Raw genomic sequence first — 56,176 nt, forward strand, 5'->3', positions numbered from 1 at the left:
GCCGAGCCGATATTCTGGGGCGGAACCTGGAAACAGATGTCGATACAGAGATGACGGCTGAACGGGTCGAGTATAAAAGCCCGCCGCAAATTGTTCCCGGTCGCGATCAACTTGAAGCCCGCGCGGCGGAAAATGCCTTTATTCAGACGCCGCCGCTGTATCGGGTTCAGGTCCAGACCTGCGTTGTTTATGATCTGAAGTGAAAAAGGCGGTCCCGCAAAGGACCGCCTCTCTTATCGTTTCCGCCGTCAGTCAGCCCGATCAGAATTTGACCGTCAGGCCGACTTGCAGAACGGGCCAGGTCTTGGCGTCCTTCACGTCGTTCTGAAGCTCCTGACGTTCCTTCTCCAGCGCCGCCTTGTAGGCCGGGTCATTGGCATAGGTGCCGTCCGACGTCAGGGTCACGCTGGGGTCATCGCCCAACACAGCCCCGGCCAGCACGCGGAAGCCAAAGCGACCATCCGTAGTGAAGGTGTTGTCGAAACCGAGGCCGAGGAACGGGGCACCGCTGCCCATATCGGCATTGGCGCGCAGCGTGCCGATCTGGGCCGGGGTGAAGGGCGCACCACCGATATTGGTGGTGCCGGTCGGACGCGCGTCGAGCTTCACATTGCGATCACCGGTTACATAGCCAGCGGACACCAGAAATGAATTGCGAAACGGGTGCACATCCACGGCAAAAGTAAACGGCTTGAACTCCAGCTCGCCGTTATACTGAACGCCATCGGAATTGAAGTCGTCGCTGTGCTTCAGCGAGTCGTAATCGGCGCGCAGGACAAAAGTGTCATTCAGCTTGTAACGGGCCCCGATGCCGACGCCGGTCGTGCCGCCGTGCACATCAACGGCGAGGGGGCTGTTCTGGGCCGAGGCGGCGGTGGCGGTGAGGGCGCCAAGCGCCACGGCAGCGAGAAGGGCAGGAAGACGCATGAGACAGTATCCTTTGCGGGTCGTGAAACAGAAAATGCGGAGATCAGCACGCCACAGCTTAGCCATAAGGCTTAACAAAACCCTTAATCGGCCTTGTTTTCGCCCTTTCGAGTCGTTCCGCTCAAGCTTTGTGTGATCGTCTGTAAAATTGATGCGCGAGGCCGGATTCCGGTTCATAAAGGGCGTGTAAGTGCCTGACCGTTGCGGAGTTGCCTGTCATGGATCAAAGCCATCCCGATCTTGCCGCTGCCGAAGCCGTGACTCACCCCGGCGCGGCCTATGATCAGACAGTGCTGGTGCTTCAGGGGGGCGGGGCGCTCGGTTCCTATCAGGGCGGGGCCTATGAGGTCCTGCATGCCGGCGGGGTCAGGCCCGACTGGGTAGCTGGGGTGTCAATCGGCGCGATCAATGCGGCGATCATCGCCGGGAATGCGCCGGAACACCGCGTCGAAAAGCTGCGGTCCTTCTGGGCGCAGATCACGTCGGAAAGCCCCGCCGATACGTTGAGCGGCTATAATCCGTGGCTGAAAAGCGCCTTTCGGCAATGGAGCGGCTATATGAGCGCGCTCAACGGCGTGCCGGGCTTCTTCCGTCCCGCCGCCCTGACGCCGTTTTTCGCGCCGTGGTCCCTGCCGTCGGAAACGAGCTTCTACGATATTTCCCCGTTGCGCGAGACTCTGCTGCGCCATGTCGATTTCGAGCGTCTCAACGGTGGTGAGGTGCGCCTGAGCGTCGGGGCGGTTAATGTACGCACCGGCAATTCGGTCTATTTCGACAGCCATACGACGCCAATCACGCCGGAACACATCATGGCGTCCGGGGCCCTGCCGCCCGGCTTCCCGGCGGTGACGATCGACGGCGAAGCCTACTGGGACGGCGGTGTGGTGTCCAACACGCCCCTGACCTATGTGCTGCACGAAGCTCCGGCGGGGCTGGATGGTGACACCCTGGTCTTTCAGATGGACCTGTTCTCATCGCGCGGTGAGGTGCCCAAAACGCTCGATGAGGTCTATGGCCGCGTCAAGGACATTACCTATTCCAGCCGCACGCGGCTCAATACCGATGCCTTTCTGGAGCGCTATCGCCTGCGTCAGGCCATCCGCCACATGTACGAACGCTTGTCGCCGGAGGTGCAGGCCGAGCCGTCCATCGCGGCCTGCTATGCGCGCGCCGCGCATTTCCGCGTTTCGCTGGTGCATCTGATCAATTCGGGCGGCGGCGATCATGGCCAATCCAAAGACTACGAATTTTCGCGCCTGACTATGAACGAGCACTGGGCGTCGGGCCGTCTGGACGCTGAACGCGCCATGCAGCGCCGCGTCTGGCGCGAGCCACCGCCGGAAAAGGACGGCATCCGCGTCTATGACTTTGCCGCTGAAGACCGCGCCCGCTCGTAATGAAAGCGGATATATAGGGCTTATGGCTTTCGTAACCCGGTTCGTGCTAATAGGCGGCGACGGAACAAAAAAATACAGGTTGCCCCGCCACCATGTTGTCTCAGCGTGCCAAATACGCCATCCGCGCCATGCAGGAAATGGCCCGCATCCCCCAGGGTCAGACGGTGCAGGCGGGTGAACTGGCGGAACGCATCAAGGCCCCGCTGCATTTTCTCGAAGGCATATTGCTTGAGCTGCGCCGCGAAGGATTCCTGATGTCTAAGCGCGGGCGTTCGGGTGGCTATATGCTGGCGCGACCGTCCGATATGATCAGCATGGCCGACCTGATCCGCCTGATCGACGGGCCTCTTGCCCTGACGCCGTGTGCCTCGCGCACTGCCTATGCGCGGTGTGAGGATTGCCCGACACCCGATGATTGTCAGTTGCGTCTGGTGCTGCTGGCGGCGCGCGATGCCATGGCGCGCGTGCTCGAAAGCTCAACCCTGGCCGAGCCGCTGCCGCGCGGCTGATTAAGTACCTTCGGCAAAGGCCTTGGCAAAGCGCCGCACAATCTTGCGCAAGGATTCGATTTCGATGGCGTGCAGCGCCTGTTCCGGCGTCAGCCACACCATGCTGCGCTGACCCATTTCCGGCCAAAGCGTCAGTTGCTGCGTCACCCGCATGGCGAACACCTCGACGGCGGGGATGAACTGCGCATTGGGCTGGCCCTGATCCTTCATATAGGCAAAGCGTCCGATAGGGTGCGGATCGACCTCACCCAGAATACCTGCCTCTTCAAAGGCTTCGCGGGCGGCGGTTTCCGCTGGCGTCAGGTCGGGAATGGGCTTGCCCTTGGGGATGATCCACTGACCGCTGCCGCGTGAGGTGATCAGCAGGAACTCGACCTCGCCGTTGCGCGTCTCGCGAAAGGGGAGGGCCCCAAACTGAGTTGCGGGCGAAGGCGGGGCGTGATCATCCAATCGGGGCGGTCCTGAAAAAATGTCCGTGTACGGGGCAATTTTCTGTGTAGGCCGCGCGGCACCAAAGCTCAATAGGCTTCGGACAGATTCATACCAACGCCCGAAGATGCTGACGCATCCGGCCGTTTAAAAAATCGTGAATGTCTTATATGTATCAAAGACATAAGACATTCGCGAAACGAATACCAAGAGTCATTTTCAATGACCCTTGGTATCAGGTGTTCCGACATCGGAGCGATGCCAGTTGCGTTATTCGCATCACAAGCTGAAGGGGTCAGGACAGGACGAAAACGCCAAAGGCCGGGGCCGGGCTGATCCACTGACGCGCGACCGTCCAGCCTGCGTCACGACACAGGGCCGCGAAGCTGTCCGGCGTGAACTTATGGGCATTTTCCGTATGCAGACGTTCGCCCGCCGCAAACGTGAAACTCTGCCCGGCGACGGCCACGCGCTGATCGCGGCGGCTGAGCAGATGCATTTCAATGCGCGCGCGCTCAGCGTTCCACAGGGCCAGATGCGCGAAAGCGTCAAGGTCGAAATCCCCCTGCAATTCGCGGTTCATCCGCACCAGCAGGTTTTTATTGAAGGCCGCCGTCACCCCTGCCGCATCATCATAGGCGGCGTGTAGCGTCGCTTCGTCCTTGACCATATCTGCTCCGACGATCAGTTGCGCCTCTTCACCCAGCAGGTGCCGGAAGGACCGCAGCAGCTCACGCGCTTCGTCCGGGCTGAAATTGCCAATGGTTGAGCCAGGGAAGAAACCCACGCACGGCCTGTTTTTCAGCGCTTCGGGCCGGGACAGCGCCTGCGTGAAATCGCCCACCAGAGGCACGACGGACAGGCGCGGATAGGCGCTTTGCAGCCGTGCCGTCGCGGCGTGCAGGGCGTCCGGGCTGATGTCGATGGGCACATAGGTGCGCAAGGCCGGGCAGGCATCGAGCAGAATCCGCGTCTTGTCGCTGGCCCCGCTGCCAAATTCGACCAGCACCGTATCGGCGGTCCAGCCCGCCACCAGCGCATCGGCGATGTCGTGCAACAGGCGCGTTTCGGTGCGCGTCGGGTAATATTCCGGCGTGCGGCAGATGGCCTCAAACAGCTCGGAGCCTGCCGCATCATAAAAATACTTGGGCGACAGGGATTTGGGCTGCGCCGACAGACCGGCGATCACATCGGCCGCGAAGCCCTCATCGCGGCTCTCCGCGGTGGTGTGATCGCGCGCCAGACGCAGACCTGCGCGCACCCAGCGCTTTTCCGGCGCGAAGAAGTTGCGATAGGTGGCGCGCGCATGACCGGCAGGCGTGAAGGCGCTGCCGCCGCGCAGGCTCATCTGCCCGCTCATAAACTTGCCATTATATTCGCCGACGGCACCCGCTCCCGGACGAAAGCCCGGATAGCCGAGATAGGCGCTGGCCGTCCATTGCCAGGCGACGTCATCCACCTGCTGCAGCCCGCCCTGACGCGCGGCGGCCTCCCATTCGGCCTCGGTGGGCAGGCGCGCCCCGGCCCAGCGGGCAAAGGCATCGGCCTCATAAAAGCTGATGTGGGTGACGGGGGCGTCGGGATCGACGGGGTGCAGGCCGCGCAGACTGAACGCTTGCCACTGCTCGCCGTCGGGCCGCCAGTAAAGAGGCGCGCGCCAGCCCTCGGCCTGCACGCGGGCCCAGCCGTCGGACAGCCATAGCTCCGGCCGCGCGTAGCCGCCGTCGTGCATAAAGGCCAGCCAGTCGCCATTGCGCACCAGCCGATCGGCGATCTGATAGGGCTCCAGCCAGACCTTATGGCGCGGCCGCTCATTGTCGAAGGCAAACCTTTCGCCGGCCGCGCCAATTTCAACCAGCCCCCCGGCACACGCGATGTAGCGGGCCTCGCCCACCGGGGCGTCGGCGGCAAAGGCGGGATCGTAGGCCGGGGCCAGCGGCGACAGGCTGAGCAGGTGCAAAATGTCCATCAGCAGCAGTTCCTGATGCTGCTCCTCGTGCGCCAGACCGAGCGCCAGCAGGGCCTCGCTTTCGGCATCGAGCCCGGCGGCGATCAGGTCGCGCATTTGATGATCCACGTGCTGACGATAGGCCAGAATGTCGCTCAGGGCCGGGCGGGTGAGGACGCCGCGCTGGGCCCGCGGCTGACGCGCGCCCTTGGCTTCGTAATAGGAGTTGAACAGGTAACCATAGTGCGCATCGAACGGCGCAGAACCGGGGCGGGGACTGAGCAGAAAGGTCTCAAAGAACCAGGTGGTGTGCGCCAGATGCCACTTGGCCGGGCTGGCGTCGGGCATGGACTGTACCACCATGTCCTCCGCCGACAATGGCGCGGCGAGACGCTGGGTCGCGGCCCGCACCTCTGAGTAACGTCGGAGGCAGGGGCTCTGCGAAGCGTCAGAACAAAGCGGTCGTCCCGTGGTCGGGTGGCTGTGGCCGTCCATCTCAATCTCCCCGTTGCGCACGGTAGCGCTGACTATATCGACGCCGGATGTAAGTTTTAAATTCGCGGCGTCAGATTGCGCCTGCGGCTGACTTGTTTGTGGCAGCAGGCTTTGGCGCCACGCCCTTAGGAGTACGTAGCGGCCGGGGAGAAGGTTTCAGAGGAAGCAGAGCGCATCTGACACACATCGCCTAGGATGGTGGCGGTCCCATAAGCGTATGTGGAAAAGGCGCGAAGCGATCAGCGACCAAGCGGGAGCGCAGCCTGCGCGCCATAAAAAGGAAAAACCTTTGAGCGTAAACTCAAAAAATACTTTCGAGTTATCGAAGAAAACGAGAAAATGGTGGACCCGACAGGGATTGAACCTGTGACCCCTACGATGTCAACGTAGTGCTCTCCCGCTGAGCTACGAGTCCACTATTGTTCGGCAACGCTGTGCCGGTGCGAGGAGCGGGTGTATAGCCGCCGAAAATGGTGGTGGCAAGGGCTTTAGCGATCAAAAATGTGGAAAGTGTGGGAAAGGCTGTTGGGCGCTGTCAGCGCCCCTACCACCGCATCCGCATCGGCGGTCCGATCACCGCCTTTGGCGGTTCGTGCGGTCCTCCTCTCCAGCAAGCTGGGGAGGTATAATGAAGGCCGCGTAACCCAACCCCTCAGGCGGCGATCAGGTGTTCGACTTCGGTGACGATTTCGCCCGCGCTCAGGGAGCGAAGCGTTAGCGCCACTTAAAAATCTGCGCGAGCCGTTCACACTGGCCCCTCAGGCGGCGATCAGGCGTTCGACTTCGGTTACGATTTCGCCCGCGCTCAAGGAGCGAAGCGTTAGCGCCACTTAAAAATCTGCGCGCGTCGCCCGCGCTGGCCCATCAGGCGGCAATCAGGCGTTCGACTTCGGTGACGATTTCGCGCAGATGCACCGGCTTTTCGAGGACCTTGGCTTCGGGGGAGGCCTTTTGTGCATTGAGCGCCACGGCGGCGAAGCCGGTGATGAACATGATCTTCAGGCCCGGCTGACGTTGCGAGGCGACCTTGGCCACTTCGATGCCGTCAGCCCCCGGCATCACAATGTCGGTCAGCAGCAGGTCATACGGCCCCTGATCGAGGGCTTCGATGGCGCTGTCGCCATCGGGGCAGCTTACAACGTCATAGCCGGCGCGCTGAAGGGCGCGCGTCAGGAAGCTGCGCACGGAATTTTCGTCTTCCGCGAGGAGAATCTTGGTCATTAATCCCGGTCCTGTGGGAAAGGGGCCCCGTTTACTCAGAGAGTAGATGATTAGGGCGCAGGTGTAAATTAGGGGTGAAGAGAGCGCAGAATTGTCTTATCACGGGTTTAATGGCCGATCTTTCATCCCCAGTTGAAACCGTCCCTGCCGTGGATGTGCGCCGTCCGGCGGTAAAGGGTTGCGGGCTGGTGTTCGCTTTGCCGCATTCGGGACCGTATCTGCCGCCGGCCTTTGTGGCGGCGGCGCGCTACGAGGCGCAACACCTGCGCATGACCGAAGACGCCTTTGTTGACGCGCTGATCGGCTTTGAGACGCTGGAAGGGGTGTGGGCGGTGCGGGCCAATTACAGCCGCGCCTATGTCGATGTGAACCGCCACCCGCTGGAGCTGGACCCGCGCCTGATCCGCGGCGCGCTGCCGAAAGGGGCGCTCAGCCAGTCGCTGCGCGTGCGCTCCGGTTACGGCGTCATTCCGCGCTGCCTGTCGGGCGGGCGGGAGATTCACGCGCAGCCGATCAGCTATGACGAGGCGGCGCGGCGTCTGGCGCAGGTGCACGTCCCTTATCACCGCGCGCTGACCGAAGCGCTGGCCGAAGCCAAGTCGGCGCACGGGCGGGTGACGCTGATCGACTGGCACTCCATGCCCTCGACGACGCTCAAACCGGGCTCGGAGGCCCAGCCGTCAGCGAAACTGGCGGATATTGTGCTGGGGGATCTGCATGGTGAGGCGTGCGCGCCCGGCCTGACGGCCTTTGTGCGGCAGGTGTTTGAAGCGCACGGCTTCCGCGTGGCGCATAACCATCCCTTTGCCGGCGGCTATACGCTTGAACGCTACGCCCAGCCGCCCAAGGGGGTGGAGGCGCTACAGATCGAGCTGAACCGCGGGCTCTACATGGATGAGGCAACCCTGACCCTCAGCCCCAATGCCGGGCGCATGAAGGCGGCCATCGCGGCCGTGATCGACGGGCTGAAGCGAAGGTAATACCAAGGGTCATTGAAAATGACTCTTGATATTACCTTCGAGACTGTCTCATGTCACTGACACATATGAGACAGTCTCGTGTCTTCAACGGCCGGATGCGGTCAGCATTTTCGGCCGTTGGTATAAGGGACTTATTCGGGCAAAAAAAAGCCGCGCTACACGAGCGCGGCTAAGTCTACAGGGAGGAAACGCCCAGGAAGGGCATCGACGTAAAAACGTCGAACACTGACTTTATACGTTGCGATGCAAAAATCCACAAGCGGAAAACGCATTTGTATGATCACGTATCGTTACAATGGTTCCTAAGCGTAAGAAATAAAGTTAAGCAAACCTTTGCGTTATTTAGAAAACGATTCAGCCAGCTTTCGTTTCTATATTTGTTTTATCTTGCTGCGACGCAGCATTTTCCGGTTCGTCCTCTATTTTTCCGTCATAGATGGGGCGGGTGCGGGTAGGGTAGGGATGCTCCTCCAGAAGCTCACGCATCCGCCGCAGGCCGCGCGCCGCCTGTGAGCGCGACTGCCGCCAGGCCAGGAGCGCGGTGGCACCGATGCTGGCCAGCGCCAGAGGGATCGGACCGAACAGCCACGCGGCGGCGGCCAGCGAGAAATAGTAACCGCGCACGCCCTGCGAAAAGTTCGACATGGCCGGCTCGAAAATGTCCGACACGGCCTCGGTGAAGGCCTGCGCGCTCTGCGGGTCGATGTTTTCGGGCACCGCGCCCATGGCGGCCACGGCGTAGTTGGTCTGACGCAGGGCCCAGATGAAGTTGAGAAGCCCGCGCGCCAGACAGACCATGACCAGAGCCAGCTTCATCAGGAGCAGGGCCGAGGACGAGGTGTCGATACCGAGCGCGTGCGCGCTCTTGTACGACAGGTCGCCGGTAAAGATGGCCCCGGCGACGGCGGCAATCAGGATGAGGTTGGCCGAAGCGAAGAAGCTCATTGAATTGACGCCGTGACCGATGAGGTTGGAGTCGTAGAGCTTGAACGAGCGGATGACCATTTCCTTCATCCACGCGCGCCGCACGATGGTCAGGTCCTTGAAGATCACGCCCGATTTCTTGGACAGGGCCTTGAGCACCGGCTCATAGCCCAGCCAGCAAAAGATGAAGACCAGAAGGGCGGCGAAATCGCGCCAGCTACCGAACAGTTTGACGATCAGTTCCATGACGAGGACTTTTGTAAGGGGCTGTTGTTATGAGACTTTGGTCTAGTTGCGGTGTTTCGAAGTCGCCTGACAAGCGATAATTCCTTGTCGGGTAACAAATTGTAGCAAAGTGCGAAAACAAAAAACGCAGACTTCGCTTGTGCGAAAGAAGCGGACCGCTTATGACAGCGCCCAAACCATATCTTCAATGCCGTTTAACAATAAAGACATCCTATGAATCTCGATAAGATTTCCGTCGGTCCGAACGCTCCCTGGGACATCCACGCCGTCATCGAAATTCCGCAGGGCGGTATGCCCGTCAAGTACGAAATGGATAAGGATTCCGGCGCGCTGTTCGTCGATCGCTTCCTTTACACCTCCATGTTCTATCCGGGTAACTACGGCTTTATCCCGCACACGCTGGCTGACGACGGCGACCCCTGTGACATTCTGGTGGTCGGTCCGACGCCGGTCTATCCGGGCGTAGTCATCCGTTCGCGCCCCATTGGTGTGCTGCTGATGGAAGACGAAGCGGGCAAGGACGAGAAGATTCTGGCCGTGCCGGTGGACAAGCTGCACCCCTACTACACCAATGTCTCGAGCTATCGTCAGATGCCGGCCATCATGATCGAGCAGATCACCCACTTCTTCGCCCACTACAAGGATCTCGAGAAGAACAAGGAAACCCGCGTTCTGGGCTGGGGCGATCCGGAGCAGGCCGCTCAGCTGATCCGCGAAGGTCAGGAACGTCTGGCCAAGAAGATCGGTTGATCTTTAAAATACTACTGAAAGGCCCGCTGGCAACAGCGGGCTTTTTTGTGCGCGATTTTCAGAATTGTGAAAACAAGTCACACGATGAAATATGGATTGACCTGCCGCACAGGCCATGCAATTGTTTCTATACAAAAGGACCACGCGGTAATTTCTGCTTTTTGCGATGGCATATATTCGCAAATTTTCGCAGTCCTTTGCAAAATGGGGTCAAATTATCGGATGAATTCGATTATTTGATCGGTTCTGTGCATGAATCTCCTGCCTGCTCAAAAATAAGCTTTAAAAATCAAATGAGAAATGGGCGCGCGCCGGTAAGACGCCTAAAGGCCGCGTTGTGGATTTCTCAGTAAACCGCATGATATTAGTCCGCGCTGGTATAACGCGTTGCGTATCCGTGGCCTGAGCGTGTGTTTGTGCGGGCCTGCGGTTTCTTCCTCCCCCAAAAATAGACTTTTCAGGTCAGAACAGAAAATACCTATGTCCGATAGCTCATCCGATGTGGCGTCGCGCCTCTACGCACTTGCCGTAGCCCGTGATACCGCTAACCTGGTCGATCTCGACGCCTCCCTTGCCCTTGCCCGCGCTTCGGTGCGCACGCTGATGGCCCTGTCGCCGCAGGCGGCCATGCTGATGCGTGAGTTCGCGCAGGAAGAAATCGACCGACTGCATATGGAATGCACCGAGGAATCGCATGGTTCCATCGCCATCATCCGCGATACGCTGAATATGGCCTGAGCCCTGCTCACCGGTGCAAAACAAAAAAGCCCGAAGGCATTGGCCTCCGGGCTTTTTTCATGGCTTGATGCGACGCCTATTCGACCGTCTGATCTTCGATCTCGGCGTCCGGGCCGTTCTTCTTGATCGACTCAATGGCATTCTTGGCCGAAGCCTTGGAAGCATAGCCTTCGGTCCAGAAAATCGTCTCGGAATTATAGACGAAATAGGCGACGAATTCGCCGGCCTTGTTCTTTTTGATCAGGAACTTGTGCGCCATGAGAGTCTCCGTTTGTTGGCAACGCCATCGGGCGTCGGCGTGAGGATTCTCCGCAAAGGGGATTCCGTCAAGCCCAAGTTACGAAGTTATCGGAAGCGTTTGAGCCCGTGGTGCCAGATCAGGCCCAGAAACCCGCCCTTGATGAATGGCAGCAGCAGCAGGGTCAGGGCGCCCATAATGGTCAGGGTCACCGGCACCACGATTTCCAGAGGGAAATTCCAGAAAAACTCAAAGGCAAACATCGGTGCAATGACCAGATGCCCGACCAGCAGCATGGTCACATAGGCCGGGCCGTCGTCGCAGGGATAGGCCCCCAGCGGCGTCTGACAATGGCTGCACGTATCCACCACCTTGAGATAGCCCCGGAAGGCGTGGCCTTCGCCACAGGCGGGGCAGCGGCGGCGCAGGCCGCGGGAAATGGCCGTCGAAAGTGAGGCTTTATCGGTCATGGGGCCGGAACTCCGCTGTTATCGGTTCTTATCATACGCCGATATGTGGGAAACCACACGTCCCCCCGCCATGTGTAACGCTGTCGCAGGCCTGTCGATACCGCATTGCGAGCCTTGGGTGTGATTTTACGCTTGCAAAATCACATAAAGACATCTTTATATGGTTATATGAAATCGAGCGACATACTGGGCGAAGCGGCGCTGCTGGAGGCGTTAAAGGCGATGGGGGAGCCCACACGTCTGCGTCTTTTGCGTCTTTTAGCGCATGAAGAACTGTCTGTCATGGAATTGGTGCGGATTCTCAATCAGAGTCAGCCGCGCATTTCACGCCACCTCAAGCTGATGAATGAGGCCGGGGTAATTGACCGTTTTCCGGACGGGGCCTGGGTCTTCTATCGCCTGAGTGAGCATCCGGCCCTGACGCCGTTGATTGACTCAGTTCTGACGGCGCTGGGTGATGAAAACAGCGCCGATCTTCGGGCGCTGGAAGAGGTGCGCGGTCAGCGGCTTGAGGCGGCGCAGGGCTATTTCGAAAATATCGCCCCCGTATGGGACCAGATCCGCTCGCACTACGTCGATGATGCCGAGGTCGAGGCGGCCATTCAATCGCTGGTGGGCGATGCGCCGGTCGAAACCATCGTTGATCTGGGCACCGGGTCGGGGCGGATGCTCAGCCTGCTGGCCCCGAACGCGCAATACGCCATCGGGCTCGACCTGTCGCAGCAGATGCTCAACATCGCCCGCGCCCGCACGCGCGAGGCGGGCCTGAGCGGCATCGATTTCCGCCACGGCGACATCCTCGCCACCCGGCTCAATGGTCAGAGCGCCGATCTGGTCGTCATCCACCAGGTGCTGCACTTCCTACCCGATCCGGGGCAGGCGCTGAAAGAGGCGGCGCGGCTGCTGAAACCCGGCGGCCGCCTGCTGATCGTCGATTTCGCCCCGCACCGGCTGGAGATCATGCGCGACGAATATCAGCACCGTCGCCTCGGCATCGGTGATGACGATATGGGCCACTGGCAGAAGGTGGCCGGGCTTAAGGCCCTGCGCAGCCTGTCCCTCCCGCCGCATCAGGAGCCCGGTCTGACCGTGCGCATCTGGCTGATGCAAAAAGCCTGATGCATCCCATAAAACGCTACAGAGAATACGCTTATGGCTCCGCCGCCCGCCTTTGTTCAGTCCGCCATTGCCCGCTCGGTCCGCGCCGGGGCGTCGCACCTCAATGTGTCGTTTGAGTTCTTCCCGCCCAAGTCGGCGGAGATGGAAGAGAGCCTGTGGGGCGCTATCCGCCGCCTTGAGCCGCTGAACCCCAGCTTCGTCTCGGTCACCTATGGGGCGGGCGGTTCGACGCGCGAGCGTACCCACCGCACGGTGAAGCGCATACTGGACGAAACCGCGCTGAAACCTGCCGCGCACCTGACCTGCGTCGAGGCCTCACGCGAAGAGGTCGATGAGGTCATCCGCGAATACTGGAACGCCGGTGTGCGCCACATCGTGGCCCTGCGTGGCGACCCGCCCGGCGGGCTTCAGGACGGTCAGTACAGGCCGCGTCCGGACGGCTATCAGAACGCCACGGAGCTGACCGCCGCCATCCGCCGCATCGGTGATTTTGAGGTCAGCGTCGGCGTCTATCCGGAAAAGCACCCGCAGTCGCCGTCTCTAGACTTTGATCTCGACGTGCTGCGTCAGAAGGTCGATGCCGGGGCGACGCGCGGCATCAGCCAGTTCTTCTTTGAGCCGGAAACCTTCCTGCGCTTCCGCGATGCCGTGGCCGATGCGGGCATTCAGATTGATCTGACGCCGGGCATCATGCCGGTCACCAATTTCAAGGGCCTGCGCAAGATGGCGGCGGCCTGCGAAGCCGCGGTGCCCGACTGGCTGCAAGAGCTTTTCCAAGGCCTCGACGACGATGCGGAGACGCGCAAACTGCTGGCCTCGGCCGTGGCGGTCGAGCAGGTGCTGGGGTTGGAGCGCGAAGGGGTGAACCATTTCCACTTCTACACGCTCAACCGGGCCGAACTGGTCTATTCCATCTGTCGCGTTCTAGGTCTAAGGGACGGTCAGCCGACCGCCGCCTGATTGCCTTCTCATGTCTCTTCAACCTGACTACGCTTCGATTACGCGGGCGGACCCCAATCCGTTCAAGCGCTATTTGCAACGCAAGCGCTTCGAGGAGGCGATTGCCCTGCTGAAAGGTCGGCATCCGGCGCTCAGTATCGACTACGGTGCCGGTGATGGTGAACTGGCGCGGCAGCTACGTCAGGCCTGTCCCGACGGCGAGGTCATTTGCTTTGAGCCGTCGGCGCAGTTGCGAGCGCAGGCTGTGGCCCATGTCGGCGCGCTGAGCGGCGTGACGGTGGTGGCCGGGATCGAAGGGATTGCCGATGCGAGTGCGGACGCGATCTTCTGTCTGGAGGTGTTCGAGCACCTGCCACCCGAGGAGATGGAGGCGGCGCTGGCCCAGATGCACCGGCTGTTGAAGCCCGATGGCGTGCTGATTATCGGCGTGCCGGTCGAGACGGGGCCGGTGGCGTGGGTGAAGGGCTGGTTCCGCGGGCGTCGGCGAGTGGATTTCGACACGGACCGCTATCGTATCGCGCAGGCGGCGCGCGGCGATATCCGTTTCGAGCGCTTGCGCGTGGACTTTGAGGGCGGCTGGGGCTACTACCCGCACCATCTGGGCTTTGATTATCGTGATCTGCTGGCGCGCGTGAAGGCGCACTTTGTGATCGAAACGCGCCGCTCCAGCCCGCTGGCCCTGCTGCCACCGGAATGGAACAGCGAACTGAACCTGCTTCTGCGGAAGCGCTGATAACCTTCGCCTCCCCTGATTTCAGGGGAGGTGGATTCGAGGCCGCAAGGCTTCGAAGACGGTGGGGTTAAACCCGCCGGTGTAACCCCCCTCCGCCCATTCCGGCGGTGTCCCCCCTGAGATCAGGGGGGAAGGAGACAGATATGACCCGTCAGGACCGCATTGACACCCTGAAAGCCGCCGCCAAGGAACGCATCCTGATCCTCGACGGATCATGGGGCGTGATGATCCAGCGGCGTGGCCTCGATGAGCAGGATTTCCGCGGTGAGCGCTTCAAGGACCATGTTGGTCAGATGAAGGGCAATAACGACATCCTGTGCCTGACCCGCCCGGACATCATCACCGACCTGCACAATCAATACTATGCGGCGGGGGCTGATATTTCCGAGACCAATACCTTCTCGGCGACGACCATTGCCATGGACGACTATCACCTTGATGCGCAGGCCTGCTGGGACATCAATTACGAAGGGGCGAAGCTGGCGCGCGCCGCCGCCGATGCCTGGACGGCGAAGGAGCCGGAAAAGCCGCGCTTTGTGGCGGGCTCGATCGGGCCGCTGAACAAGATGCTGTCCATGTCGTCGGACGTGAATGACCCCGGCGCGCGCAGCGTCACCTTCGATCAGGTCTATGAGGCCTATAAGCAGCAGATTCGCGCGCTGAACGAAGGTGGGGTGGACCTCTATCTGGTTGAGACCATTACCGACACGCTGAACTGCAAGGCGGCGCTCAAGGCCATTATGGACCTTGAGGACGAGGGGCTCGACAAGCTGCCGATCTGGATTTCGGGCACCATTACCGACCGCTCGGGCCGTACCCTCAGCGGGCAGACGGCGGAGGCCTTCTGGAACTCGGTCAAGCACGCCAAACCGTTTGCCATCGGCTTTAACTGCGCGCTGGGGGCCGACCTGATGCGCCCCCACATTGCCGAGCTGGCGCGCGTGGCCGATACGCTGGTCGCCGCCTATCCCAATGCCGGCCTGCCCAACGCCATGGGGCAGTATGACGAGCAGCCGCACGAAACGGCGCACGAACTGCACGAATGGGCCAAGGACGGGCTGGTCAATATTCTGGGGGGCTGCTGCGGCACGACACCCGACCATATCAAACACGTCGCCGATGAGGTGCGCGGGTTTGCGCCGCGCGTCCCGCCGGAGCGCCCGCGCGCCCTGCGTCTGGCGGGCCTTGAACCGTTTGAATTGAATTGAGGTTGTTATGCGTCTGACCCTGCTTTTCGGCGGCCTGAGCCGCGAGCGTCTGGTGGCCGTCGCCACCACCCAATCCCTGCACAAGGCCCTGCCCGAAGCCGATCTATGGTTCTGGGACGAGGACAATCACGTCTATGAGGCCTCGTCTCTGGCGCTTCTGGGCCATCAGCGGCCGTTCGAGGTGCCCTTCCGCGCCGATGGCCACGATCTGGGGACCATTGATCAGGCGCTGGACAGGGCCGCCGCCGAAGACCGCGTGCTGGTGCTTGGCCTGCACGGTGGCATTGCCGAAAATGGCGAGTTTCAGGTTAAGTGCGAGGCGAGGGGCGTGCCCTTCACCGGCTCCGGTTCGGCGGCTTCGCATCTGTCTTTCGATAAGGTCTCGGCCAAGCGCTTTGCCGCCTGCGCCGGGGTGCCGTCTCCGGCGGGCATTGCGCTCAGTGACCTTGACGCCGCCTTTGCCGAATATGGCAAGCTGGTCGCCAAGCCGGCGCAGGACGGGTCGAGCTTCGGCCTGATCTTCGTCAACTCGACCAATGACCTTGTGGCGGTGCGCGAAGCCGCCAATGAACAGCCCTATCTGATCGAGCCGTTTGTGACGGGGGCCGAGGCGACCTGCGCCGTGCTTGAGCAGGCCGACGGGTCGCTGATCGCCCTGCCGCCCATCGAGATCATCCCTGACCGCGGGGCCTTTGATTACCACTCCAAATATCTGTCCAACCAGACGCAGGAAATCTGCCCCGCGCGCTTTGCGCCGGAGGTGATGGCGGAGATTCAGCGGCTGGCCATTGCGGCGCATAAGGCGCTGTCGTGCCGGGGCTATACGCGGTCGGACTTCATCGTCTCCGATAAGGGCCCGGTGTTTATCGAAACCAACACCCTGCCCGGTATGACGGCCTCGTCGCTGTACCCCAAGGCGCTGGCGGCGCAGGGGATTGGCTTTGTCGATTTCCTGCACGGTCAGGTCGATATTGCGGTCAGGCGGGCGGGGAAATAGTTCTCCTCCCTTCGCTTTCGCCAGCATTGGGCATCTGAGCGCGTAACGAAGATAACGGAAGGGGATATGTTTGTCCGCATCGCAGTCTCGATAAACGAAGTCAGGTGATGTTTTTACGACCTGAGTCCTCCCCCTCTACCGCTTCGCGGTCCCCCTCCCCACGCTTCGCGCAGGGAGGAGAAAACAGGAAATGACCCTAAATCCTTTTTCCGACAACTGGTCCGACCGTCTGCGGATCGCCGCCGATGTGCTGAAAGACGTTACGCCGGACGAGCTGCGTGTCGATCAGCCGTTTTATGATGAACTGACGCTGGTCCTGACCGAATACCGCCTGAGCGATGCCGCCTTTGCCGCTGCCGCGCCGCAGGTGCCCAATCCGCCGGACTGGGCGCAACTGAGCGCCGCCGTGCATGGTTCGACGCCCAATGCCCTGCTGCTGCACATCCACGGCTGGCTGGCGCAGGCGCGGTGGATCGACACGCCTCTGGTGCGCGTGCACGCACAGGGCCTGCTCGAACCGGCGCTGCGGCGACTGGCGGCCCATGTTTCCGACCTTGATATTACACCTGTAAAAGACGATTAAGCGCGCATGACCACGATTATGACCCCCACCTTCATCAATATCGGCGAACGCACCAATGTCACGGGTTCGGCCAAGTTCCGTAAGCTGATCGTCGAAGGCAACTACACCGCCGCGCTCGATGTGGCGCGTCAGCAGGTGGAGGCCGGGGCGCAGATCATCGACATCAATATGGACGAAGGCCTGCTCGATGCGGTGAAGGCCATGACGACCTTCCTCAACCTGCTGGCCGCCGAACCCGATATCGCCCGCGTGCCGGTGATGATCGACTCGTCGAAGTGGGAGGTGATTGAGGCGGGCCTAAAATGCGTGCAGGGCAAGGCCATCGTCAACTCCATCTCGATGAAAGAGGGCGAAGACATCTTCCGCCACCACGCCCGCGAATGCCTGAAATACGGCGCGGCGGTAGTGGTCATGGCCTTTGACGAGGTGGGGCAGGCCGACACGGCGGCGCGCAAGATCGACATCTGTACGCGCGCCTACAACATCCTTGTGGGCGAGGTGGGCTTCCCGCCCGAAGACATCATCTTCGACCCCAATATCTTCGCCGTGGCGACGGGGATCGAGGAACACGACAACTACGCCGTGGACTTTATCGAAGCGACGCGGACGATCAAACAGACCCTGCCCTATGCGCGCATATCGGGCGGCGTGTCGAACGTCAGCTTCTCCTTCCGTGGCAATGAGCCGGTGCGCCGCGCCATCCACTCGGTGTTCCTGTATCACGCCATCAAGGCCGGCATGGATATGGGCATCGTCAATGCCGGCGACCTGCCGGTCTATGACGATATCGACGCCGAACTACGCGAAGCGGTCGAGGATGTGATCCTCAATCGCCCTCAACGCCACAATGTCAGCAATACCGAATGGCTGGTCGATCTGGCTCCCAAATACAAGGGCGAGAAGGGGCAGGTTGAGGCCAAAACTCTGGCCTGGCGCGAAGGCTCTGTCGAAGACCGCCTGAAACATGCTCTCGTGCACGGCATCACCGAATTTATCGAAGCCGATACCGAAGAGGCGCGGCAACAGGCTGAGCGTCCTCTGCACGTCATCGAAGGCCCTCTGATGGCCGGGATGAATGTGGTTGGCGACCTGTTCGGGGCGGGCAAGATGTTCCTGCCGCAGGTGGTTAAATCCGCCCGCGTCATGAAGCAGTCGGTGGCGTACCTCATGCCCTTCATGGAGGCCGAAAAAGACGGCGCCGAGCATCAGTCGGCGGGCAAGATCCTGATGGCCACGGTCAAGGGCGACGTCCACGATATCGGCAAGAACATCGTCGGCGTGGTCCTGCAATGTAACAATTACGAGGTGGTCGATCTCGGGGTCATGGTGCCTGCTGATCGCATCCTCGAAGAGGCCAAAAAGCACAAGGTCGATATGATCGGCCTTTCGGGCCTGATCACGCCGTCGCTGGATGAAATGGTGTTTGTGGCGCGCGAAATGCAGCGTCAGGGCTTTGATATTCCGCTGCTGATCGGCGGGGCGACGACCTCGAAAACCCATACGGCGGTGAAGATCGAGCCGGGCTACAGCAACGGGCAGACCGTCTATGTGCTCGACGCCTCGCGCGCCGTGGGCGTGGTGTCGCAACTGCTGTCCGACACGGATAAGGCGCAGTTCATCGCCGATACCCGCTCCGACTATGAGAAGGTGCGTCTGGCCTATGGCAAGGGCGATCAAAAGCCGCGTTCGGACCTTAAAGAAGCGCGTTCAAAGAAGTTTGTCATCGACTTTGCGGCCGAAGCCCCCGTCGCGCCAACCTTCCTTGGAACGCGCACCTTCAGCCCCTATGATCTGCACGATCTGGCCGACCATATTGACTGGACGCCGTTCTTTGCCACCTGGGAGCTGGCCGGGCGCTTCCCGGACATCCTTGAGGACGAGATTGTGGGCGAGGCGGCCACCGCCCTCTATGCCGATGCGCAGGCCATGCTGAAGCGCATTCTGGACGAAAAATGGTTTGAGGCGCGCGGCGTCGTCGGCTTCTGGCCCGCCAATGCTACCGAAGACGACGATATCGAAGTCTATGAAGACGAGACGCGCTCAAAGGTCATCGCCCGCTTCCACACCCTGCGTCAGCAGATGAAGAAGACGCGCGACGATCAGTCGAACACGGCCTTGAGCGACTTTGTGGCCCCGAAAGGCACCCCCGACTGGATCGGCGGCTTTGCCGTCACCGCCGGGCATGGCGAAATGGAGATCGCGGCGAAGTTCAAGGCGGCGGGCGACGACTATAACGCCATTCTGGCCACTGCTCTGGCCGACCGTCTGGCCGAAGCCTTTGCCGAAGCTCTGCACAAGCGCGTGCGCCGAGAGTTGTGGGCCTATGCCGCCGACGAAGACCTTGATGTCGCCGGTCTGATCGCCGAGCAGTATAAGGGCATCCGCCCGGCACCCGGCTATCCGGCCCAGCCCGACCACACCGAAAAATGGACCCTGTTCGACCTTCTGGACGCGCGGGCAAAGGCGGGGATGGAACTGACCGAAAGCCTCGCCATGACGCCGCCGGCCTCGGTATCGGGCCTCTATTTCGCGCATCCGAAGTCGCACTATTTCGGCGTCGGCAAGATCGAAAAGGATCAGGTCGAAGACTATGCCCGCCGCAAGGGCTGGAGCGTAGATGAGGCCGAGCGGTGGCTGAGCCCGATCCTGAACTACGTGCCGTGATCGGAAAGCCGAGACTGCGGGTCAGAACCGATCTTTGGCCGCTCTGATTTCGCCAAACTTTACGGCCTGTGCGGCAAAGCCGCTTTCTCTCAGCGGATAGACCACAAACGGATTGGTGGCGATTTCGTCGGCCAGACGCATGGGGACGGTGGGTTCGCCGCGCGCCCGGCGGGCGCGAATGTCCGCCCCGCGCGCTTCCAGTGCCGGGAACACCCCCAAACTCTCGGCAAATTTCAGGTTCGACAGCGTATATTCGTGCGCGCAATAGAGCGTCGTCTGTGAATCAAGCGCCAGAAGCCGTTGCAGGCTGCCCCACATATCTTCGGCTGAGCCCTCGAACAAACGCCCGCAGCCCAAGGCAAACAGGGTATCACCGACAAAGGCCACGTTTTCCGACGGCGCGGAATAGCCGATATGGCCCAGCGTATGCCCCTTGAGGTCCAAAACGTCGAACACGGTCTGCCCCAGCGCGAACGTGTCACCCCCGACTAAAACCTGATCCAGCGGCGCGGCCTTACGCACCTCTTCGGGGCCATAGATCAGGCAGCCATAGCGGTCTTTTAGTGCGGCATTGCCGCCCGTATGGTCCGGGTGCCAGTGGGTATTGAGGATGTAGTCGAGCCCCCAGCCCTGCACCGTCAGGGCCGCCGTCACCGCCTCGGCGTCCGGCGTGTCGATGCAGGCCACCTGACCTGAGGCCTGATCGCGGACCACAAAGCCGTAATTGTCGTTGAGCGCCGGAAACTGATGAATTTGCAGGGCCGACATGGCAAAATCCTCCCCTAAAGCGCACAAAGCATCCTATATAGAGGGTCTGATCCCCTGAGGACCCGCCTTGCGTCGTATCGTATCCGAACTGAGCCGTTTCTATGCCACGCCCGAAGGCGCGGTGACAAGGCGCATGGTCGCGCAGAAGCTGGCCGAGGCCTGGCCCGATGTGACGGGGTCGGATGTGCTGGGGCTGGGCTACACCACCCCCTATCTTGATGCGTTCAATGGCACGGCGCGGCGCGTTATCGCCGCCATGCCCTCGGCACAGGGGGCGGAAATCTGGCCCGAAGGGCTGAAAAGCCGCTCAACCCTGGTCGATGAGCAGCACATGCCGTTTCCCTCGGCCCTGTTCGACCGGATTTTCCTGATGCACGCGCTGGAGGAATCGCCCAACCCGGAAGCCCTGCTGGTCGAAGCCTCGCGCTGCCTGACCACCAACGGGCGGCTGATTTTGGCCGTCGTGGCGCGCGGTGGCCTGTGGACCCACGCCGAAAAGACGCCGTTCGGGCACGGCCAGCCCTTTTCGCGCACGCAGTTGGAGACCCTGCTGCGGGTAGCGGAGCTGGAGCCGATCGCCTGGTCCTATGCCCTCTATGTGCCGCCCCTGCGATCGCTGCTGCGCTGGGCCCAGACCTTTGAAGAGTGGGCCCCGCGCGTGTGGCCCTATCGCGGCGGGCTGATCCTGATGGAGGCGGGCAAGCGGGTGATCCGCGCGCCGGTGCGCGGCACGGCGGTGTCGGTGATTGACGACATCCGCGACAAGCTGGGTGTGCCGCTGCCGCAACCCGCAAACCCGGCGGCGGGCCGCGATGTCTCCTCCCTGTTGCGTAGCAATGGGCAGGAGATTAGTTCTTGAACCGCGATGGCTTTCGCGTCCATAAGCGGGCCAGAACAAGGAACACGACTCATGATGAAACACCTGATCGTCATGCGCCACGGCAAGGCCGAAAAGGACAGCGCGTCGGGCGAGGATTTCGAGCGCAACCTGATGCAGCGCGGCGTGCGCGAAGCGGCCGCCGTCGCCGAAGCGCTGAAGGCGCGCGGCCTCAAACCCGACTACGCGCTGGTCTCCGCTGCGCACCGCACGCACCAGACCTTTGAGGCCGTCAAGGGCGTGCTGGGCGACATAGCCGGTGAGGTGCGCGACGACCTGTTCAATATGGGCGCGTCCGACCTGCGCCGTCTGGTCGAAGCGCACGAAGAGGCGGGCGATTGCCTGCTGATCATCGGGCACAATCCGGGTATCCAGTATCTGGTGCTCGACTATATGACCGAAGGGGCGGCGTCTCAGGTCGATATCGACCGGGCGCGGGGCTCATATCCCACGGCGGCCGCCACGGTGTTTACGGTCGATGTGGCCGGTCGCCCGATCTTCGATGACCTGCTGAAGCCCAAAGACCTGATCGGGGGCGAGTGATGGACCTCTACCGGCTGGCGTTGAAACCGCTGCATCTTCTGGAGGCCGAAGACGCCCACGCGGCGACGATTCTGGCGCTGAAATCAGGGTTGGGGCCGCGCTCCAGCTATGACCCGCCGGAACTGCGCACGGAAATCGCCTTCACAGGCGGGGCGCTGGCCGTGCGCAACTGCGTCGGTCTGGCCGCCGGGTTTGACAAGAATGCCGATGTGCCGCTGGCCATGAGCCGCGCCGGCTTTGGCTTTGTCGAATGTGGTACGGTGACGCCGCTGCCGCAGGCCGGTAATCCGCGCCCGCGTCTGTTCCGCCTCAGTGAAGACGAGGCCGTGATCAACCGCATGGGCTTTAACAACAAGGGCCTTGAGGTCTTCGCCAGCCATCTGGAGCGCTATCAGGGCCGCGCCTCGGCGCCGGTGCTGGGGGCCAATATCGGGGCCAATAAGGACGCCACGGATCGTATGGCCGATTACGTTACGGGCCTGAAACGCCTGTGGGGCCTGTCGTCCTATTTTACCGCCAATATCTCTTCGCCCAACACGCCGGGTCTGCGCGCCTTGCAGGGGCGGGCGCATCTCGATGAGCTGCTGGGGCAGATTGCGGCGACACGCGCCGATCTGGTGCGCGTGACGGGTAACAACTATCCGATCTTCCTCAAGATCGCCCCTGACCTCAGCGAGGAAGAAATCGCCGACGCGGTCGAAGCGGCCCTCGCGCACGGGCTTGATGCGCTGATCGTTTCCAACACCACGATCGAGCGGCCGGGTTCGCTGCACTCAGCTCTGGCGACGGAAACGGGCGGCCTGTCGGGCGCACCGCTGTTTGGGCTTTCGACCTCGGCGCTGCGCAGTGCCTATAAGGCGGCGGCGGGGCGGCTGACCCTGATTGGGGCGGGCGGCATTGCCTCCGGGGCCGATGCCTATGCCAAGATCCGCGCCGGGGCGTCGCTGGTGCAGCTCTATTCGGCGCTGGTCTATAAGGGGCCGGGGCTGATTGATGAGATCAAGCGCGATCTGGTGCAGCGCCTGCGCGCCGATGGCCTGACGCATATTTCGCAGGCGGTGGGTTCGGCGGCTTAGAGCGGTTCGATCCGGTTGGCCGTCAGCCGCGCCATGGCGCAGATAAACAGGACAAAGATCAGGTTATTCTGCCCCAGAATGAAGCTTTCCGACAGGATGAGGAAGCTGAAGATACACAGGGCCAGAACCGAAAAATAGCCGTCCCGCACGCGCGCAAAGCGGAACAGGGCGCAGAAGAAGGTGATGGCCAGACAGCTCCCGAACAGGATCACCCCGACCCAACCCAGTTGCACCAGCAGGTCCAGCCAGCCATTGTGCGCCGACGGCACGTCCCAGTTGGTCTCCTTCTTGACGATCTGGTTGGGGATGGAATCCGGCCCCCAGAAGGCCTTATAGCCGTATCCCAGCCACGGGCGCTGATCCGACAGCCTCAGCAGCGACTCCCATATCTGGGTGCGCCCGGTCAGGGTCGGGTCCTTGCCCAGCGCCTTGAACACGGCTTCGGGCATCAGGAAGAAGACCGCGCCGCCGATCAGCGATGCGGTGGCGCCGCCCCAGACGAACAGCACGCTTTTCACGCCGCCGCTGCGCAGCGCCGACAGGACCGGCATGGCCCCCAGCGCCAGCAGGCAGGCCAGAAGCGAGGTCTTTGACCGCGACATGACGATCAGGAAGAAGATCAGGGCCGCTGAGCCGATCCACAGGACGCGCCGGTCGGGCAGCAGGAAGGCACTGGCGCAACAGGCGACAAAACCAAAGGTCATCAAAGACGCCATCTGGTTCTTTTCGTGCCACAGGCCGCGCCAGGCCCCGGCATTGATGTCGTGATGCACGCCCATGGTGGGGTAGAGGAGGGCGGCCAGAATGCTGCCGACCGCCATGACGGCAAAGGTGCCGCCGACGATCTGCGTCAGGTCTGAGCCTTTGAAACGCGCCCCCAGATAGAGGCCAAACAGCAGGGTAAAGCCCAGCGCCAGCGAGCGGCGGCTGGTGACGGAGGGATCAATCGACCACCAGCCGGAGGCATAGCACAGGGCCAGCATGGCGGCGGCCATGACCAGCGCCGGCAGGACGCGCAAAAAACGGTCGGCCCGCACGACGCTGAGCAACAGGGTCAGGCCATAGACGGGCAGCCACAACAGGCGCATCCACGACACTTCGCCGCCGTTTTCCTGATTGGGCGCAAACAGAGGGGCCCACAGGGCTTCGGAAAACATGAAGATGCAGAAGGCCGCCAGCAGGGCCTCGATGCGAAACAGCATCAGGGCCGCCCCGCTCAGAGGGGGCTCTGAGGCGTCATAGCGGCCGCTCGCGCGGACCGGTCGCGGATAGTCGTCACGTTCGTAGGCGGGCGTCGCAGGCATGGGAGTCCGAGGGCGGGGGACTCTAAACCTATCATTGAAATGTCAAGATGCGCTTAAATTTGCGCATAGCGGCGCACTCAGAAGGGAGAGAACTTTTCCATCAGGTTCTGGCTGACCGGGGCGGCCTGCATACGGCTGACGTCGCCGCGCCCGCCATAGGAGATGCGCGCTTCGGCCAGTTGCGTATGCTTGATGATATTCGCCGAGGAAATGTCCTGCGGATTGACGATGCCGGAGACGATCAGTTCGCGCACTTCACGGTTTGTCCGCACCTCCTGAGAGCCCTGAATGATCAGATTGCCATTGGGCAGGACGCCGGTAACGATGGCGGCCACGGTAAGCGAGATCTTTTCCGAGCGGTTGACGCTGCCGCTGCCCGAAAATTCGGCGGCGGTGTTGTTCGACAGGCCGGCAGAAGCGTTGTACTCACTGGGCAAAATCTTCCCCAGTGACGACTCCAGCCCGAACACCTTGGGGATAGAGCTCTCATAGCTGCCGTCACGCTTGCGCGAGGTGGTGTTCTGCGTCTGCGCCTTGTCGTCGATGTCGATGGTGACGGTCAGGATGTCGCCGACGTGGCGGGCGCGCTGGTCCTTGAAGAAGGCCTTGGCCCCCGTGCGCCACAGCGAATTGGCCGAGGCCGAGGTCGAGGCGGGGGCCGCATAGACCTGCTGCTGCGGCACCAGTTGCGCCGGATAGCCCATCGGTTGCAGGGCCGGGCCGTTGACGGCTTCGTTGACGCTGGCGCACCCCGACAGGGCGGCGGACAGGGCGGCAGCGGTGACAAGAACGGGGAAACGCATGGGTTTGCCTTAACGGGAGGAATAGAGGGCGCGGTTGCGCAGGCTTTGGGCGGTCTCACCGACGGCGGCGCTGCCGGGGCCGGTGACAACGGCTTCGATCAGTTTTTTGGACGCGGGGTTTTGCACCATGATCAGGTCGCCAATCGCGCCGTCCTTCTGGGCAGGGCCGGTCATGGACAGGCTGACACCGTTCATTTCAAACGTCACCTTGACCATTTCGGCGCGCCTGATGACCATGGGCGCGGTCAGGTCGCCGGGGCGGACCACGCCGCCTTCGCGCACGGGCACGCGCACCGTCTTGCCGATGGCGGTTTCAGGGTCGCTGATCAGGCTGCCGCCCGCCAGATGCGCCTGCACCGGTTGCCAGGCGATGTCGGCGGCGGCGACCACCTCACCGGCGCTGAGGGTGCGGGTGAAGACCAGCACATCTTTGGTGCGTCCGGCCTCTGCGCGGGCTTGCGTGGACGTTGTGCCATCGGCGCCCGCGCTGACGATGATGCGGCGCAGACCCTGCGGATTGGGCCACGACTGCCCGGCCTGACGCGCCCTGGCCTGAACCTGACCGGCATCGAGGACGGCGCTGGGGCCAACGCGCGTGCCGACGACCACATCCGACGCGGCCCCCGCATTGTCGAACAGATCGCCCAGCGTGATGCGCCCGTCGCCGTCGGTGACCTGCGCCTTCAGCACCAGCGACGTCTGCGCCTGCACGGGCGCGGCGGTCATCCCGATCAGGCTGAGGGCCACGGCCCCGGTCAGCATCAGCATATAGACCGAACGGTGCATCAGCGGCCCCTATCAGTTGCGCAGGTTGCTGGTCACCGACAACATGTCGTCGGCGGTCTTGATCACTTTGGAGTTCATCTCGTAGGCGCGCTGGGCGACGATCAGCGAGGTGATTTCCGACACGGCATCGACGTTCGAGGCTTCGGTATAGCCCTGCATCAATGTGCCGTAGCCGACATCGCCCGGCGTGCCGATATTGGCCGCACCCGATGCGCCGGATTCCAGATACAGGTTGTCGCCAATAGCTTCGAGGCCGGCTTCGTTGAAGAAGCTGGCGACCTGAAGCTGACCGATGACGGTGGGGGCGGTGACGCCATCCTGTGTCACCGACACCTGACCGGTCTTGGAGATGGTGACTTCCTTGGTGTCCTGCGGAAAGGTGATCTGCGGCTGCACCAGATAGCCATCGTCGGTGACCAGTTGCCCCTGATCATTGACGGCAAAATTGCCGGCGCGCGTATAGGCGGTTTCCCCCGACGGCATCAGCACCTGAAAATAGCCGCGCCCATCGACCATGATGTCATAGGGGTTGTCGGTTCGGGTGGCAGAACCCTGGGTCAGAATACGATAGACGCTGCCCGTCTTGACGCCGCCGCCGACCTGAATGCCGGTGGGGACGACCGTACCCGCTTCGGAAGATTGCGCGCCCATGCGCTCGACATTCTGATACAGAAGGTCCTGAAACTCGGCGCGCTGCTTCTTGAAGCCGACCGTGTTCATGTTGGCGATGTTGTGCGAGATGGTATCGACATTGAGCTGCTGAGCCGACATGCCGGTGGTGGCGGTTCTCAAAGCACGCATGGGCTACTCCTTACGCCGCTTTGCCGAGACGCTCGACGGCGCTGCGGTTCAGTTCGGCCTGTTGTTCGATAATCTTTGTCACCGAGGCGTAGGCGCGGTTAATTTCGACCAGCCGCGTCACCTCGCTGAGGGCGTTGACGTTCGAGGTTTCGATCATGCCCTGCCGCAGGCGCACATCGGTGGCCGGGTCGGGCGCGGCATTGGTGGTGGCGCGGAAGCGGTTGTCGCCCTGCTTTTCAAGGTCCGACAGGCTGGCGAAACGCACCACGCTGATGCGGCCCACGCGCACGATACCGTCGGTACTGCGTTGCGACACCACGCCGTCCGCCGAGATCGACGGCGCGCCGAATTCGGGATTGAGGCGGATATCGCCGCCATCGCCCTGCACGGGCAGACCATCGCCCGTGACCAGCACGCCCTGCGGCGAGACGGTAAAGGCGCCGTCGCGGGTATAGAGCGGGCCGTTGGCGCCGTTGATGACGAAAAACGCGCCTTCGCCTTCGATGGCCACGTCGTAATCGCCGCCCGTCGGGGTCAGGGCCCCTTGCGAAAAGTCGCGGCCGACGCCCTTATCATAGGCAAAATTGGCCGGGGCGCGGATCGGCAGGTTATAGGCGGGGCGGCCCTCTTCGGGTTCGACCAGCAACTGCTCGAACTTGTAACCATTGGTGTTCATATTGGCCAGATTGTTGGCCGTGACGTCCAGTTCGCGGCGCAAAACCAACTGTCGCGACAGGGCGACATAGCTCGCATTATCCATTGTCGGCCTCCTTCTGCGACGGCGCGTTAACCATGTTTTTCAATAAGCAAGAGCCGTGCCAGTCGGGCGAAAAATTCAATACGCTGAATCTGTTGGAAAAAATCTGGAGGCAGTTGAGCGCTGCTGCCTGAGGCGGCAAAAACTGCCTTAAGAGGGCATGGATTGCGGGCGTCCTCAGGCGGCTTTCGCATTCGTTACGCGGAATTAATTGGACGTAGGCAATGAAACTAACGATGTTAGGGTCAAGAGGGCGGGGCGCGTCCGGCAGGGGTGTCGGAAAGGGCGGTCGTTTCTCATCTGTTTTTAGGGGCGTCAGGGGCGGAGACTATCCGTTCGCCTTCGCGCAGCCTGGGGAACCTGTTTATGTCTTTGGCTCTATCTACGCTTATCTATGAATGGCGGCGCTATATGGCCGCGGTCATAGCGCTGGCTGTGGCGGGTCTGCTGGTGTTGTCGCTGGTCGGCATGTTCATGGGGATCGGTAAGAACTTTACCGCCACCATCGACCGCTCACCGGCTGATCTCATGGTGCTGCCGCCCGATTCGCAAGGCTTTGGCTCAAGCCAGCCGCGCCGCAATATCCCGACCCTTTATCAGCACCCGGAAGTGGTGGAGGTCATGCCCTATACCCAGCGCTGGGCCATGTGGGCGAACTTCCCGTCGCCGGGGCAATCGGCCAAGCGCGATGGCGTGCAGGTGATCATTGTCGATCCGATCGAAGGCGCGGTGACTCTGCCGACCGACTTCCCCGAAGACGTCATTCTGGCGCTTCAGGAGCCCTATTCGGTAGTGGTCGATGCCACTTCGCTCAAGAAGTTGGGCGTCAAGGTCGGCGACAAGGCGCAGATGAACGGCCGGACCGTCAATGTGCGCGCCACCATCACCAACTACCCCAGCCTGTTCAACTCGATGGTCTTCATGTCGCGTCAGACGGCCAAGCTGCTGAGGCTTTATGACGAAGGGCCGCGCGTCGGCTCGCTGCTGGTCAAGCTGCGTGACCCGTCGCGCGCCGCCATTGTCGCTCAGGACCTCAACACCATGAGCAACAAGCAGTTCCGTGCCTGGACCCGCGAAGACCTCGCCCGTGAAAATCAGGCGGAGATGTTCAAGGAATCCTTCATCGTCATCATGCTGGGCTTCATGCTGATCGTTGGTGTCTTCATCGGGGTGGTCATCACCTGGCAGACGCTTCAGGGGGCCATTCTGGCCAATATCAAGGAGTTTGCGTCGCTGCGGGCGCTGGGCGTATCGATGGGCAATCTCAACCTGATTATTATGGAGCTGAGCTTCTGGGTCGGAGTGGCCGGCCTGATGATGACGGGCATCCTGCTGGTGGGCGTGACGGCGCTGGCCAATGCCGTGGGCCTGACCATGTTCTATCCCCTGTGGTCGATTATCACTATCGCCATCATGTTGCTGACGATCGCCGTCATTTCCGGCCTTCTGTCGCTTGGCGTGCTCAAAAAGAGCCAACCTGCGGATCTGCTGCGATGACCGGAAAACTTGCTATCGAAGCCAAGGGGCTGACCAAGAGCTACAAGATCGGCAAGATCAAGCAACCGGTGCTCAAGGGCGTCAACTTTACCGCCTATCATGGTCAGGTGACCATGGTCATGGGGCCTTCGGGTTCAGGTAAATCGACCCTGATCGCCGCCCTGTCCGGCCTGATGAAGCCCGATGAGGGCGAGGTGGTCGCGCTGGGGGAAAGCCTGTGGACGAAGAAAAAGGCCAAGATCGACAAGTTCCGTCTCGATCACTGCGGCTTCATCTTTCAGGGCTTCAACCTCTTCCCGGCGCTCAATGCCACCCAGCAGGTCGAGCAGGTGCTCAAATACTGCAAGGTCAAGAAGTCCGAAGCGCGCAGCCGTGCGGTTCAGGCCCTGACCGAGGTGGGGCTGGACAAGCGCCTGAGGCAGACGCCGTCGGCCCTGTCGGGTGGGGAAAAGCAGCGCGTGGCCATCGCGCGGGCCCTGTCCAAGAACCCGCAGCTTCTGTTTGCCGACGAACCGACCTCGGCGCTGGACTCTGTGTCCGGGCAGGTGGTCATCAAGCTCCTCCACCGCGCGGCCAAGGAGCACGGGGCGGCGGTGATCGTGGTGACCCACGACCCGCGCCTTGAAGCCTATGCCGACCGCATCATCCATATGGAAGACGGCGAAATCCTCAGCGACACCTTCGTCAACAGGCCTGAAGACGTCTCGCCTTCCGCCCCCCACGCCTGATCAGAGAACCACTCACCATGCGCACCTCTCACACCCCCAACCCCGTCCGTAAACGCCCGTCAAAGGCGCTCCTGCTGCTGCTGGCCGCGCCGCTGGTGCTCAGCCTGACCGCCTGTACCCCCCCGCGCCGGGTGGCAAGGACGCCAAGAAAGGCGAAGCCGCCGCAGCCAAGCCCATCGTTTCGCCCTATGCGGCCATCGCCAATGGCAAGGCCGACGTCGAAGGCGGCGTCATCGAAGTCGCCGCCCGCCGCGCCGGCGTCGTGCACGAAGTGCTGGTGCAGGAAGGCGACGACGTGAAGAAGGGGCAGGTGCTGGCCCGTCAGGAAGCCGATACGGCGCAACTGGCCGTGCAGCGCGCCCGCGCCAATGTCGTTGAGGCTCAGGCCGCTATGCGACTGACCGAGGTCAATATCGACACGGCCAAGCGCGAATACGCCCGCTATCAGAAGCTGGCGGCGACCAATTTCGTCGCCGGTCAGAAGCTGGACGCGCAGGCCGACCTGATCCGTGAGGCCGAGGCGCGTCTGGCGGCACAGCAGGCGTCGGTGCAATCGGCGCAGGCCGCGCTGGCGCAGGCCAATTTCGATCTGGAACAGACCTATGTGCGCGCCCCGATGGATGGCCGCATCATCCGTCGCTTTGCCAACCCCGGTTCGGGCACCTCGACCCTGAACGTTTCGACCATGTTCCAACTGGTTCCGGCCGCAGCCGAGCGTATCGTGCGCTCGGAAATCGTCGAAAGCTCCATCCCGGACGTCAAGCCGGGGCAGGAGGTCGAAATCATCCCCGAAACCGATCAGACCAAGGTCTATGTCGGCACGGTGAAGCGCATGGCCGCCACCTTCGGTTCGCGCAAGCTCCTGTCCGACAGCGGCAACGAAGCTTCCGATGAGCGCGTGGTCGAAGTGGTCGTCACGGCGGACAATGCGCCGCTGCTGATCGGTCAGCGCGTGCTGGTCAAGTTCATGAAGCCTGGCGAAAAGGCGGGCATCAAGCGCACGCCACCCGCACCGGCGACGCCTGAGAAGAAGTAAGGCCTGAGAAAACGCAGGCTTTAAACCTGAAGAAGAGCACAACCCCGGTACATACGTGCCGGGGTTGTGTTTTCTAACAAGTCTGAAATCAGCGCGCCCGCGCATTTGGCTAAGGCTGTCTTTCCCCAATATGTTAACCTACCTGCCTTATCTGGTGGGATAAAGAATGAGCCCTGCCGGATGAGCGTAAGCGTTAGCCCCCTTGCCCCCCACCCCAGAGCCGGGGGCGCCAGTCTCGATGTCCTGCGCTTTCTGGCGGCGGGGTTTATCCTGCTGTTCCATTTCGGCGAGTCGGCCCCGCGCCCGCTGGGCGATTTGATCCCCGTCCTGTGGCAAGGCTGGTTGGCCACGGATTTCTTCCTGATGCTGTCCGGTTTTATCCTGATGCGCGCCTACGGCCCGCGACTGGCCGAACAGCGCGTCAGCCCGCTCAGTTTCGTCAGCCGACGTATCCTACGCCTGTGGCCCTCGCATATTGTGGCGCTGCTGCTGTTGCTGGCGGTGGTGACGCTGGCGACCCTTCAGGGCCATCCGCCGGGCCACGCCGAAAAATACACCGTCTCCGGCTTTTTCGAGCAACTGATGCTGGTGCACGGCTGGGGGATCAGTCAGATACCGGGTTGGAACGTCCCAACCTGGACCTTGTCGGCGCTGGTGGTGTGCTACAGCCTGTTCAGCCTGAGCGCCGGTCGCGTGTACCGCTGGAACCGCGCCGCGCTTGTGGTGGGGATCGTTGCCATTCTGGGGCTGGGGCTGGCTCTGGGGGCCCTGATCGGCCATGCCTTTGTCGATCTGCCGTTTCAGTATGGACTGATCCGGGCCCTGCCTTTGTTCTTTATCGGGGCGCTGCTGGAGCGTCTGACCGCCGGGGTCGGCGTGTCACAGCGCGCCTATTTTGCAGGCATGGCGATCAGCGGGTTTATAGTCATCGTTTTGGGCAGCCTGCCGCGCGATAGCGCGTCGGATGTGGTGATCCTCGCCGCGTTGGCCACCGTTCTGGTCCTGTCGGCGGGGGTGCGTTTCCACGAAAGCCACCTGACCAAGCGGCTAGGCCGGGCGTCCTACGCCCTGTTTCTAATCCACACGGTCATAGGCGCCATCGCGCTGGGCGTTGATGGGATGCTGATGCACCGCTTCGCCCTGTCCGAGCCGGTGCACTGGATCGTCTGGGGCCTGTGCGTGGCCGCCGCGATCGCCGCGGCCTTCGTGTTTGAGGCGTGCGTCGATCGCCCGCTGAGTCAGTGGGTCACCGCGCGCCTCATTGCGCCGCGCAAAGACCCGGATTAAACGGCATCTAACCCGATATCGAACACCGGAGCCGAGTGGGTGAGGGCGCCCACGCTGATCACGTCCACGCCGGTTTCGGCAATGGCGCGCACCGTGTCGAGATTGACGCCGCCGGAGGCTTCGAGAAGAGTCGCACCCTTGACCAGCGCTACGGCCTCCCGCAGTTCCTCCAGATTGAAGTTGTCGAGCATCACCACGTCCGGCCGGAACGGCAGGGCCTGTTTGAGTTGGGCCAGCGAATCGACCTCGACCTCGATTTTCATGGTGTGACCGGCCGAGGCCTTGGCCAGCTCCAGCGCCTTTTCGACGCCGCCGCAGATGGCGATATGGTTGTCCTTGATCAGGATGGCGTCATCTAGGCCATAGCGGTGGTTGTGGCCACCGCCGCACTTGACGGCGTGCTTCTGAAGGCCGCGCAGCAGGGGCAGGGTCTTGCGCGTGCAGGCGATGCGCGTCGGCAGGTCTTCGACCAGCCGCACATAGGTGTGCGTCAGCGTCGCCACGCCCGACAGGTGTGACAACAAGTTCAGCGCCACGCGCTCGGCCGCCAGAATGGCGCGCGCATTGCCTTCGACGCGGGCAATCACGTCGCCGGCCACCACCTCGGCGGCGTCGGGCTTGACGACCTCAAAGCGGATATGCGGGTCCATCAGGCTCATGGCCAGACGCGCACAGTCGATGCCGGACAGGATGCCGGCTTCGCGGGCCTTGAACTCCGCCTTGAAGCGGGCGCGCGGCAGGATGACGGCGTCGGCGGTGACGTCACCGGCCAGCCCCAGATCCTCGCGCAGGGCGTCGCGGACCACGGGTTCGATAAGCAGGTCAGGCAGTCCGGTGATATACATCTTAAGCCACTTCCTTTTGCGTTTGCCTCTGTATCAGGCCACCCTCTGTCAAACGGACGAAGGTGCGTTGACCCTCAGTCGCTGTTGCGGGGTAGTCCTGACGGTAATGAGAACCGCGACTCTCCCGCCTTTGCAAGGCGCATTGCGCGATCAGGCGCGCCGCGACCAGAGGTAACGCACCTTTGAACGCGGCCTCCAGCCCCGTGATCGTTTCCAGCAGGGTTTTAAGGCCTGTTTCATCGCGGATGACGGCGGCGTGCGCCTGCATGGCGGTGCGCAGGGTTTTGAGCGCCTCAGGCGTCAGGCGCGGCGCGGGCAGGGGGCGCAGCGCGCCCTCTGTATCCGGCGCAAACCCGCCACGCACTGCGACCTCAGCGGCCTTACGACCGACGCGCTCCCCGAAGGCCGCGGCCTCCAGCAGGCTGTTGGACGCCAGACGGTTGGCCCCGTGCACGCCGGTCGAGGCGCATTCACCGACGGCAAACAGGTTCGTTAGGCTGGTCTGGCCATCGATATCGGTACGGATGCCGCCCATATGATAGTGCGCCGCCGGGGCGACCGGGATGGGTGTCGTGCGCGGGTCGATGCCCGCCGCCATGCACGAGGCGAAGACGGTCGGAAATTCGTGCGGGAAGTGCGCGCCAATCGCTTCGCGGCAATCGAGAAAGGCCCCACCCAGAGTCGTATTGGCGCGGTGCACGGCGCGCGCCACAATGTCACGCGGGGCCAATTCGCCGTCCGGGTGATCGTCAAAGGCAAAGCGGTGACCATATTTGGTGATCAGGGTCGCGCCTTCACCACGCAGGGCTTCGGTCGCCAGAGGGGCGGGGTCGGCCCCGATATTGATGGCCGTCGGGTGGAACTGCACGAATTCCGGATCGGCGATTTCGGCACCGGCCAGAGCGGCCATCGCCATGCCTTCGCCGCGCAGATTGGCCGGGTTGGTGGTCACGGCAAACAAGCCGCCCGATCCGCCCGACGCCAGCACCACGACGGGGGCAAAGACCTCAATCGGGCGACCGCCGCGTTCGACTACGGCCCCGATGACCGTCTGAGCGTCGGATCGGATCAGGCCGGTGGCGACCGCGCCTTCCCAGATGTCGATATGTGGCGCGGCCTTCGCGGCGGCGACCACGGCCTCCAAAATCTTCTTGCCGGCCAGATCGCCACCGACGCGCGCCACGCGGGCAAGGCCGTGCGCGGCTTCGCGGTTGAGCACGAAAGACCCGTCGGCGTGGTGGTCAAAGGGCGCGCCGATGGCGTTGAGGCGGCGCACCACGTCCGGCCCCATGCCGGTCAGGGCGTGGGTGGCGGCGGGGTCATTGATGCCGGCCCCGGCGATCAGAGTATCCTGCGCGTGGGCTTCGGGGGAATCCTGCGGGGACAGGGCCGCCGCGATACCGCCCTGCGCCCAGGCCGAAGAACAGGCGGCGCCCAGCTCAACCGGGGCCAGCACCAGAGTCGGCTGCGGCGCGGCATTAAGCGCGACCGATAGCCCGGCCAGCCCTGCACCGATGATCAGCGGACCGTTATGGAGATAGACGTCAGGCATTTTCAGCGCCTTTTCAAACCCCCTCTCCCCGTGTGCGGGGCGAGGGTTGGGGTGTAGCTCCGTCACAGAGCCTTGATGTAACGCCCCCGCCCATCTGTTGTGCGCGTTCATCCTTCCCCGTTTACGGGGAAGGTGTCGCGGCCTTGTCCGCGACGGAAGGGAGAACTGTCTTAACTTATCAACTCGACATCCACATGGTGGCGGGCCCTGATCATGTCGTAGCGGGCCGGGGTGGTGGTGGGTGGCATGTCGATCATGCGCTGCACCGACAGGCGCGCCTTGTCGATAATGGCGGCGTCCACCGTCACTTCGTGCGTCATTGTCAGCAGCGAGGCATAAATGCCTTCCAGCGTGATGCGCTTCATGTGCGGGCACAGATTGCACGGGCGCAGGAACTCAACGCCGTCGCCCGCATCGGCCGTGACATTATCGGCCATCGAACATTCGGTGATCAGCACCACCTGCTTCGGCTTGTTCTGCGTCACATAGTCGGCCATGGCCGTGGTCGAGCCGGTGAAGTCACAGGCGGCAATCACGTCCGGCGGACATTCCGGGTGGCCCAGCACCACCGCATCGGGGTGGGCGGCACGCACATCGGCAATGTCCTGCGCATTGAAGCGTTCGTGCACTTCGCACGCGCCCTTATAGGCGATGATGCCGATGTTTGTCTGACGCGCCACATTACGCGCCAGGAACTCATCGGGGACCAGAATGACGCGGTCCACGCCCCATTCTTTCGCCGCCCATTCGACCACCTGCACCGCATTGGCCGATGTGCAGCAGATGTCGGTTTCCGCCTTCACATCGGCCGTGGTGTTGACGTAGGAGACGACCGGCAGGCCGGGGTAGCGCTGCTTGATCAGGCGCAATTGTTCACCCGTCAGGCTGGAGGCCAGCGAACAGCCGGCGCGCAGGTCGGGGATCAGCACGGTCTTTTCCGGGGCCAGAATCTTCGAGGTTTCGGCCATGAAGTGCACGCCGCCCTGCACAATGATCTTCGCGTCCGACTTCGCGGCTTCGCGCGCCAGACCGAGCGAGTCGCCCACATAGTCGCCGACGCCGTGGAAGATGTCGGGCGTCATATAGTTGTGCGCCAGAACGACGGCGTTTGTCTCCCGCTTGAGGCGGTTAATGGCCGCGATCAGCGGGGCCTGAATCTGCCATTCGATGGGCGATACCTTGCCCTTGAGGCGCGCGTAAATCTCTGCGGTTTCCGCCTCGATGTCGGGCGTAAAGGCCAGCGCGCCAAGGGCTTCGTCCACGATCGGGTTTTTGCTGTGCAGCATTTTATTCGTCTCCTCGCGCCGCCGGACCGCTCCGGTGACCCTTATGCTCAATTTCAGCATAAGTGGCATTAAAATACGCCTTTGGCCGGTCATTGCAAGGCCACCCCGTAAAAAAACCATCACATATTGTATCGGTGTGGGGTGCCTGAGCCCTGTGATTTCACAAAATCCGTGAAAACCGGAATTGTCGGTTAAGGATCATTGAAACTTTACAGGGAGGTGCGCATATCGCTGAGACCATAAGTTTATAAGGGTAATCATTATGCCAAAAGCCGCCGAAACGCCTGACACCCCCGTCTGCCTCGAACTGTCGAAGGTGCTGGCCGACAGCTATAATCTCTATCTGAAGACGCACGGCTATCACTGGAATGTGCGCGGGCCGCAGTTCAACAGCCTGCACGCCATGTTCATGGCCCAGTACACCGAGATGTGGACGGCGCTGGACGAAATCGCCGAGCGCATCCGCGCCCTGGGCGAACTGGCCCCCATGTCGGGCGCGGCCTTTGGCAACCTGTCTTCGATCAAGGAAGGCGATGCCACCAAATCGGCCAATGAGATGCTGAAAGAGCTGGCCGACGGGCACAAGACCCTGATCGCCACGCTGAAAAACGCGCTGAAGGTTGCCGAAGAGGCCAGCGACGACCCCACGGTGGACCTCCTGACCGTGCGCCTCGGCAGCCACGAAAAGCACCTGTGGATGATCTCGGCCTCGCTGGAAGATTGACGCGGGTGTTTTCGGATGCCCTTAATCTAAATGGCGTTGACTGGCCCCTTCTTCAGAATGGGGCCGTCAACCTGTTCAAGAATCTGACCTATTTTGTCGATACACAAACCGATCTGAAGACCGCGGGTTATGAGGTAGGCTATGTCGATTGCCATAGTGGGATAAAGGCTTTCTGCGCGCAACTCTCTGATATTCTGAACTGGTCTGAACAGTTCGGCTACGATGAGTGGAGCGGTAATCTTGATGCATTGGACGACGCTTTCTGCACCTATCCCTTTAGTGAGTCGGGCAAGTCCGTTTTAGCGTTTGAAGCCTTCGATCAGATCGTGAATGAAGATGCTTATTTCGCTTCCGGCATACTGGATGTAATTGAACGCTCGTCCCGCAATCATTTGCTTTTCAGCCGGCGGCTCATCGCACTGGTGCAAACCAACGACCCCGGATATTCGTGTGAGAATATCGGTGGGCGGTCAGCGAACTGGAATCCCAAAGAATGGTTTCAAGCTGACAGGTTTTGATCTTCCAGCCCAACTGCTGTAAGCGGCGTGTATGATCTTCATTACGCCCAAAATCTCCGTCGATGAGGCCGAACTAAGCGAGAGCTTTGTGCGCGCGTCCGGCGCGGGCGGGCAGAATGTCAATAAGGTCTCGACCGCCGTTGAACTGCGCTTTTCGATCTGGGAAAACCAGACGATCCCCTATGAGGTCAAGCAGCGCCTGATCGTTCTGGGCGGGCGGCGCGTGACGCAGGACGGCGTGCTGGTCCTGTTCGTGCAGACCCACCGCACCCAGGATATGAACCGCAAGGCGGCGCGCGAACGCTTTGTCGAGCTGCTGCAACGCGCAGCCGCGCCACCCCCGCCACCGCGCATCAAGACCAAGCCGACCCAAGGGGCGGTGCGCCGGCGTCTGGTGGCCAAATCCATCCGGTCGGGCATCAAGTCCGGCCGCCAGAAACCTTTGGGCGAAGATGACGACTGAGATCCGACCGGCCACCGCCGCCGATGCCGACGCCATTCTGACGCTGTATCGTGAGGTCGCGCGCCTCAGCGGCGGGCTGGCGCGTACCGAAGCCGAAATCACGCCGGACTATATTACCGGCAACCTGACGGCGGCCTTGAAGCGCGGGGTGTGTCTGATCGCCGAAAGTGACGGGCGCTGCGTCGGGGAAATCCACGCCTATGCGCCGATGCCGAAGCAGTTTGCGCACGTCCTCAGCGACCTGACCGTGGCCGTGTCGCCCGCAACTCAGGGGCAGGGGGTTGGGCGTCGCCTGTTTGAGGCGCTGATCGCCCATAGCCGTCAGCAAACGCACATCCGGCGCATCGAGCTTTTGTGCCGCGAAGGCAATGCGCGTGGTATTACCCTCTATGAAAGTCTGGGCTTTGTGCGGGAAGGGCGATTGAAAGGGCGCGTCCACCTGCCCGACGGCACGGTCGAGGACGATCTGTTCTTCGGGCTCACGCTGTGAGCGTTTTACGAACCCGGAACCAGCCGTAGCACAGGGCAGCGACCACAAGGCACAGGGCGGCAAAGCGCAGTTCGACGCCGGTGGTTATGCCGATCAGGCGCGCCCCTGTGCCAATGGCGCACGACAGGGCACACAGCCCCCAGATTTTTAGCGCCAGACGTCCATGATCCGGGTCACGGTGGATCAGCCATTGCTGATAGAGGTGATCCTTATGCGCCTCAAACAGGTTACGGTTACGCTGCGCGCGCCAGAGGAGCGTCAGCAGCACATCGACCAGCAGCGGGGCCAGCAGGAAGCCGCCCAGCCAGATCGAGGCGATCTCATGCGTGCTGAGGACCAGCGCCCCGCCGGTGACCAGAGCCCCGCCGAACAGCGACCCGGCGTCGCCCTGAAACACGCGATTGAGTGGCAGGTTGAACGGCAACAGCCCGGCAAAGGCCCCGCCGGTGGCCAGAAACACCAGCAGCACACCGCCCAGCATCGACACGGGCTGCGAGCCGAAGGCCAGCACGAACCCGGCATAGATCAGCAGGCACACGGCCTGCGTCCCGATAGCCAGACCGTTCGACCCGTCCATGAAATTGATGGCATTCAGCCCCAGCACCAGCCACGCCGTTGCGGCCAGAACCCCCAGCGGAAACGGCACGGCCAGAGTCAGGCCGGGGGCCAGAATCAGTTCATGCACCGGATAGTGGTTGGCAAAACCGGCGCAGAGGATGATCTGAAACAGCAGCCGTGCCTTGGCGGGCAGGTCCAGCACATCGTCAATCGCCCCGGACAGTCCGGCCAGAGCCGCAAAGCCGAACAGCCACAGGCCGGTCTGCGGCCCAGGGACGGAAAGTTTCATCACGCCAAAAGCGATGGCCAGCCCGCTGGCGGCCATAACCGCCAGCCCGCCGCTGGTGGGCGTAGGCGCCTTGTGCGCGCCGCGGTCGCGCGGAATATCGACGGGCCCGCCGCGAATGGCCAGTTGCGCCAAAAGTGCGGCCAGCACGGCGGCGATGGCAACAATGCTCAGACAGGCGAGGGGGGAGAGAAGCCACATACTCACGCTCCTCTCCCTTGAGGGAGAGGGTGGCCCGCAGGGGCGGGTGAGGGGGGGGAGCCTCTGTTTGGAACACGTCTCTCGATTACCCCCTCACCCCAACCCTCTCCCTCAAGGGAGAGGGGGCTTGGGAGTGAACCCTTACTTCAGCGAGGCGCAGAAGCGCTGGATGCGCTCGCAGGCCTCGGTCAGCACCGCTTCCGACGTCGCGTAGGAGATTCGGAAGAAGGGCGACAGGCCGAAGGCCGCGCCGTGCACCACGGCGACAGTTTCCTGTTGCAGCAGTTCCGAAGCGAAGTCCTCGTCGGTCTGGATGACCTTGCCCGACGGGGCGGTCTTGCCGATCAGGCCTTCGATCGACGGATAGACATAAAACGCGCCTTCCGGCGTCGGGCAGTGGATGCCTTCGCAGGCATTGAGACCGGCGACGACCAGATCGCGGCGCTTCTGGAACACGGCGGCGCGTTCCGGGATGAAGTCCTGCGGCCCGTTGAGCGCTTCGACGGCGGCCCACTGCGCGATCGAGCAGGGATTGGAGGTCGATTGCGAGATGATCTTGGACATCGCCTTGATCAGCGGCTCAGGCCCGGCCGCATAGCCGATGCGCCAGCCGGTCATCGAATAGGCCTTCGACACGCCGTTCATGGTCAGGGTGCGGTCATAAAGCTCCGGGCAGACCTGCGCGATGGTGGTGTATTTGAAGCCATCAAAGGTCAGGTGCTCGTACATGTCGTCGGTCAGGATCCACACCTGCGGATGACGTTTCAGCACCTCACCCAGCGCCTTCAGCTCGGCCTCAGTATAGGCGGCGCCCGACGGGTTGGACGGCGAGTTGAGGATCAGCCACTTGGTCTTGGGCGTGATGGCGGCTTCCAGCGTTTCCGGCTTCAGCTTGAAGCCCGTGGACATGTCACCGACGGCGAACACCGGCGTTCCGCCGGCCAGCAGCACCATGTCCGGATAGGACACCCAGTAGGGGGCCGGGATGATCACTTCGTCACCGACATTCACCGAAGCCATCAGGGCGTTATAGATGACCGGCTTACCGCCCGGCGACACCGACACCTGCGTCGTCTTGTACTCCAGGCCGTTTTCGCGCTTGAACTTCTCGACGATGGCGGCCTTCAGCTCCGGGATGCCATCGACGTCGGTATAGCGGGTTTCGCCGCGCTTGATCGCCTTGATGGCGGCGTCGCAGATATTTTCCGGCGTGTCGAAGTCCGGTTCACCCGCACCCAACGAGATGACCTTCTTGCCTTGACGGGCCAGTTCGCGCGCCTTGGCGGTCACGGCGAGGGTGGGGGAGGGCTTTACGCGCTTCAGCGTATCGGATTCGACGAAGGTCATGGATGTCGCCTCTTAAATATCTGGCTTTATGGGCGGTGGAGGTTCGCCCCTCTTTTGCGCGAAGGGCGGCGTTTGTCCAGCACTGTTGCAGGATTGTGCGACATTTTCGCAAAGGCGTGGCACAGAGGTCGTACAGATGGTTTCGTGCGGAACGAATCGCGGCGCGCGACGTGGGTGACAAATGGGCTTGAAACGGGTAATATCAACCCATTCAGGGGGGATGATATGCGTCGGGTGCTTTTGATCGTTGCAATCAGTGCGTGTGTCGCCCTGTCCGGGTGCGCTTCAATGCCCGTAGCCAGCGCTTCGGGCGGCATAACGCTGCTGCGCGACGCTTTGAGCGTGTCGGTGGCTGAACTGGAAACCAAAGCCGCCAGCGGCGACGCCCGTGCGCAGTTTTCAACCTCTCTGGTCTATCAGTACGGGCTACAGGGCACACCTGCCGATCCGGTAAAGGCCACGACCTACCGCCAGCAGGCCCTGAGCGCAAAAGGCTATATGCCGATCACGCAATATATCGCCGGGCTCAATGGCAATCCGGGCCGCACAGCCATCATCAATGTGCCGCGCTATGACGTGACCGCCGGCGAGGCCCAGGCCGCCTATCGCTGCGCGCAGGCGGTGGCGCGCCGTGTTGCACCGGCGGTTGGCGCAGCCGCCTGCGGGGCGATAGAGGTTTATGCCGAGCTGGTGTCCCAGTGGTCCGGCGAGGAGAGCAGATGGCCCGTCATTTAGAGTTGAGTGGGGCCGATATTATTCGGCGCAATATGCGCTTTCTGGTCGGGCTGGGGCTGAGTGCGGGGCTGTTGACCGGCCTGATTTCGCTGTGGCCGCATTGGCCCGGCGATATGATCGTACCCTTCCGGTTGCAGCTTGTGGGACTGGCCGTGGCGGGGCTGCTCCTCAGCCTGTGTCTGGCGCGTCGGGCCTTGATGGGTTTTGCCGCTGTGGTGCTGATGCTGCACGCGACCCCTGTGGCCCTGCGGTTGATGCAGCGGCCGGTCCTGCCCGCGACGAGCGATGCCGGACGGCCGCTCAGCCTCGTTTTCAGCAACGCAACGAAGTCTCTCGCTTCTACAACGCCAATGGCACGCTGGACTATGTGACCGATGCCAAGGGCAACCGCACGGCCTTTCAGTATGATAACTTCAACCGTCAGGTCCGCACCTCCTATCCGACGGCCTCGAACGGGGCGAGCACAAACAGCGGCGACTATGAGCAGATCGACTATTCCGGTGCGCGCGTCGGGTCTGTGCGCCTGCGCGACGGTCAGGTGATCGGCTTCCACTACGACGGTCTGGGGCGACTGAGCTACAAGGACAATGCGGTCTCTGAAACCTTCACCTATAACAACTTCAATCAGATCACCTCGCATACGGCCAATAGCCTCACCTCGAACTATAGCTATAATTCACTGGGATGGCTGAAGACGGACGCCCAGCCACTGGGGACGGTGACCTACGACCATGACGGCTTCGGGCGTCGCACGAAGATGACCTATCCGGGCGGCTTCGAGGTCAATTACAGCTACAATGACGGCGACGAACTGACCGATATAAATGCGGGCGGCGCATGGCTGAACTTCGTCTATGACAATCTCGGTCGCCGGACGCAGTTGAACCGCAGCAATGGCCAGACAACGAGCTATGGGTTCGACGGGTCGTTCCGCCTGAACAGCGTCGGGTTCGGCAGCAATACGGTGAGCCTGGGCTATAATGACGCCGATCAGATCGCCTCAAGAACAAACTCGAACGGGGCGTTCAACTATAATCCGGGGACGGTGCTGATCACCTATGGCATAGACGGGCTAAACCGGATTGCCACGGTCAACAGCGCGAATATGAGCTATGATCTGCGCGGCAACTTCACCAGCGATGGTGCCAGTACCTTTACCTACAATACCAACAACCTGATGACATCGGCGACGCAGTCGGGGGTGATGAGCCACCTGACCTATGATGCTGAGAACCGCCTGCATAGCATCAGCAAGTACGACACGACGAAGTTCCTGTACGACGGGGCGGACATCATTGCCGAGTACAATGGTTCAAACCAGCTTCTGCGGCGTTATGTGCATGGTCCGGGGATGGATGAGCCGCTGATCTGGTTCGAAGGGAGCAGCACCAGCGACAAGCGGTTCTTCCACGCGGACAATCAGGGCAGCATCATCGCCACGACGGACAGTTCTGGGAACACCTACGCGACGGTCTATGACGAGTACGGCATCCGCTATGCCAGCAATGAGACCTATGCCGGGAGGTTCAGCTATACGGGTCAGGCCTACCTGCCGGAGATCGGCATGTATTACTACAAGGCGCGGATGTACAATCCGATCATTGGGCGCTTCATGCAGACCGATCCCATCGGCTACGGCGCGGGCCTGAACTGGTATAACTATGTCGGGTCGGACCCGGTCAATTATACAGACCCGTGGGGACTTCAAGAGGAGGAAAAGCAGGATGACTGTGCGCCAGGTGAAACAAGAGGCAGCGATGGAGTGTGCGCGACTGACGTTACCGTGGTGGGCCAACGAGGTCGCGACCTTCTTTCGAACGACCTCGGTCCACTGTGTGCAAAAATTCCCGCTTTCTGCGAATATGATGTCGACATCCTCCCAATTGACCCATTAGTTGGAGAGACCTGTGAAGCGAGTACTGCAGGCAATAAGGCGCTGGGATCGCCTAGCTACAGACAGCGGGTTCGGGAAATGATGAAGGCCTCGCTTGAAAACTGGGGAGGCATTGTTGAGTATGGCTTCATAACAGACGCAGATACAGGCTTAATCGGACCGTTATTCACGAGCGGCGACCGAAGGAAAATATCGAACTCAGCTGTACGAAGCCCGTCTGGCGCTCCAGTTGCCGCAGTGCGATCAAATTTCTCGAATTGGGTGTATACTCACTCTCACCCGAACAACAATCCTCCGTCACCACTATCAAGTGGAGATCGTAAAAATGCTGAATTTTTTGGATGGACAGTTATAGCGGTAGATAAATCGTTTACAGTTCATTGCACTAGGCAGAGGTGAATCATGTTCACATTTCCATTAATTTTCTTAATATCTGCGTCCTTGATCAGCACGCCGGAATTGAGGAAGGAATTTCCAATTGATCCTCAAGATAAAATCATCGTCAGAGATGCTATTTCGAGATGGATAAGGAGTGTAAGTTCTACTGAAAAAAAGGAAATGGAAGACAGGGTCCCAATGGTCTTTAGATTAAGAGATATGAGGTGTGTGGTTCTCGTGTTGAGAGCTTCGTCAGTAGGGGGGGAGCCGGTTTATTGTTATAAAATAAATTCAAACGATATTATTTATTCTATTGAGGACGTCGAATAATTTTATAAACCGGCCTCGAAGCGGCATGGCTTATGGGTACAACTGACAACGTCAGGGGCGCATCTGCAGATATAACTGTTGGTGGGTTAAGTGGTAGTTTAGGATACGGAACTACTCTCAATGTTAACCGGAGTGGAATTTCTAATTTGAAGCGTTTCGGTTGGGCTCTGACGTCGTTTCTGCTAAGACCTAGTCGGGAGGGCGTTAAACTCCCAACTAGTTGCGGTTGGGCTCCGACGTCGTTTCTGCTAAGACATCGGGCAACTGATCATTATGGCAAAACAGGTTGCGGTTGGGCTCCGACGTCGTTTCTGCTAAGACTGCCCTTGCGAAACGCTATGTTTCGCAAGGGTTTTCTTTAGTTTTGACGTGAAAAAAGCGCTCATAATTTCCTCAAAACAGCGCCAGTTGTTCCGGATTTTTCGGCAAAGCTGATTCGCTTTGTCCTCTGAAACTGACGATTTGTGCGTACTGCTTGTCCGTAAAGTACAGTATATCTACTTTTCCATGCGCGGGCACGGCTTTTCCAATCTTGCGCGTGATGGCCTCGGCCTTTTCTCTTGAGAAGGCAAAACGGGCATAGACGGACAATTGCACCATCTCAAAACCCTGATCGAGCAGAAAGAGGCGGAACTTGCCGGCGCGTTTGCGTTCGGCAGAGGTGACGACGGGCAGGTCAAACAGGGCCATGATCCACATGATGCGATATGCCGAAAGATGAGTCATGCTTCATCCCTCAGCGGAATGAGCGGGCGAGGGAGGTCCAGCTTATCGACCTCTTTGAGATAGGCTTTCGCCAGCGAGTTGGTCAGCCGGGACAGGCAGACGGACAAAGGGGTGCGGCCATTGGCGGTCTGATAATCCAGCGACAGCATGCGAGTCAGTTGCCGCTTGACCGCAGGGGTAAGCTCGGTGTCTCCGGCCTCCCACAGGGTTTTGGCCACCATATCGACCGCCGGGCGAAAGGGCTCCATAAGGTCGTCAGCCAGTCGCAAGGCTTCACCGCGACTTTGATGATGGATTGATAATGACGGGTGAAGACCCGCACCGGCTATGGCCCGCGCGGTGGCGGCGCGCAGACCCACCATAGCGATAATGCCACGTCAGGCGGGGAGGACAGTTGATATGACCAGCCCAGCGCAAAATGAGCCGCAGAAACTCGCCTACCGCATTGACGAAGCCGTCAAGGCTAGCGGCTTGGGGCGTTCATTCTTGTACGAGCGCATGGCCGATGGTTCGCTCAAGTCCGTCAAGATCGGCGGGCGTAGGCTGATCATGCGCGACGACCTTTTGCGGTTTCTCTGCGGAGACATCGCGGTCGCAAGTGAGGTCGAGGCCCCCAGAGCAAAACCAAAGCCCAAATCAGCGAGCCGGGCGGGCGTCCTCCCGTTTGGCCAGCTTGAACTCCCGTGGCGGCGGTAAGCTATAAGTAGAGGCATCACCTGCACACCGCAGTGCGAGAATCATGAACGCGACGCAGTACCAGCGGCTACCGCCAAACTTGACCTGTACTGCGGTGCAGGGGAGGGGGCGCGGTGACGTTGATACTTAACGTGTTACCGAAAAACCACATCGCCAATCAAATGCGTCCGACGACATCCACACATATCCGCTCAAACCGCTGGGGTGAGTGCTGGGGTTGGAGCGTCAAGCGAATGGAAAAAGTAAGTAAATTCAGAGACTTAATGGGGTGAATGGCGGAGAGGGTGGGATTCGAACCCACGGTAGGCTTGCACCTACGCCGCATTTCGAGTGCGGTACATTCGACCACTCTGCCACCTCTCCGTATATCAAGGCGTATTCATTTCGTCCGTGGACGTCGCCCGGTGGTCGCGGGCAGGGCCGTTCTCCTACTCATTAGCGTTTCGCAACGCAAGCCCCTTTCCACAGTTCTTCACATTTAATTATTGAAAACTTACGGCCCGAAGACGAGGACGTAGGGCAACTGCGTCCGAAAAGTGGCACTCACCCTTGTAGTGTCTTTCAGGTGTCAGTCGTCGTTAAAGACGTATTAATGGGCACATTTTCAACCAAAATGGCATTTTAGGTGCTATGCAAAATTTGTTCCCACAGTTATGTAGGCGTTTGTAATTACGGTTAGTCCGTCGTGCGTATATTCGGCGGCCTCATCGATGGCCAAGAGAGGGCATTACACATGAAACTCAACTTGCTGGCGGGCGCTGCGCTCGTCGCACTGGCGATGGCGTCTGGCGCCGCCGCTCAGGAAGCCGAAGGCTGGTACGGCGCTGTCGACCTCGGCTACAATCAGAAATCCGAATATGGCGCGAAGTCGGCCAACAACATGCCGGACGGCTCGCCGTTCGCTTATGATGTCTCGACGGAAAATGACTGGGCCGGCTTTGCTCGCCTCGGTTACCGCTACAACCCGAACTGGCGCGTCGAATTCGAAGGCGGCTACCGTCCGGGTGACGTCGATGCCGCTCGTGGCTTCGCTCGCGTCTATGGTCCGGCCGCTACTTTCGGTACCGGTACGGCTCCGCGTGACACCGCGCTCTGCACGCCGGGCGTGACCCGCACGGCTTCGACCCCCTGCGGCAGCCCGGTGGGTTCGTTCGATCAGACGACCTTCATGGCGAACCTGATCTACGATTTCATCCCGGAATCGAAGTTCCATCCGTTCGTCGGTCTGGGTATCGGTCTGGACCGCGTGAAGGCTGACTTCACGGGTCAGTACTCGGTCAACCCGGGCGGTACCGGTCGTAACCTGACCATCTCCGGTGAAGACACCGTCGCTGCCTATCAGGCGCTGGCTGGTTTCGCTTGGGCTCTTTCGGATCGCCTGAACCTCGACCTGACCTACCGCTACCTGACCACGGAAGAAGTTAATCTGAATGCGACTTCGACCACCACGGCTCTGAACCCCGGTTCGTTCTCGGGCAAGTTCGACGATCAGACCCTGACCGTCGGCCTGCGCTGGTCGTTTGGTGCGCCTCCGCCGCCCCCGCCGCCCCCGCCGCCCCCGCCGCCTCCGCCCCCCCCGCCGCCTCCGCCGCCTCCGCCTCCGCCGGTGGTTGAAGAAGCGGTGAAGTACGAAGCCCGCGAATTCATCGTGTACTTCGAATTCGATCAGTCCACCCTGACCGCCGACGCGCAAGCGATCGTGCAGCAGGCCGCTGATTACGCGAAGGCCGGTAACGCGACCCGCGTGGTTGTCGTGGGTCACGCCGATACCTCAGGTTCGGCCGCCTACAACATCCGTCTGTCGGAACGTCGCGCCAAGACTGTGGCTGACGCTCTTGCCGGTCTCGGCGTGTCGGGTTCGATCCTGGCCGTTGACTGGAAGGGTGAATCGGCTCCGGCAGTCGCCACCGGCGACGGCGTGAAGGAACCGCTGAACCGTCGTTCGACCATCGACATCGCGTTCTAATCGAACGCTGTCGGTATCGACAGACAACAAGAAACCCGGCCTGTTCGCAGGCCGGGTTTTTTTGTGCTTGCGGCGGGCGGTGGAAGCGCTTGAAGATCGCCGGGCTGCGGGCCACCCTGTTACTTACTGCTGGGGGATGGGGACGTTTGCGAGGTGCAGGGGCCTGAGGCCCCTGCGTCTGATCATCTCTCCGAAACGCGCCTACTGATCGTCGTCCGGGGCCTCAAGCGATGAGCCGAGCGGATGCCCCGTCCGCGGATCACGCGGGGCGCGCTGGAAGCCGTAGGCCCGGAACAGGGTAAAGTCGCGCGTGCGTTTGTGATCGAGCGCGATTTTCAGCGATTCGCCCGGTCCGGTAGCTGCAAAGTCTCGGCGAATATCCGGGATAAAGCCATCGACATAGGAGACGATCAGCACATTCTGGCCCGTATCGGCGGTCAGTGGGGTTTCCGTTTCCGCCTGTGACTTGGGATGGGCCTCGCGCACCCAGGCCTTGAGCGGCACGTCGGGATTAGCGGTGAACCAGTCACGGCCATAATAGGCGAGGGCGTTATAAACATTGCGATTATCGACCGCGATGGCCGTCGGACGAACCTCCGTCTGAGCCTTGGCGATGACGGCATGGGTAAGGGTGTCCCAGCCGCGCGCCCGCTTCACCGTATTGCCGAGACCGAGCGTATGGGTGAGGGTCTCCGAGACCGCGCCCAGCATAAAGATGGCCATAATCGCCACCTGAATGGCCAACCCCACCCCCAGCGCCGGCCGCCACAATCTGTGTGACCGGATAGCCACGCTGAAACCCGTCACCACAAAGGCCGCGACCAGCAAACTGGCCGGCACATAGGCCGAAGCGGCCCAGTTGGCATTGGCGCGCGACAGGAGGGCCTGCACGCTGACGAAGATCAGAGGCGGCAGGGTGAGGCAGGCCAGACCGATCAGAGCGCTGCGCTGGGCGGCATCGGCTTCGCGGTGCAATAGGCCCGCACGCGGCCGCACAAGCCCCGCTATGCCGAGCAGCATCAGGACCACGGGCACGGGGCCAAAGACACCGAGTTGGTCTCGCCAGAATTTCAGCAGGGAGGTCGGGTTAAACAGCTTGCCCCAATGCCAGTTGGCATTGTCGGCGGTATGCGACACGGTCTGAAAGCCGTGCGTGGCATTCCAGTACAGGTTGGGCGACATCAGCACGACAAAGGCCCCGGCAAACAGGGCCAGGCTGCGCAGGTTCCAGCTACGCCGCACCGAGGGCACCAGCACGGCATGGGCGGCCGCCCCGATCAGGAAGTACAGACAGGCATATTTGCTGAGGAAGGCGGCCCCGAAGGCGAGCCCCATACCCAACGCGGCCTTCAGGCGGGCCTTTTCTGCGTTTGTGGTGAGAAAAACACTGTAAAAATAAAGTGTTGCCGACAGAAAGAACATCAGCGGTGCATCGGTGGAAATGACCGCCGACGACAGCACAACGCCCGGCATCAGACTGTATATAATGGCGGCGCACAGGCCGGTGGCCTCGTTAAACAGCCGTTGACCGGCGCCCCACAGACACAGCGCTGCCCCCAGATGCAGGAAGGGCGCAAACAGCCGCACAAAGGGCTCGGCATCCGACCCCAGCGTGGACAGGTGGATCAGCCACGCGATCATTGGGGGCTTGGAATAGTAGCCAAAGTCAAGTTGCCGCGACCACAGCCAGTATTGCGCCTCATCCGGATAGAGATTGGTGTAGGTGCTGAACAGAAGCGCGACGCGCAGCAAAAACAGCAGCCCCAGCCCCCACAGAACGTAACGCGCCGGAGCGGACAGGGGAGCGGGTGCGGTGTGCTGAGACATGGAGAAACGTCGCTTGCGGGAGAGAATCTTGTGCGGTGCGCCATTTCATTACCGCTCAAAAGAGAAAGCACTGAGGCGCGTTCCGCGTTGAATGACACGCCCGCGCCCGATGTGCAAACACGAATGGTTACGGACTGTATCGCATAAGTGCCTTTGCCTGACATAAACTGTGGCAATTTAAGCGCAGATCGTTCCGCCTGTCACAATTGTCATCAAACCTTCGCACTTTTGGCTCAAAAAGCGGCACAAAAGCGGCTAAAGGTGTCTACTGACCTAAACGTTTAAGTGATGGTGCTTGAAAACGGGCATGGGCGTGATCCGCGTCACAGCGCCGCTTTTCTGTTTTGTGAACCTGGAGAGGGGATACTCCGATATGAAAATGAACAAGTGGATTATGGCCGGTACGGCCCTGACGGGCCTCTTCGCCTCGCACGGCGCCTTCGCCCAATCGACCGCTTCGCAAGAAGTTGAAAAGGTCACAGAGGTTGTTGTCACGGGCCAGCGTAATGTGGGCTCTACGAAGCGCGAGCGTGGCACCAAGGCCAAGACGACGATTGGTCAGGACTACCTCTCTCAGTCATCATCGGGCCAAACCTTTGCTGACGCCCTGAACCTCGTCCCGGGTTATAACTTCACCAACAACGATGCCTATGGCTCTTCGGGCGGTGAAATCATGATGCGCGGTCTCGACAGTGCCCGCATCTCGCTGGCCGTTGACGGTATCCAGCTTAATGACTCTGGTAACTATGCTATCTACACCAACCAGATGATCGAAAGCGAGCTGTTGTGCTCGGCTTCGGTTCAAACCGGCGCTACGGACGTTGACTCCATTTCCGCTTCGGCAACGGGCGGTACGGTAAACGTCTCGACCTGTAATCCGGAGACCGTCATGGGCGGTGTGGTGAAGGTCGCTGTCGGTCAGGAAAATCACAAGAGCGGTTTCCTGCGCTTTGATACCGGCAAGTTCGGTCCTTGGGGCACGACGGCTTACGTCGCTTACACCGGCGCTTATACCGATACCTGGACGGTTGAAACTCCCGATAATCTGCGCCTTCAAAAGAACCAGTATAACGCCATGATCCACCAGAACGTGGGGGACAACGGCTCGTTCATCAGCATGGCTCTACACTGGAACGAAAACCGCAACCACTTCATCGGCACCCAAAGCAAGGCTCAGATCGCGACGCGCGGTTACGGGGTTTCAACGAGCACTCTGGCTTCGGTCAACCCTTCGGACACGGGTAACATCCGCATCAAGTCAAAGTGGGTCCTCAGCGATAAACTGACACTGACGGTTGATCCTTCCTTCCAGTATGTTATGGCTCTCGGTGGCTCGACAGGCACTCTCTCCGAAAGCAGCCCGCAACTCATTGGTTCTCGCGTGGGTGACACCACGGTCCTGAAACTTAGCGGAACGACGCGGTATTTCGATACGAACGGCAATAATACGCTCGATACGCTCAGCATTTATCGCCCGAACATCACCAACACGCATCGTTATGGTCTCCAGTCGGGTTTGATTTATCGCTTTACCGATACGCAACTGATCCGCTTCAATGCGTCGTTTGATCGTGCCAATCACCGTCAGACGGGTGAGGCCACCCTGCTAGACGCAAATGGTGCGCCGATTGACCTGTTTGCCGGTAAGGAAAACACGTCGCTGCGCATCAAGACGGCCGATGGCTTCCACTTCCGTCGCCGTGACCGTTTCTCGAAAGCGAATGTCGATGTGTTCTCCATCGAATATTCGGGCCGTTTCTTCGATGAAAAACTGTTCGTGTCGCTGGGGCTGCGCAATCAGAAGCTGGAGCGTGAGCTGAACCAGTTCTGCTACACGCAAGTGAATACCAATGGTTCGATCAACCCTTACTGCTCGACCCAGAACTGGTCGTCTCAAAAGACGACGGCTGACGGGAAGTACAAGGTCGTGACCTTGCAACAGCAAGGCACCCCGTCCACGATCCAGTACATTGCGCCCTATGCGAACTCGATTTCGTTCGAAAAGACCATGCCGAACATCGGCTTGACGTGGAACTTTGAAAATGGTGGCCAGGTCTTTGCGACCTACGCAGAGTCCCTTTCATCCCCGCGCACGGACGCTCTTTATGACGTCGATTACGATGCCGCCAGCAACAGCGTGAAGATCCGTAATCCGAACCCGGAAACGTCCGAGACGGTTGAAGTCGGTTATCGCTACACCACTGCGAACTTCAATGCGACGGCTACGGCCTTCTCTTCTCTGGATAAAGACCGTCTGGTCGAAGCCTTTGTGCAGGACGATCCGACCGATGTCGGTTATTCGGCCTTTACCAATATCGGCAAGGTGAAGCGTAACGGTTACGAACTGAGCAGCAACTATCGCCCGGTCCCGAACCTCACCTTGAACGCGGGTCTGACCTATACCGACACCGAACTGCAACAGGATATCCCGAACGGTTTCCGCAACGGCGTTCAGCGTCTTCTCCCGACCAAGGGCAAGGCTCTGACCGGTATGCCTAAGTGGATGTGGACGGCTGGTGTGGACTTCGATCCAACCGACAAGCTGAGCATCAATCTGAATGCCAAGTATGTTGGTGACCGTTTCTACACCTTCGTGAACGATGAAGTGGCTCCGCATTATGTTCTTTGGAACGCTTCGGCTCGTTACGATCTGCCGTTCTTTAAGGAAGGCACCTATGTTCAGTTGAACATCGTGAACCTGTTCGATGAACAGTACCTGACCGGTACCGGTTATCAGAACACGGCGCTCGGCTTCATCGATAACGCCGGTGGTACGGTCAGCGCTTCGACCGTCTTCTATCAGCAAGGTGCACCGCGTACGGTTAGCATCGCGCTCCGCACCAAGTTCTAAGACCGGATACGGTTTGACGAACACGAGCGGCTCTCCGGAAACGGAGGGCCGCTTTTTTTTTGTGTCGCATTCTGCGACCTGTCGTCACGGAAAGGCATGGTCAAACCGCTTGACGCTGTGTAAAAGGGCCGCAATCCAAGTTTCGCTTTTTTCCGGGGTCCGGCATGAGCCAAAATCCGAACCTTTCGCGCATCGTTCCCGCTGAGTGGGAGCCGCACAAGGCCATGTGGGTCGGGTTTCCCAGCCACGAAAACCTGTGGCAGGAAGATCTGATCGAGGCTCAGGCCGAGGTGGCGGCGCTGGTGCGCGTGCTGGCCGAAGCCGGCGATGAGCACGTCAAGCTGATGGTGATGGGCGAGGCGGCGCGCAAGGCGGCGCAATCGCTGTTGTCCGACGTGAAAAAGGTCGAGATCGTCGATGGGCGTTTCGGCGACATCTGGTTCCGCGATACCGGCCCCATCTACGTCAATGTTGAGGATGCGCAGGACCGTCATGCGGCTCTGCCCGTGGCCTTCCTCAACAACGGCTGGGGTGGCAAATATCACCTGAAGTACGACGATCAGGTCGCCGCTCAGGTGGCCGAACACGATGGCTATGTGCCGGAAACACAAGAGTTTGTGCTCGAAGGTGGCTCGCTGGAGCACGACGGGTTCGGCACTGTCCTCACCACGCGCCAGTGCCTGCTCAATCCGAATCGCAACCCCGATTGGACGCAGTCCACGGCTGAGCGCGCGTTGCAGGACGCGCTGGGGGCGCGCAAGATCATCTGGCTTGATGACGGCCTGCTCAACGATCATACGGATGGCCATATCGACAATCTGGCGCGCTTTGTGGCACCGGGCGTGGTGGTCTGCCCCGTGGGTTATGGCGCCGATGACCCCAATGCCGACCTCTATAATGCGGTGGCCAAAACCCTCAGCCAGCAGACCGACGCGCGCGGCGTCAAACTTCAGGTGGTGCGTATCCCGTCGCCGGGCCGCACGGTGGACGAGGACGGCGAAATCATCCCGGCCTCGCACATGAATTTCCTGATCGCCAATGATTGCGTCATCGTGCCGGTCTATAATGAGCGGCCGGGCGAAATGGCGGTTGAGGCGCTGCAAACCCTGTTTGCCGAACGTCAGGTGTTTGGTCTGCCGTCCAACGCCATCCTGACCGGGGGCGGCTCCTTCCATTGTATCAGCCAGCAAGTGCCGCTGATCAAGGCCTGAAAATAATTCATACCGCCCCACTTGTGGGGCGGGGGACCGCGGCCATTTATGGCCGGGGTGGTGGGGGCTTTTCCCCCTTCACACTCGCGGAGTATCCAGCATGACCCGAATCGTATCCGTTGCCGCGCTGCAAACCGCCTATGGCCCCGACATGGCCGCGAACATCGCCAAAACCGAGGCGCTGGTGCGCGAAGCGGCGGCCAAGGGCGCGCAGATCATCCTGCCGTCGGAGCTGTTTCAGGGCGAATATTTCTGCGTCAGTCAGGAGGAGCGCTGGTTTGCCACGGCCTTCCCGTGGCGCAGCCATCCGTGTGTCCTCGCCATGCAAAAACTGGCGGCCGAGCTGAATGTGGTCATCCCCACCTCGATCTACGAGAAGGAAGGTCCGCACTATTTCAACTCGCTGGTCATGATCGACGCGGGCGGGGAGCTTTTGGGTGTCTATCGCAAAAGCCATATCCCTGACGGCCCCGGCTATCAGGAAAAATACTATTTCCGTCCGGGGGATACGGGCTTCAAGGTGTGGGATACCCGGTTCGCCCGCGTGGGCGTCGGTATCTGCTGGGATCAGTGGTATCCGGAAGCGGCGCGCGCCATGGCGCTGCTGGGGGCGGAGATTTTGTTCTACCCGACCGCCATCGGCTCCGAGCCGCACGACGCCGAACTGGATACGGCGGCCCCGTGGCAGCGCGTCATGCAGGGCCATGCCGTTGCCAATGTCATCCCGGTGGTGGCCTCCAACCGCATCGGCACTGAAAGCCTGATTTCGCCGCAAAACGGCTGCGGTCAGACCTTCTATGGCCACAGCTTCATCGCCAACCATCGCGGCGACAAGGTGGTGGAGTACGGCAAGGGCGAAGAGGGCGTGCTGGTGGCCGAATTCGACCTCGATTACCTGAATACGCACCGCGCCGCCTGGGGCTTCTTCCGCGACCGCCGCACCGATCTTTACGGCGCGCTGGCCAGCCCGCGGCCGGTGGCCTGACCGTCTGTGAACGGCCTCTGTAAGCGCGTAATAAACCCTTACATTCCCTGCCGCCTTGTGCCTATTCTGCCGGGATAGCGTTAAGGGGCTGAATATGAAGATGCGTAAGGCGGGCGTGGCGTGGGCGGTGATGATGCTGATGGCGGGGGCTGCGCAGGCAGCCACAGTCGCCGTCAAGGCCGACCGCCTGATCGAGGTCGAAACCGGCAAGGTGATCGAGCAGCCGCTGGTGATCGTCACGGACGGCCGCATCACGGCGGTCGGCAGCGCCCTGACGATGAAGCCGCCGGCCGGCGCTGACTATGTCGATCTGCCCGGTGTGACTCTGCTGCCCGGCCTGATCGACATGCACGTCCACCTCGACAACAGCCCGGAATATGGCGGCTATAGCGGTCTGTCGCATACGGATCGTTTCTGGGCCTTTGTGGCGGCGGCCAATGCCGAAAAGACGCTGAGAGCCGGGTTTACCACCGTGCGCAATGTCGGCGCCGGGGATTATAACGACATCGGCCTGCGCGAAGCGATTGATGAGGGTGTATTGCCGGGGCCGCGCATCGTGGCGGCGGGCCTGAGCTTTGGCGCTACCGGCGGCCATTGTGATTCGACCTGGCTGCCGCCGTCTTTCGACGCCAAAAACCCGCTCAATGCCGACAGTCCGTGGGAGGCACGCAAATCGGTGCGCACCCTGAAAAAGTACGGGGCGGACGTCATCAAGATCTGCGCCACATCCGGCGTCTTTTCGCGCGGGGCCAGCGTCGGCGCGCAGCAACTGACCTTTGAGGAAATGGCTGCGGTCGCTGACGAAGCGCACATGGCCGGCATGAAGGTCGCCGCTCACGCGCATGGGGCCGACGGTATCAAGATGGCGCTGCGGGCTGGGGTCGATACGATCGAACACGCCAGTCTGGTGGACGACGAGGGGATAAGGCTGGCCAAAGAGAAGGGGGCCTACTTCTCGATGGACATCTACAATACCGACTACACGCAGTCCGAAGGCCAGCGCAACGGCGTGGCCGAAGAGAGCCTGCGCAAGGATCGTGAAATCGCCGAGTTGCAGCGCCAGAACTACGGCAAGGCGCTGAAGGCCGGGGTGAAGATGGTCTATGGCACCGACGCCGGCATCTATCCGCACGGCGACAATGCCCGTCAGTTCGCCGTTATGGTGCGCTATGGCGCGACGCCGCTTCAGGCCATCCAGTCGGCGACGGTGATTGCGGCTGAGGCGCTGGGGCGGTCTGAGGATGTCGGCAGCCTCAAGCCCGGTCACTATGGCGACATGGTCGGAGTCGTGGGAAATCCACTAAAGGATGTAACCCTGCTGGAGCGACCCGTCTTTGTCATGAAGGCTGGAGACGTGATCACGAAACCGTGACAATGTCAGAATTGACTTACATATTTGAAACATAAGGATATTTTGTTATTGTAACACAAATTAGAACGACGTTACGTTAAATGAACGTTAAGGCTGTTCCGACAAATCTTAACAGGGGCTTTCGTGGCTCTTGGTAACAGGGTTGGAAAGGCTGATAATGCAGCTACGTACAAAGTTTATCGGCTTGGGGGCGGCGTGCGCGCTTCTGGTGTTTGGCATGGTGGCCGCCAACAGCGTGGCTTCACAATACGCGCAGGCGCATGCGCGTCAGGCTTCGCTGATCAGTCAGATCACCCAGCGGCACATGACCGCCGACATGATGCACGACGCCATGCGCGGCGATGTGCTTGAGGCCCTGCTGGCGCATCAGGTGGGCGATGCGGCCGCTGCCGAAGCGGTAGTTGGCAAACTCAAGGACCACGCTGACACGTTTGAGCGAAACCTCAAGGCCAATCAGGCCGAGGCCCTACCGGATAATCTGAAGCAGCGCTTTGCCGAAGCGCTAACCGCGCTTCAGGCCTACCGCGCGGCCGGTGACGCGGTGCTCACCGCCACGCCGGAAACCGAGCCCGCGCTGCGGGCCGACTTCGACGCCAAGTTCACGGCGATGGAGGACAGCAATGAGAGCCTGTCCGGTGATCTCGAAGCGTGGATGACAGGCGAGGTCGAGCGGGGCGCCAAGACCGATGCGCAGTTGAACATGCTGGTGCAGGCCTTGTCCGTATTCGCCATTCTGGGCGTGCTGGCCATGATCGGCCTGATGTGGCGCGACCTGTTGCGGCCACTGGGTCTGATGTCGCAGACGATTGGACGCATTGCCGAAGGCGAAACGGACGTCGAGGTCGCCTTTATTGATCGTAAGGATGAGATGGGCGTGCTGGCCCGCGCCACCCGGTCCCTGTGTGAAACGGCGCGCAAGGCGCTGATGGTGGACCGCATGGTGCAGGCCATGCCGACCCCGGTGATGGCGGTCGATGTGCACAATGATCTGCGCATCACCTATATCAATGCCGCGACCGAAAAGCTGATGGATAAGGTCAAGGGGCATTTTCCGAACTATCCCGGCACGCTGATGGGGCAGTCCATCGACATCTTCCACACACACCCCGAGCATCAGCGTCGTCTGCTGTCCGACC

The 56,176-nt window shown here is 61.1% G+C and carries 55 protein-coding genes and 2 tRNA genes (2 of these 57 running past the window's edge); 34 read left to right on the forward strand and 23 right to left on the reverse strand.

Features of this window, described 5'->3' with window-relative positions:
* Positions 1–203, forward strand: partial view of an SIMPL domain-containing protein gene (locus EM6_RS00555; protein ID WP_126419542.1) — the 3' portion only. 649 nt of this gene lie to the left of the window's left edge; only the last 203 of its 852 coding nucleotides appear in the window; its start codon lies beyond the left edge, outside the window; its stop codon occupies positions 201–203.
* Between the two features lie 58 nt (positions 204–261).
* On the opposite strand, the gene EM6_RS00560 is transcribed toward EM6_RS00555, so the two are convergent.
* Positions 262–927 (reverse strand): hypothetical protein, encoded by a 666-nt coding sequence (locus EM6_RS00560; protein ID WP_126419543.1) that lies wholly within the window; start codon positions 925–927, stop codon positions 262–264.
* Positions 928–1,145: 218 nt separating this feature from the next.
* Here EM6_RS00560 and EM6_RS00565 point away from each other — a divergent pair, with 218 nt between their 5' ends.
* Both EM6_RS00565 and EM6_RS00570 read left to right on the forward strand, forming a co-directional pair.
* Positions 1,146–2,324 carry a patatin-like phospholipase family protein gene (locus tag EM6_RS00565; RefSeq protein WP_126419544.1) on the forward strand — a complete coding sequence of 393 codons (1,179 nt, stop codon included), beginning with the start codon at positions 1,146–1,148 and terminating at the stop codon, positions 2,322–2,324.
* 92 nt (positions 2,325–2,416) lie between these two features.
* Complete coding sequence (locus tag EM6_RS00570) at positions 2,417–2,833, forward strand: RrF2 family transcriptional regulator (RefSeq protein WP_013479369.1); 417 nt, start codon at positions 2,417–2,419, stop codon at positions 2,831–2,833.
* On the opposite strand, the gene EM6_RS00575 is transcribed toward EM6_RS00570, so the two are convergent.
* The 4 genes from EM6_RS00575 to EM6_RS00590 all read right to left on the reverse strand — a co-directional run bounded on the left by EM6_RS00575 (position 2,834) and on the right by EM6_RS00590 (position 6,926).
* Positions 2,834–3,283, reverse strand: coding sequence for an NUDIX hydrolase (locus tag EM6_RS00575; RefSeq protein ID WP_126419545.1), 450 nt, complete (start codon positions 3,281–3,283; stop codon positions 2,834–2,836).
* 274 nt (positions 3,284–3,557) lie between these two features.
* Positions 3,558–5,705, reverse strand: coding sequence for an ergothioneine biosynthesis protein EgtB (egtB, locus tag EM6_RS00580; RefSeq protein ID WP_126419546.1), 2,148 nt, complete (start codon positions 5,703–5,705; stop codon positions 3,558–3,560).
* 340 nt (positions 5,706–6,045) lie between these two features.
* Positions 6,046–6,120, reverse strand: a tRNA-Val gene (locus EM6_RS00585).
* Between the two features lie 449 nt (positions 6,121–6,569).
* Positions 6,570–6,926, reverse strand: coding sequence for a response regulator (locus tag EM6_RS00590; protein ID WP_013479366.1), 357 nt, complete (start codon positions 6,924–6,926; stop codon positions 6,570–6,572).
* A gap of 110 nt (positions 6,927–7,036) precedes the next feature.
* Here EM6_RS00590 and EM6_RS00595 point away from each other — a divergent pair, with 110 nt between their 5' ends.
* Positions 7,037–7,906, forward strand: a complete 870-nt coding sequence (locus EM6_RS00595) for an N-formylglutamate amidohydrolase (protein WP_126419547.1) — start codon at positions 7,037–7,039, stop codon at positions 7,904–7,906.
* Between the two features lie 354 nt (positions 7,907–8,260).
* Here EM6_RS00595 and EM6_RS00600 read toward each other — a convergent pair whose 3' ends face one another.
* Positions 8,261–9,076 (reverse strand): DUF599 domain-containing protein, encoded by an 816-nt coding sequence (locus EM6_RS00600; protein ID WP_126419548.1) that lies wholly within the window; start codon positions 9,074–9,076, stop codon positions 8,261–8,263.
* A gap of 213 nt (positions 9,077–9,289) precedes the next feature.
* On the opposite strand from EM6_RS00600, the gene ppa reads away from it, so the two are divergent.
* Positions 9,290–9,826: an inorganic diphosphatase gene (gene ppa, locus EM6_RS00605; protein WP_126419549.1), complete on the forward strand. Its 537-nt coding sequence runs from the start codon at positions 9,290–9,292 to the stop codon at positions 9,824–9,826.
* Between the two features lie 480 nt (positions 9,827–10,306).
* Positions 10,307–10,564, forward strand: a complete 258-nt coding sequence (locus tag EM6_RS00610) for a hypothetical protein (protein ID WP_126419550.1) — start codon at positions 10,307–10,309, stop codon at positions 10,562–10,564.
* Positions 10,565–10,640: 76 nt separating this feature from the next.
* Here EM6_RS00610 and EM6_RS00615 read toward each other — a convergent pair whose 3' ends face one another.
* Together EM6_RS00615 and EM6_RS00620 are read right to left on the reverse strand one after the other, a co-directional pair.
* Complete coding sequence (locus tag EM6_RS00615; RefSeq protein WP_013479361.1) at positions 10,641–10,823, reverse strand: YegP family protein; 183 nt, start codon at positions 10,821–10,823, stop codon at positions 10,641–10,643.
* Between the two features lie 86 nt (positions 10,824–10,909).
* A complete protein-coding gene (locus tag EM6_RS00620) occupies positions 10,910–11,272 on the reverse strand; it encodes a DUF983 domain-containing protein (RefSeq protein WP_126419551.1) in 363 nt (120 codons plus the stop codon).
* A gap of 168 nt (positions 11,273–11,440) precedes the next feature.
* Between EM6_RS00620 and EM6_RS00625 the strand changes: the two genes are divergently transcribed.
* From EM6_RS00625 to metH, 7 genes are all read left to right on the forward strand, one after another.
* Positions 11,441–12,391, forward strand: coding sequence for an ArsR/SmtB family transcription factor (locus EM6_RS00625; protein ID WP_126419552.1), 951 nt, complete (start codon positions 11,441–11,443; stop codon positions 12,389–12,391).
* A 33-nt stretch (positions 12,392–12,424) separates the two neighbouring features.
* Positions 12,425–13,351, forward strand: a complete 927-nt coding sequence (gene metF / locus EM6_RS00630) for a methylenetetrahydrofolate reductase [NAD(P)H] (RefSeq protein ID WP_126419553.1) — start codon at positions 12,425–12,427, stop codon at positions 13,349–13,351.
* A 10-nt stretch (positions 13,352–13,361) separates the two neighbouring features.
* Entirely contained in the window at positions 13,362–14,084 is a 723-nt protein-coding gene (locus EM6_RS00635; protein ID WP_126419554.1) for a class I SAM-dependent methyltransferase, read from the forward strand.
* Positions 14,085–14,227: 143 nt separating this feature from the next.
* Complete coding sequence (locus EM6_RS00640) at positions 14,228–15,292, forward strand: homocysteine S-methyltransferase family protein (protein WP_126419555.1); 1,065 nt, start codon at positions 14,228–14,230, stop codon at positions 15,290–15,292.
* A gap of 7 nt (positions 15,293–15,299) precedes the next feature.
* On the forward strand, positions 15,300–16,289 hold the full coding sequence (locus EM6_RS00645) for a D-alanine--D-alanine ligase family protein (RefSeq protein WP_126419556.1): 990 nt from the start codon (positions 15,300–15,302) through the stop codon (positions 16,287–16,289).
* A gap of 190 nt (positions 16,290–16,479) precedes the next feature.
* Positions 16,480–16,872, forward strand: a complete 393-nt coding sequence (locus EM6_RS00650) for a hypothetical protein (protein ID WP_126419557.1) — start codon at positions 16,480–16,482, stop codon at positions 16,870–16,872.
* 6 nt (positions 16,873–16,878) lie between these two features.
* Positions 16,879–19,536, forward strand: a complete 2,658-nt coding sequence (metH, locus tag EM6_RS00655; RefSeq protein ID WP_126419558.1) for a methionine synthase — start codon at positions 16,879–16,881, stop codon at positions 19,534–19,536.
* A gap of 21 nt (positions 19,537–19,557) precedes the next feature.
* Here the strand turns inward: metH and gloB are convergent, their stop codons facing one another.
* Positions 19,558–20,304: a hydroxyacylglutathione hydrolase gene (gene gloB / locus EM6_RS00660; protein ID WP_126419559.1), complete on the reverse strand. Its 747-nt coding sequence runs from the start codon at positions 20,302–20,304 to the stop codon at positions 19,558–19,560.
* Between the two features lie 67 nt (positions 20,305–20,371).
* Between gloB and EM6_RS00665 the strand changes: the two genes are divergently transcribed.
* The 3 genes from EM6_RS00665 to EM6_RS00675 are packed head-to-tail and all read left to right on the forward strand — an operon-like array spanning position 20,372 to position 22,800.
* Positions 20,372–21,163 (forward strand): class I SAM-dependent methyltransferase, encoded by a 792-nt coding sequence (locus tag EM6_RS00665; RefSeq protein WP_232037061.1) that lies wholly within the window; start codon positions 20,372–20,374, stop codon positions 21,161–21,163.
* Positions 21,164–21,214: 51 nt separating this feature from the next.
* A complete protein-coding gene (locus tag EM6_RS00670; RefSeq protein WP_126419560.1) occupies positions 21,215–21,724 on the forward strand; it encodes a SixA phosphatase family protein in 510 nt (169 codons plus the stop codon).
* Positions 21,724–22,800: a quinone-dependent dihydroorotate dehydrogenase gene (locus tag EM6_RS00675; RefSeq protein ID WP_126419561.1), complete on the forward strand. Its 1,077-nt coding sequence runs from the start codon at positions 21,724–21,726 to the stop codon at positions 22,798–22,800. Before EM6_RS00670 ends, EM6_RS00675 begins: the two co-directional genes overlap by 1 nt.
* Here EM6_RS00675 and EM6_RS00680 read toward each other — a convergent pair.
* The 5 genes from EM6_RS00680 to flgF all read right to left on the reverse strand — a co-directional run bounded on the left by EM6_RS00680 (position 22,797) and on the right by flgF (position 27,254).
* Complete coding sequence (locus tag EM6_RS00680; RefSeq protein ID WP_126419562.1) at positions 22,797–24,104, reverse strand: O-antigen ligase family protein; 1,308 nt, start codon at positions 24,102–24,104, stop codon at positions 22,797–22,799. The genes EM6_RS00675 and EM6_RS00680 overlap by 4 nt on opposite strands.
* Before the next feature lie 77 nt (positions 24,105–24,181).
* Positions 24,182–24,907 carry a flagellar basal body L-ring protein FlgH gene (gene flgH, locus EM6_RS00685; protein ID WP_126419563.1) on the reverse strand — a complete coding sequence of 242 codons (726 nt, stop codon included), beginning with the start codon at positions 24,905–24,907 and terminating at the stop codon, positions 24,182–24,184.
* 9 nt (positions 24,908–24,916) lie between these two features.
* On the reverse strand, positions 24,917–25,693 hold the full coding sequence (gene flgA / locus EM6_RS00690) for a flagellar basal body P-ring formation chaperone FlgA (RefSeq protein ID WP_126419564.1): 777 nt from the start codon (positions 25,691–25,693) through the stop codon (positions 24,917–24,919).
* 12 nt (positions 25,694–25,705) lie between these two features.
* Entirely contained in the window at positions 25,706–26,494 is a 789-nt protein-coding gene (flgG, locus tag EM6_RS00695; RefSeq protein WP_126419565.1) for a flagellar basal-body rod protein FlgG, read from the reverse strand.
* A gap of 10 nt (positions 26,495–26,504) precedes the next feature.
* Entirely contained in the window at positions 26,505–27,254 is a 750-nt protein-coding gene (flgF, locus tag EM6_RS00700; protein WP_126419566.1) for a flagellar basal-body rod protein FlgF, read from the reverse strand.
* A 363-nt stretch (positions 27,255–27,617) separates the two neighbouring features.
* On the opposite strand from flgF, the gene EM6_RS00705 reads away from it, so the two are divergent.
* The 4 genes from EM6_RS00705 to EM6_RS00720 all read left to right on the forward strand — a co-directional run bounded on the left by EM6_RS00705 (position 27,618) and on the right by EM6_RS00720 (position 31,799).
* A complete protein-coding gene (locus tag EM6_RS00705) occupies positions 27,618–28,748 on the forward strand; it encodes an ABC transporter permease (RefSeq protein WP_126419567.1) in 1,131 nt (376 codons plus the stop codon).
* Positions 28,745–29,476 carry an ABC transporter ATP-binding protein gene (locus EM6_RS00710; protein ID WP_126419568.1) on the forward strand — a complete coding sequence of 244 codons (732 nt, stop codon included), beginning with the start codon at positions 28,745–28,747 and terminating at the stop codon, positions 29,474–29,476. The genes EM6_RS00705 and EM6_RS00710 overlap by 4 nt, the downstream gene beginning before the upstream one ends.
* Before the next feature lie 262 nt (positions 29,477–29,738).
* Positions 29,739–30,512, forward strand: a complete 774-nt coding sequence (locus tag EM6_RS00715) for an efflux RND transporter periplasmic adaptor subunit (protein WP_420000733.1) — start codon at positions 29,739–29,741, stop codon at positions 30,510–30,512.
* 180 nt (positions 30,513–30,692) lie between these two features.
* Entirely contained in the window at positions 30,693–31,799 is a 1,107-nt protein-coding gene (locus tag EM6_RS00720; RefSeq protein ID WP_126419569.1) for an acyltransferase family protein, read from the forward strand.
* Here EM6_RS00720 and nadC read toward each other — a convergent pair.
* The 3 genes from nadC to nadA form a co-directional block, all read right to left on the reverse strand.
* Positions 31,796–32,644 carry a carboxylating nicotinate-nucleotide diphosphorylase gene (gene nadC / locus EM6_RS00725; protein WP_126419570.1) on the reverse strand — a complete coding sequence of 283 codons (849 nt, stop codon included), beginning with the start codon at positions 32,642–32,644 and terminating at the stop codon, positions 31,796–31,798. The genes EM6_RS00720 and nadC overlap by 4 nt on opposite strands.
* Before the next feature lies 1 nt (position 32,645).
* The gene (locus EM6_RS00730; protein ID WP_126419571.1) at positions 32,646–34,196 is read right to left on the reverse strand and encodes an L-aspartate oxidase; all 1,551 of its coding nucleotides are present in this window, start codon (positions 34,194–34,196) and stop codon (positions 32,646–32,648) included.
* Positions 34,197–34,366: 170 nt separating this feature from the next.
* On the reverse strand, positions 34,367–35,482 hold the full coding sequence (nadA, locus tag EM6_RS00735; RefSeq protein ID WP_126419572.1) for a quinolinate synthase NadA: 1,116 nt from the start codon (positions 35,480–35,482) through the stop codon (positions 34,367–34,369).
* A 262-nt stretch (positions 35,483–35,744) separates the two neighbouring features.
* Between nadA and EM6_RS00740 the strand changes: the two genes are divergently transcribed.
* From EM6_RS00740 to EM6_RS00755, 4 genes are read left to right on the forward strand one after another with little or no spacing between them, the layout of a single operon-like run.
* The gene (locus EM6_RS00740; RefSeq protein WP_126419573.1) at positions 35,745–36,206 is read left to right on the forward strand and encodes a Dps family protein; all 462 of its coding nucleotides are present in this window, start codon (positions 35,745–35,747) and stop codon (positions 36,204–36,206) included.
* On the forward strand, positions 36,176–36,724 hold the full coding sequence (locus EM6_RS00745) for a hypothetical protein (protein WP_172961095.1): 549 nt from the start codon (positions 36,176–36,178) through the stop codon (positions 36,722–36,724). Before EM6_RS00740 ends, EM6_RS00745 begins: the two co-directional genes overlap by 31 nt.
* A gap of 31 nt (positions 36,725–36,755) precedes the next feature.
* A complete protein-coding gene (arfB, locus tag EM6_RS00750; RefSeq protein ID WP_126419574.1) occupies positions 36,756–37,187 on the forward strand; it encodes an alternative ribosome rescue aminoacyl-tRNA hydrolase ArfB in 432 nt (143 codons plus the stop codon).
* Positions 37,177–37,677: a GNAT family N-acetyltransferase gene (locus tag EM6_RS00755; protein ID WP_126419575.1), complete on the forward strand. Its 501-nt coding sequence runs from the start codon at positions 37,177–37,179 to the stop codon at positions 37,675–37,677. The genes arfB and EM6_RS00755 overlap by 11 nt, the downstream gene beginning before the upstream one ends.
* Here the strand turns inward: EM6_RS00755 and EM6_RS00760 are convergent.
* Together EM6_RS00760 and EM6_RS00765 are read right to left on the reverse strand one after the other, a co-directional pair.
* The gene (locus EM6_RS00760) at positions 37,667–38,722 is read right to left on the reverse strand and encodes a glycosyltransferase family 4 protein (protein WP_126419576.1); all 1,056 of its coding nucleotides are present in this window, start codon (positions 38,720–38,722) and stop codon (positions 37,667–37,669) included. The two genes, EM6_RS00755 and EM6_RS00760, sit on opposite strands and share 11 nt — an antisense overlap.
* A gap of 141 nt (positions 38,723–38,863) precedes the next feature.
* On the reverse strand, positions 38,864–40,069 hold the full coding sequence (locus tag EM6_RS00765; protein WP_126419577.1) for a pyridoxal phosphate-dependent aminotransferase: 1,206 nt from the start codon (positions 40,067–40,069) through the stop codon (positions 38,864–38,866).
* 288 nt (positions 40,070–40,357) lie between these two features.
* Here EM6_RS00765 and EM6_RS00770 point away from each other — a divergent pair, with 288 nt between their 5' ends.
* From EM6_RS00770 to EM6_RS00775, 3 genes are read left to right on the forward strand one after another with little or no spacing between them, the layout of a single operon-like run.
* Positions 40,358–40,804 carry a hypothetical protein gene (locus EM6_RS00770; RefSeq protein WP_126419578.1) on the forward strand — a complete coding sequence of 149 codons (447 nt, stop codon included), beginning with the start codon at positions 40,358–40,360 and terminating at the stop codon, positions 40,802–40,804.
* A complete protein-coding gene (locus EM6_RS17260) occupies positions 40,789–41,175 on the forward strand; it encodes a hypothetical protein (RefSeq protein ID WP_172961096.1) in 387 nt (128 codons plus the stop codon). The genes EM6_RS00770 and EM6_RS17260 overlap by 16 nt, the downstream gene beginning before the upstream one ends.
* Positions 41,172–43,097 (forward strand): RHS repeat-associated core domain-containing protein, encoded by a 1,926-nt coding sequence (locus EM6_RS00775; RefSeq protein ID WP_172961097.1) that lies wholly within the window; start codon positions 41,172–41,174, stop codon positions 43,095–43,097. Before EM6_RS17260 ends, EM6_RS00775 begins: the two co-directional genes overlap by 4 nt.
* Before the next feature lie 702 nt (positions 43,098–43,799).
* On the opposite strand, the gene cas2 is transcribed toward EM6_RS00775, so the two are convergent.
* Both cas2 and EM6_RS00785 read right to left on the reverse strand, forming a co-directional pair.
* Positions 43,800–44,132: a CRISPR-associated endonuclease Cas2 gene (gene cas2, locus EM6_RS00780; protein ID WP_197723579.1), complete on the reverse strand. Its 333-nt coding sequence runs from the start codon at positions 44,130–44,132 to the stop codon at positions 43,800–43,802.
* Positions 44,129–44,494, reverse strand: coding sequence for a CRISPR-associated endonuclease Cas1 (locus EM6_RS00785; protein ID WP_126419580.1), 366 nt, complete (start codon positions 44,492–44,494; stop codon positions 44,129–44,131). Before EM6_RS00785 ends, cas2 begins: the two co-directional genes overlap by 4 nt.
* A 37-nt stretch (positions 44,495–44,531) precedes the next feature.
* Between EM6_RS00785 and EM6_RS00790 the strand changes: the two genes are divergently transcribed.
* On the forward strand, positions 44,532–44,828 hold the full coding sequence (locus tag EM6_RS00790; protein WP_126419581.1) for a helix-turn-helix domain-containing protein: 297 nt from the start codon (positions 44,532–44,534) through the stop codon (positions 44,826–44,828).
* A 273-nt stretch (positions 44,829–45,101) separates the two neighbouring features.
* On the opposite strand, the gene EM6_RS00795 is transcribed toward EM6_RS00790, so the two are convergent.
* Positions 45,102–45,191: transfer RNA gene (locus EM6_RS00795), tRNA-Ser, on the reverse strand.
* 370 nt (positions 45,192–45,561) lie between these two features.
* Here EM6_RS00795 and EM6_RS00800 point away from each other — a divergent pair.
* Positions 45,562–46,794, forward strand: a complete 1,233-nt coding sequence (locus EM6_RS00800; RefSeq protein WP_126419582.1) for an OmpA family protein — start codon at positions 45,562–45,564, stop codon at positions 46,792–46,794.
* Positions 46,795–46,995: 201 nt separating this feature from the next.
* On the opposite strand, the gene EM6_RS00805 is transcribed toward EM6_RS00800, so the two are convergent.
* On the reverse strand, positions 46,996–48,621 hold the full coding sequence (locus EM6_RS00805; RefSeq protein ID WP_126419583.1) for a glycosyltransferase family 39 protein: 1,626 nt from the start codon (positions 48,619–48,621) through the stop codon (positions 46,996–46,998).
* 373 nt (positions 48,622–48,994) lie between these two features.
* On the opposite strand from EM6_RS00805, the gene EM6_RS00810 reads away from it, so the two are divergent.
* The 5 genes from EM6_RS00810 to EM6_RS00830 form a co-directional block, all read left to right on the forward strand.
* A complete protein-coding gene (locus EM6_RS00810; protein ID WP_172961098.1) occupies positions 48,995–51,472 on the forward strand; it encodes a TonB-dependent receptor in 2,478 nt (825 codons plus the stop codon).
* Between the two features lie 164 nt (positions 51,473–51,636).
* Positions 51,637–52,683 carry an agmatine deiminase family protein gene (locus tag EM6_RS00815; RefSeq protein WP_126419585.1) on the forward strand — a complete coding sequence of 349 codons (1,047 nt, stop codon included), beginning with the start codon at positions 51,637–51,639 and terminating at the stop codon, positions 52,681–52,683.
* Positions 52,684–52,783: 100 nt separating this feature from the next.
* Entirely contained in the window at positions 52,784–53,668 is an 885-nt protein-coding gene (aguB, locus tag EM6_RS00820; RefSeq protein ID WP_126419586.1) for an N-carbamoylputrescine amidase, read from the forward strand.
* Positions 53,669–53,762: 94 nt separating this feature from the next.
* A complete protein-coding gene (locus tag EM6_RS00825; protein WP_126419587.1) occupies positions 53,763–55,040 on the forward strand; it encodes a metal-dependent hydrolase family protein in 1,278 nt (425 codons plus the stop codon).
* A gap of 157 nt (positions 55,041–55,197) precedes the next feature.
* Positions 55,198–56,176: the 5' portion of a methyl-accepting chemotaxis protein gene (locus EM6_RS00830; RefSeq protein ID WP_126419588.1), read on the forward strand. The gene runs 968 nt beyond the window's last position; 979 of the gene's 1,947 nt are visible here — the first part of the coding sequence; its start codon is at positions 55,198–55,200; its stop codon lies beyond the right edge, outside the window.

The sequence above is a fragment of the Asticcacaulis excentricus genome (assembly GCF_003966695.1).
GTDB lineage: Bacteria > Pseudomonadota > Alphaproteobacteria > Caulobacterales > Caulobacteraceae > Asticcacaulis > Asticcacaulis excentricus_A.

Bases quoted from the DNA above. Each gene is read 5' to 3' on its own strand.
- EM6_RS00560 (WP_126419543.1), bottom strand. From the start codon at position 927: ATGCGTCTTCCTGCCCTTCTCGCTGCCGTGGCGCTTGGCGCCCTCACC.
- EM6_RS00565 (WP_126419544.1), top strand. From the start codon at position 1,146: ATGGATCAAAGCCATCCCGATCTTGCCGCTGCCGAAGCCGTGACTCAC.
- EM6_RS00570 (WP_013479369.1), top strand. From the start codon at position 2,417: ATGTTGTCTCAGCGTGCCAAATACGCCATCCGCGCCATGCAGGAAATG.
- egtB (WP_126419546.1), bottom strand. From the start codon at position 5,705: ATGGACGGCCACAGCCACCCGACCACGGGACGACCGCTTTGTTCTGAC.
- EM6_RS00590 (WP_013479366.1), bottom strand. From the start codon at position 6,926: ATGACCAAGATTCTCCTCGCGGAAGACGAAAATTCCGTGCGCAGCTTC.
- EM6_RS00595 (WP_126419547.1), top strand. From the start codon at position 7,037: ATGGCCGATCTTTCATCCCCAGTTGAAACCGTCCCTGCCGTGGATGTG.
- EM6_RS00600 (WP_126419548.1), bottom strand. From the start codon at position 9,076: ATGGAACTGATCGTCAAACTGTTCGGTAGCTGGCGCGATTTCGCCGCC.
- ppa (WP_126419549.1), top strand. From the start codon at position 9,290: ATGAATCTCGATAAGATTTCCGTCGGTCCGAACGCTCCCTGGGACATC.
- EM6_RS00610 (WP_126419550.1), top strand. From the start codon at position 10,307: ATGTCCGATAGCTCATCCGATGTGGCGTCGCGCCTCTACGCACTTGCC.
- EM6_RS00615 (WP_013479361.1), bottom strand. From the start codon at position 10,823: ATGGCGCACAAGTTCCTGATCAAAAAGAACAAGGCCGGCGAATTCGTC.
- EM6_RS00620 (WP_126419551.1), bottom strand. From the start codon at position 11,272: ATGACCGATAAAGCCTCACTTTCGACGGCCATTTCCCGCGGCCTGCGC.
- EM6_RS00625 (WP_126419552.1), top strand. From the start codon at position 11,441: ATGAAATCGAGCGACATACTGGGCGAAGCGGCGCTGCTGGAGGCGTTA.
- metF (WP_126419553.1), top strand. From the start codon at position 12,425: ATGGCTCCGCCGCCCGCCTTTGTTCAGTCCGCCATTGCCCGCTCGGTC.
- EM6_RS00635 (WP_126419554.1), top strand. From the start codon at position 13,362: ATGTCTCTTCAACCTGACTACGCTTCGATTACGCGGGCGGACCCCAAT.
- EM6_RS00640 (WP_126419555.1), top strand. From the start codon at position 14,228: ATGACCCGTCAGGACCGCATTGACACCCTGAAAGCCGCCGCCAAGGAA.
- EM6_RS00645 (WP_126419556.1), top strand. From the start codon at position 15,300: ATGCGTCTGACCCTGCTTTTCGGCGGCCTGAGCCGCGAGCGTCTGGTG.
- EM6_RS00650 (WP_126419557.1), top strand. From the start codon at position 16,480: ATGACCCTAAATCCTTTTTCCGACAACTGGTCCGACCGTCTGCGGATC.
- metH (WP_126419558.1), top strand. From the start codon at position 16,879: ATGACCACGATTATGACCCCCACCTTCATCAATATCGGCGAACGCACC.
- gloB (WP_126419559.1), bottom strand. From the start codon at position 20,304: ATGTCGGCCCTGCAAATTCATCAGTTTCCGGCGCTCAACGACAATTAC.
- EM6_RS00670 (WP_126419560.1), top strand. From the start codon at position 21,215: ATGATGAAACACCTGATCGTCATGCGCCACGGCAAGGCCGAAAAGGAC.
- EM6_RS00675 (WP_126419561.1), top strand. From the start codon at position 21,724: ATGGACCTCTACCGGCTGGCGTTGAAACCGCTGCATCTTCTGGAGGCC.
- EM6_RS00680 (WP_126419562.1), bottom strand. From the start codon at position 24,104: ATGCCTGCGACGCCCGCCTACGAACGTGACGACTATCCGCGACCGGTC.
- flgH (WP_126419563.1), bottom strand. From the start codon at position 24,907: ATGCGTTTCCCCGTTCTTGTCACCGCTGCCGCCCTGTCCGCCGCCCTG.
- flgA (WP_126419564.1), bottom strand. From the start codon at position 25,693: ATGCACCGTTCGGTCTATATGCTGATGCTGACCGGGGCCGTGGCCCTC.
- flgG (WP_126419565.1), bottom strand. From the start codon at position 26,494: ATGCGTGCTTTGAGAACCGCCACCACCGGCATGTCGGCTCAGCAGCTC.
- flgF (WP_126419566.1), bottom strand. From the start codon at position 27,254: ATGGATAATGCGAGCTATGTCGCCCTGTCGCGACAGTTGGTTTTGCGC.
- EM6_RS00705 (WP_126419567.1), top strand. From the start codon at position 27,618: ATGTCTTTGGCTCTATCTACGCTTATCTATGAATGGCGGCGCTATATG.
- EM6_RS00710 (WP_126419568.1), top strand. From the start codon at position 28,745: ATGACCGGAAAACTTGCTATCGAAGCCAAGGGGCTGACCAAGAGCTAC.
- EM6_RS00720 (WP_126419569.1), top strand. From the start codon at position 30,693: ATGAGCGTAAGCGTTAGCCCCCTTGCCCCCCACCCCAGAGCCGGGGGC.
- nadC (WP_126419570.1), bottom strand. From the start codon at position 32,644: ATGTATATCACCGGACTGCCTGACCTGCTTATCGAACCCGTGGTCCGC.
- EM6_RS00730 (WP_126419571.1), bottom strand. From the start codon at position 34,196: ATGCCTGACGTCTATCTCCATAACGGTCCGCTGATCATCGGTGCAGGG.
- nadA (WP_126419572.1), bottom strand. From the start codon at position 35,482: ATGCTGCACAGCAAAAACCCGATCGTGGACGAAGCCCTTGGCGCGCTG.
- EM6_RS00740 (WP_126419573.1), top strand. From the start codon at position 35,745: ATGCCAAAAGCCGCCGAAACGCCTGACACCCCCGTCTGCCTCGAACTG.
- arfB (WP_126419574.1), top strand. From the start codon at position 36,756: ATGATCTTCATTACGCCCAAAATCTCCGTCGATGAGGCCGAACTAAGC.
- EM6_RS00755 (WP_126419575.1), top strand. From the start codon at position 37,177: ATGACGACTGAGATCCGACCGGCCACCGCCGCCGATGCCGACGCCATT.
- EM6_RS00760 (WP_126419576.1), bottom strand. From the start codon at position 38,722: ATGTGGCTTCTCTCCCCCCTCGCCTGTCTGAGCATTGTTGCCATCGCC.
- EM6_RS00765 (WP_126419577.1), bottom strand. From the start codon at position 40,069: ATGACCTTCGTCGAATCCGATACGCTGAAGCGCGTAAAGCCCTCCCCC.
- EM6_RS00770 (WP_126419578.1), top strand. From the start codon at position 40,358: ATGCCCGTAGCCAGCGCTTCGGGCGGCATAACGCTGCTGCGCGACGCT.
- EM6_RS17260 (WP_172961096.1), top strand. From the start codon at position 40,789: ATGGCCCGTCATTTAGAGTTGAGTGGGGCCGATATTATTCGGCGCAAT.
- cas2 (WP_197723579.1), bottom strand. From the start codon at position 44,132: ATGACTCATCTTTCGGCATATCGCATCATGTGGATCATGGCCCTGTTT.
- EM6_RS00785 (WP_126419580.1), bottom strand. From the start codon at position 44,494: ATGGTGGGTCTGCGCGCCGCCACCGCGCGGGCCATAGCCGGTGCGGGT.
- EM6_RS00790 (WP_126419581.1), top strand. From the start codon at position 44,532: ATGACCAGCCCAGCGCAAAATGAGCCGCAGAAACTCGCCTACCGCATT.
- EM6_RS00800 (WP_126419582.1), top strand. From the start codon at position 45,562: ATGAAACTCAACTTGCTGGCGGGCGCTGCGCTCGTCGCACTGGCGATG.
- EM6_RS00805 (WP_126419583.1), bottom strand. From the start codon at position 48,621: ATGTCTCAGCACACCGCACCCGCTCCCCTGTCCGCTCCGGCGCGTTAC.
- EM6_RS00810 (WP_172961098.1), top strand. From the start codon at position 48,995: ATGAAAATGAACAAGTGGATTATGGCCGGTACGGCCCTGACGGGCCTC.
- EM6_RS00815 (WP_126419585.1), top strand. From the start codon at position 51,637: ATGAGCCAAAATCCGAACCTTTCGCGCATCGTTCCCGCTGAGTGGGAG.
- aguB (WP_126419586.1), top strand. From the start codon at position 52,784: ATGACCCGAATCGTATCCGTTGCCGCGCTGCAAACCGCCTATGGCCCC.
- EM6_RS00825 (WP_126419587.1), top strand. From the start codon at position 53,763: ATGAAGATGCGTAAGGCGGGCGTGGCGTGGGCGGTGATGATGCTGATG.